The 52,965-nt window shown below is 68.1% G+C and carries 46 protein-coding genes (1 of these 46 only partly in view); 12 read left to right on the plus strand and 34 right to left on the minus strand.

The genetic code is table 11. The annotated features are described in order from the left end of the window. The 4 genes from CBM2594_RS14630 to CBM2594_RS14645 all read left to right on the plus strand — a co-directional run. Positions 1-742: the 3' portion of a prepilin peptidase gene (locus CBM2594_RS14630; protein WP_116357459.1), read on the plus strand. It extends 170 nt beyond the left edge of the window; only the last 742 of its 912 coding nucleotides appear in the window; the start codon falls outside the window, past its left edge; it ends in the stop codon at positions 740-742. Positions 743-816: 74 nt separating this feature from the next. After that, the gene (coaE, locus tag CBM2594_RS14635; RefSeq protein WP_116357460.1) at positions 817-1,443 is read left to right on the plus strand and encodes a dephospho-CoA kinase; all 627 of its coding nucleotides are present in this window, start codon (positions 817-819) and stop codon (positions 1,441-1,443) included. Between the two features lie 209 nt (positions 1,444-1,652). Then, complete coding sequence (gene zapD, locus CBM2594_RS14640) at positions 1,653-2,411, plus strand: cell division protein ZapD (RefSeq protein WP_116357461.1); 759 nt, start codon at positions 1,653-1,655, stop codon at positions 2,409-2,411. Positions 2,412-2,428: 17 nt separating this feature from the next. Further along, positions 2,429-2,617 carry a DNA gyrase inhibitor YacG gene (locus tag CBM2594_RS14645; protein WP_116357462.1) on the plus strand — a complete coding sequence of 63 codons (189 nt, stop codon included), beginning with the start codon at positions 2,429-2,431 and terminating at the stop codon, positions 2,615-2,617. 27 nt (positions 2,618-2,644) lie between these two features. Here the strand turns inward: CBM2594_RS14645 and CBM2594_RS14650 are convergent, their stop codons facing one another. The 5 genes from CBM2594_RS14650 to secA form a co-directional block, all read right to left on the minus strand. After that, a complete protein-coding gene (locus CBM2594_RS14650; protein WP_116357463.1) occupies positions 2,645-4,684 on the minus strand; it encodes an OPT family oligopeptide transporter in 2,040 nt (679 codons plus the stop codon). 93 nt (positions 4,685-4,777) lie between these two features. After that, the gene (locus CBM2594_RS14655; protein WP_116357464.1) at positions 4,778-5,224 is read right to left on the minus strand and encodes an NUDIX domain-containing protein; all 447 of its coding nucleotides are present in this window, start codon (positions 5,222-5,224) and stop codon (positions 4,778-4,780) included. Next, positions 5,221-6,135, minus strand: coding sequence for an ATP-binding protein (locus CBM2594_RS14660; protein WP_116357465.1), 915 nt, complete (start codon positions 6,133-6,135; stop codon positions 5,221-5,223). Before CBM2594_RS14660 ends, CBM2594_RS14655 begins: the two co-directional genes overlap by 4 nt. Before the next feature lie 174 nt (positions 6,136-6,309). Continuing rightward, positions 6,310-7,536 (minus strand): bifunctional glutamate N-acetyltransferase/amino-acid acetyltransferase ArgJ, encoded by a 1,227-nt coding sequence (argJ, locus tag CBM2594_RS14665; RefSeq protein WP_116357466.1) that lies wholly within the window; start codon positions 7,534-7,536, stop codon positions 6,310-6,312. Positions 7,537-7,677: 141 nt separating this feature from the next. Then, positions 7,678-10,455: a preprotein translocase subunit SecA gene (gene secA / locus CBM2594_RS14670; RefSeq protein ID WP_116357467.1), complete on the minus strand. Its 2,778-nt coding sequence runs from the start codon at positions 10,453-10,455 to the stop codon at positions 7,678-7,680. Between the two features lie 281 nt (positions 10,456-10,736). Between secA and CBM2594_RS14675 the strand changes: the two genes are divergently transcribed. Next, positions 10,737-11,240 carry a DciA family protein gene (locus CBM2594_RS14675; protein WP_116357468.1) on the plus strand — a complete coding sequence of 168 codons (504 nt, stop codon included), beginning with the start codon at positions 10,737-10,739 and terminating at the stop codon, positions 11,238-11,240. A 67-nt stretch (positions 11,241-11,307) separates the two neighbouring features. Here CBM2594_RS14675 and lpxC read toward each other — a convergent pair whose 3' ends face one another. The 18 genes from lpxC to coq7 form a co-directional block, all read right to left on the minus strand. Continuing rightward, positions 11,308-12,225: a UDP-3-O-acyl-N-acetylglucosamine deacetylase gene (lpxC, locus tag CBM2594_RS14680; RefSeq protein WP_012353947.1), complete on the minus strand. Its 918-nt coding sequence runs from the start codon at positions 12,223-12,225 to the stop codon at positions 11,308-11,310. A 153-nt stretch (positions 12,226-12,378) separates the two neighbouring features. Further along, positions 12,379-12,885: a peroxiredoxin gene (locus CBM2594_RS14685; RefSeq protein WP_116357469.1), complete on the minus strand. Its 507-nt coding sequence runs from the start codon at positions 12,883-12,885 to the stop codon at positions 12,379-12,381. 519 nt (positions 12,886-13,404) lie between these two features. Further along, positions 13,405-14,598, minus strand: coding sequence for a cell division protein FtsZ (gene ftsZ, locus CBM2594_RS14690; RefSeq protein WP_116357470.1), 1,194 nt, complete (start codon positions 14,596-14,598; stop codon positions 13,405-13,407). A gap of 180 nt (positions 14,599-14,778) precedes the next feature. Further along, on the minus strand, positions 14,779-16,011 hold the full coding sequence (ftsA, locus tag CBM2594_RS14695; protein WP_010814765.1) for a cell division protein FtsA: 1,233 nt from the start codon (positions 16,009-16,011) through the stop codon (positions 14,779-14,781). Next, on the minus strand, positions 16,008-16,934 hold the full coding sequence (locus CBM2594_RS14700; RefSeq protein ID WP_116357471.1) for a cell division protein FtsQ/DivIB: 927 nt from the start codon (positions 16,932-16,934) through the stop codon (positions 16,008-16,010). Before CBM2594_RS14700 ends, ftsA begins: the two co-directional genes overlap by 4 nt. A gap of 27 nt (positions 16,935-16,961) precedes the next feature. Then, positions 16,962-17,945, minus strand: a complete 984-nt coding sequence (locus CBM2594_RS14705) for a D-alanine--D-alanine ligase (RefSeq protein ID WP_116357472.1) — start codon at positions 17,943-17,945, stop codon at positions 16,962-16,964. Further along, positions 17,942-19,360: a UDP-N-acetylmuramate--L-alanine ligase gene (gene murC / locus CBM2594_RS14710; protein WP_116357473.1), complete on the minus strand. Its 1,419-nt coding sequence runs from the start codon at positions 19,358-19,360 to the stop codon at positions 17,942-17,944. The genes CBM2594_RS14705 and murC overlap by 4 nt, the downstream gene beginning before the upstream one ends. 21 nt (positions 19,361-19,381) lie before the next feature. Continuing rightward, positions 19,382-20,452, minus strand: coding sequence for an undecaprenyldiphospho-muramoylpentapeptide beta-N-acetylglucosaminyltransferase (gene murG / locus CBM2594_RS14715; RefSeq protein WP_116357474.1), 1,071 nt, complete (start codon positions 20,450-20,452; stop codon positions 19,382-19,384). Beyond that, a complete protein-coding gene (gene ftsW / locus CBM2594_RS14720) occupies positions 20,449-21,690 on the minus strand; it encodes a putative lipid II flippase FtsW (RefSeq protein WP_116357475.1) in 1,242 nt (413 codons plus the stop codon). The genes murG and ftsW overlap by 4 nt, the downstream gene beginning before the upstream one ends. Further along, positions 21,687-23,222, minus strand: coding sequence for a Mur ligase family protein (locus CBM2594_RS14725; protein ID WP_116357476.1), 1,536 nt, complete (start codon positions 23,220-23,222; stop codon positions 21,687-21,689). The genes ftsW and CBM2594_RS14725 overlap by 4 nt, the downstream gene beginning before the upstream one ends. A 64-nt stretch (positions 23,223-23,286) precedes the next feature. Further along, positions 23,287-24,456, minus strand: coding sequence for a phospho-N-acetylmuramoyl-pentapeptide-transferase (mraY, locus tag CBM2594_RS14730; protein ID WP_092306204.1), 1,170 nt, complete (start codon positions 24,454-24,456; stop codon positions 23,287-23,289). A 13-nt stretch (positions 24,457-24,469) separates the two neighbouring features. Beyond that, a complete protein-coding gene (locus tag CBM2594_RS14735) occupies positions 24,470-25,870 on the minus strand; it encodes a UDP-N-acetylmuramoyl-tripeptide--D-alanyl-D-alanine ligase (RefSeq protein ID WP_116357477.1) in 1,401 nt (466 codons plus the stop codon). Then, complete coding sequence (locus CBM2594_RS14740) at positions 25,867-27,438, minus strand: UDP-N-acetylmuramoyl-L-alanyl-D-glutamate--2,6-diaminopimelate ligase (RefSeq protein WP_116357478.1); 1,572 nt, start codon at positions 27,436-27,438, stop codon at positions 25,867-25,869. Before CBM2594_RS14740 ends, CBM2594_RS14735 begins: the two co-directional genes overlap by 4 nt. A gap of 10 nt (positions 27,439-27,448) precedes the next feature. Continuing rightward, positions 27,449-29,254 carry a peptidoglycan D,D-transpeptidase FtsI family protein gene (locus CBM2594_RS14745; RefSeq protein ID WP_116357479.1) on the minus strand — a complete coding sequence of 602 codons (1,806 nt, stop codon included), beginning with the start codon at positions 29,252-29,254 and terminating at the stop codon, positions 27,449-27,451. Continuing rightward, a complete protein-coding gene (ftsL, locus tag CBM2594_RS14750; RefSeq protein ID WP_116357480.1) occupies positions 29,254-29,565 on the minus strand; it encodes a cell division protein FtsL in 312 nt (103 codons plus the stop codon). Before ftsL ends, CBM2594_RS14745 begins: the two co-directional genes overlap by 1 nt. Next, a complete protein-coding gene (gene rsmH / locus CBM2594_RS14755; RefSeq protein WP_116357481.1) occupies positions 29,562-30,572 on the minus strand; it encodes a 16S rRNA (cytosine(1402)-N(4))-methyltransferase RsmH in 1,011 nt (336 codons plus the stop codon). The genes ftsL and rsmH overlap by 4 nt, the downstream gene beginning before the upstream one ends. Before the next feature lie 7 nt (positions 30,573-30,579). Beyond that, positions 30,580-31,008, minus strand: a complete 429-nt coding sequence (gene mraZ / locus CBM2594_RS14760) for a division/cell wall cluster transcriptional repressor MraZ (protein WP_018006227.1) — start codon at positions 31,006-31,008, stop codon at positions 30,580-30,582. A 437-nt stretch (positions 31,009-31,445) separates the two neighbouring features. Beyond that, positions 31,446-32,069, minus strand: a complete 624-nt coding sequence (coq7, locus tag CBM2594_RS14765; RefSeq protein WP_116357795.1) for a 2-polyprenyl-3-methyl-6-methoxy-1,4-benzoquinone monooxygenase — start codon at positions 32,067-32,069, stop codon at positions 31,446-31,448. Between the two features lie 335 nt (positions 32,070-32,404). On the opposite strand from coq7, the gene CBM2594_RS14770 reads away from it, so the two are divergent. From CBM2594_RS14770 to CBM2594_RS14785, 4 genes are all read left to right on the plus strand, one after another. Beyond that, positions 32,405-33,538: a porin gene (locus CBM2594_RS14770; protein WP_116357482.1), complete on the plus strand. Its 1,134-nt coding sequence runs from the start codon at positions 32,405-32,407 to the stop codon at positions 33,536-33,538. 171 nt (positions 33,539-33,709) lie between these two features. Next, the gene (locus tag CBM2594_RS14775; protein WP_116357483.1) at positions 33,710-34,711 is read left to right on the plus strand and encodes a Bug family tripartite tricarboxylate transporter substrate binding protein; all 1,002 of its coding nucleotides are present in this window, start codon (positions 33,710-33,712) and stop codon (positions 34,709-34,711) included. 144 nt (positions 34,712-34,855) lie between these two features. Next, positions 34,856-35,359 (plus strand): MarR family winged helix-turn-helix transcriptional regulator, encoded by a 504-nt coding sequence (locus CBM2594_RS14780; protein ID WP_116357796.1) that lies wholly within the window; start codon positions 34,856-34,858, stop codon positions 35,357-35,359. Continuing rightward, a complete protein-coding gene (locus CBM2594_RS14785) occupies positions 35,356-35,802 on the plus strand; it encodes a hypothetical protein (RefSeq protein WP_116357484.1) in 447 nt (148 codons plus the stop codon). The genes CBM2594_RS14780 and CBM2594_RS14785 overlap by 4 nt, the downstream gene beginning before the upstream one ends. A 75-nt stretch (positions 35,803-35,877) precedes the next feature. Here CBM2594_RS14785 and CBM2594_RS14790 read toward each other — a convergent pair whose 3' ends face one another. The 4 genes from CBM2594_RS14790 to CBM2594_RS14805 form a co-directional block, all read right to left on the minus strand. Then, positions 35,878-37,560, minus strand: coding sequence for a long-chain fatty acid--CoA ligase (locus CBM2594_RS14790; RefSeq protein WP_116357485.1), 1,683 nt, complete (start codon positions 37,558-37,560; stop codon positions 35,878-35,880). A 196-nt stretch (positions 37,561-37,756) separates the two neighbouring features. Continuing rightward, entirely contained in the window at positions 37,757-38,443 is a 687-nt protein-coding gene (locus CBM2594_RS14795; protein ID WP_116357797.1) for a TetR family transcriptional regulator, read from the minus strand. A 66-nt stretch (positions 38,444-38,509) separates the two neighbouring features. Further along, positions 38,510-39,643: an aminopeptidase gene (locus tag CBM2594_RS14800; protein WP_116357486.1), complete on the minus strand. Its 1,134-nt coding sequence runs from the start codon at positions 39,641-39,643 to the stop codon at positions 38,510-38,512. Then, the gene (locus tag CBM2594_RS14805; RefSeq protein WP_116357487.1) at positions 39,640-41,748 is read right to left on the minus strand and encodes a molybdopterin-containing oxidoreductase family protein; all 2,109 of its coding nucleotides are present in this window, start codon (positions 41,746-41,748) and stop codon (positions 39,640-39,642) included. The genes CBM2594_RS14800 and CBM2594_RS14805 overlap by 4 nt, the downstream gene beginning before the upstream one ends. A 289-nt stretch (positions 41,749-42,037) precedes the next feature. Here CBM2594_RS14805 and CBM2594_RS14810 point away from each other — a divergent pair, with 289 nt between their 5' ends. Beyond that, a complete protein-coding gene (locus tag CBM2594_RS14810; RefSeq protein WP_116357488.1) occupies positions 42,038-43,234 on the plus strand; it encodes an ABC transporter substrate-binding protein in 1,197 nt (398 codons plus the stop codon). A 181-nt stretch (positions 43,235-43,415) separates the two neighbouring features. Here the strand turns inward: CBM2594_RS14810 and CBM2594_RS14815 are convergent, their stop codons facing one another. From CBM2594_RS14815 to CBM2594_RS14840, 6 genes are all read right to left on the minus strand, one after another. Then, positions 43,416-44,477 carry an ABC transporter ATP-binding protein gene (locus CBM2594_RS14815; RefSeq protein ID WP_116357489.1) on the minus strand — a complete coding sequence of 354 codons (1,062 nt, stop codon included), beginning with the start codon at positions 44,475-44,477 and terminating at the stop codon, positions 43,416-43,418. Then, positions 44,474-45,472, minus strand: coding sequence for an ABC transporter ATP-binding protein (locus tag CBM2594_RS14820; protein ID WP_116357490.1), 999 nt, complete (start codon positions 45,470-45,472; stop codon positions 44,474-44,476). The genes CBM2594_RS14815 and CBM2594_RS14820 overlap by 4 nt, the downstream gene beginning before the upstream one ends. A gap of 10 nt (positions 45,473-45,482) precedes the next feature. Continuing rightward, positions 45,483-46,415 carry an ABC transporter permease gene (locus tag CBM2594_RS14825; RefSeq protein WP_116357491.1) on the minus strand — a complete coding sequence of 311 codons (933 nt, stop codon included), beginning with the start codon at positions 46,413-46,415 and terminating at the stop codon, positions 45,483-45,485. A 3-nt stretch (positions 46,416-46,418) separates the two neighbouring features. Then, positions 46,419-47,396: an ABC transporter permease gene (locus tag CBM2594_RS14830; protein ID WP_116357492.1), complete on the minus strand. Its 978-nt coding sequence runs from the start codon at positions 47,394-47,396 to the stop codon at positions 46,419-46,421. A gap of 130 nt (positions 47,397-47,526) precedes the next feature. Then, positions 47,527-49,113, minus strand: coding sequence for an ABC transporter substrate-binding protein (locus CBM2594_RS14835; protein ID WP_116357493.1), 1,587 nt, complete (start codon positions 49,111-49,113; stop codon positions 47,527-47,529). Positions 49,114-49,179: 66 nt separating this feature from the next. Continuing rightward, entirely contained in the window at positions 49,180-49,380 is a 201-nt protein-coding gene (locus CBM2594_RS14840; RefSeq protein WP_147310421.1) for a hypothetical protein, read from the minus strand. A gap of 57 nt (positions 49,381-49,437) precedes the next feature. Between CBM2594_RS14840 and CBM2594_RS14845 the strand changes: the two genes are divergently transcribed. Next, entirely contained in the window at positions 49,438-50,631 is a 1,194-nt protein-coding gene (locus CBM2594_RS14845) for a M20 aminoacylase family protein (RefSeq protein WP_116357494.1), read from the plus strand. A gap of 102 nt (positions 50,632-50,733) precedes the next feature. Then, a complete protein-coding gene (locus tag CBM2594_RS14850) occupies positions 50,734-51,759 on the plus strand; it encodes a DUF2891 domain-containing protein (protein WP_116357495.1) in 1,026 nt (341 codons plus the stop codon). 20 nt (positions 51,760-51,779) lie between these two features. Here the strand turns inward: CBM2594_RS14850 and CBM2594_RS14855 are convergent, their stop codons facing one another. Then, entirely contained in the window at positions 51,780-52,724 is a 945-nt protein-coding gene (locus CBM2594_RS14855; protein ID WP_116357496.1) for a DUF3047 domain-containing protein, read from the minus strand. Positions 52,725-52,965 lie beyond the last annotated feature (241 nt).

Here is a 52,965-nt window from a genome sequence, read left to right on the forward strand (position 1 = left end):
CATGATGGAGCGCGACGAGGCCAACTATATCGCCGAGCTGCGCGGCGACCCGCTGCCCTACCCCGGCCGCTACAACCTGATGGTGCCGCGCTCGGCCTGCCCGCATTGCGGCCATGCCATCGCCCCGTGGGAAAACGTGCCGGTGCTGAGCTACCTGTTGCTGCGCGGCCGCTGCTCGGCGTGCAAGGCGCCGATCAGCGTGCGTTATCCGCTGGTGGAACTGGCCTGCGCCGTGCTGAGCGCGCTGGTGGCATGGCGCTTCGGCCCGGGCGCGCAGGCGCTGGCCGCGCTGGTGCTGGTGTGGGGACTGCTGGCGCTGACCATGATCGATGCCGATACGCAGTTGCTGCCCGACCAGATCACGCTGCCGCTACTGTGGATCGGGCTGCTGCTGAACGTCGCCGGCCTGTTCGTGGCGCTGCCCGACGCGGTGATCGGCGCCGCCGCCGGCTACCTGGTGCTGTGGCTTGCCTACTGGCTGTTCCGGCTGCTGCGCGGCAAGGAAGGCATGGGCTTTGGCGACTTCAAGCTGATGGCGGCGCTCGGTGCCTGGTTCGGCTGGCAGGCGCTGCCGGCGCTGGTGCTGCTGTCGTCGGTGGCCGGGGTGGTGTTCGGGCTGGTCAATATCGCGCTGCGCCGCCAGCAGCGCGACACGCCGTTCCCGTTCGGGCCCTTCATTGCGCTGGCTGGCGTGGTGGTGCTGCTGTTCGGACCCGGGGTGCTGCCGCTGTTTGCCTGGTAAGGGTCGCGCGGCCCGCATCGGACCGCGGCCGAAGCTGGTATCGTTGCGGCAACGACGGCTGACACAAACCTCACATGCTGGAAATCGGACTGACCGGCGGCATCGGCAGCGGCAAGACTCGCGTGGCCGACATGTTCGCCGCGCGCGGCGCCGCGATCATCGACACCGACCTGCTTGCGCACGAGATCACCGCCCCGGGCGGGCGCGCCATCCCGGCGCTGGTCGAGGCCTTCGGTCCCGCCTGCCTGCGCCCGGACGGTGCCATGGACCGTGACGCGATGCGCGCGCTGGTGTTTGCCGACGCCGCCGCAAAGGCGCGGCTCGAAGCCATCACGCATCCGCTGATCCGTGCGCTGACCACCGAACGCGCGCAGTCGATCCGTGATGCCGGCGCGCATCCCTACCTGATCTACGTGGTGCCGCTGCTGGTGGAATCGGGCTCGTGGCGCGAGCGCGTGGGCCGCGTGCTGGTGGTCGACTGCAGCGAAGCCACGCAGGTGGCGCGCGTGATGTCGCGCAACGGCTTCAGCCGCGAACAGGTGCTGGCGATCATGGCCAGGCAGGCGACGCGCGCCGCGCGCCTGGCATGTGCCGACGACGTCATCGACAACGACGGGCCGGTGCAGGCGCTGGTGGCGCAGGTCGACCGGCTCGACCGCTACTACCGTGAACTGTCGGGCGCGGGCACGGTCCATTCATGACGCGCCGGGCCGGCGCTCTGGCGCATTGCATCATGCGCGCGACATTGTCCTCGGACCTTGTCTCGCATAGAATGCGCTGGAACATGCCGGGAAATCGCCGCATAGTGCCGCTATCCCACACGCATAGATCGCCCTTTCCGGTATTTCCCGGGCCTCATTCTGCACCGGGCCGCCCCTGAAGCGCCCGACGCCCTGCACGGACACAGCACTTGATTCTGTACGAATACCCTTTCAACGAACGCATCAGGACACTCCTGCGCCTGGAGGACCTGTTCGATCGGCTGGAATACTTCCTCGGCCAGGATCATGCCCAGCAGCATCATGTCGCGCTGACCACGCTGTTCGAGATCATCGACGTCGCCGGCCGCGCCGACCTGAAGACCGACCTGATCAAGGAACTGGAGCGCCAGCGCCAGGCGCTGGCGCCGCTGCGCGCCAACCCGCAGATCGACCAGGACGCGCTCGACTCGGTGATCGGCGAGATCGAGCAGGGCATCGCGCTGCTCAACCAGACTGTCGGCAAGGCCGGCCAGCTGCTGACCGACAACGAGTGGCTGACCAGCATCCGCAGCCGCGCGATCATTCCTGGCGGCACCTGCGAGTTCGACCTGCCCGCCTACTATGCATGGCAGCACCGTCCCGCCGAGGACCGCCGCGCCGATATCCTGAAATGGGCGCGTCCGCTGGTATCGCTGCGCATGGGCACCACCATCGTGCTGCGGCTGCTGCGCGAAGCCGGCCAGAGCGGCAAGGTGATCGCCACCGGCGGCAGCTACCAGCAGATGCTGTCGGGCCGCAGCTACCAGCTGATGCAGGTGTACCTGGACGATTCGCTGCTGGCCTTCATCCCCGAGATGAGCGCCAACAAGTACATGCTGTGGGTGCGCTTCACGCAGCAGGACGGCGACCTGCGCCCGCGCTCGGTCGATGCCGATATCCCGTTCCTGCTGAAACTCTGCAATTTCTGAAGCCTGCGCTGAACGCCATGCCTGCTGTCGTCAAATGCCCCACCTGCGGCACCGAGGTGGCCTGGGTGCCCGACAACAAATTCCGCCCGTTCTGTTCCGAACGCTGCAAGCAGATCGATCTTGGCGCCTGGGCGTCGGAGAAATACGTGATCGGCGGCAAGCCGGGCGAGACCTCCGCCGACCAGTCAGAAGACGAGGACGACTGAAGGCGCGCGACTGACGCGCCCTCGCCCTCAGTGCGCCGCCGCCAGCACGCGGCGGTAAAAGCCCACGCACACCAGCACGAACACCGCCAGGCCCAGCCACTGCGCGGTGGCTTCAAACCCGCCCCCCACCAGCGCCAGCGGCGCATCGCTGCCCGACAGGCCGATCACCGCGGCCAGCATCACGCCGACCAGGCTTTCGCCGACGATCAGCCCGGATGCCAGCAGCGTGCCGCGCCGCTCGGCATGCTCCAGCGCCAGCTTCACATCGTCGCCGCGCGCGCTGGCGCGGCGGCGCTCGGCGCGCAGCAACAGCCACGACAGCACCGCCCCCACCACCAGCGCCGAGCTGATCGTCGGCGGCAGGTAGATGCCGATGCCCACCGCCAGCACCGGCAGGCGCGCCGCGCCGCCACGGCGGCGCAGCATCTCGTCGATGGCGATCAGCACCACGCCCAGCCCGATGCCGATCAGGATCATGGTCCAGTTGAGCTGGTGGGTGAAGATGCCGGTGGCGATGGCGGTCATCAGCGTCGCCTGCGGCGCGGCCAGCGCCTGGTTCGGGTCCATGCCCGCACGCGGCAGCGCGCCGGCGAAGCCGTAGGCGCTGTAGAGCAGCTCCAGCACCGGCGGGATCACCGCGGCGCCCACCACGCAGCCGATCAGCAGCGCCACCTGCTGGCGCCACGGCGTGGCGCCCACCAGCCAGCCGGTCTTCAGGTCCTGCAGGTTGTCATTGGCGATCGAGGCTACCGCCACCACCGCCGAGGTGGTGAAGATCGCCAGCGCGATCGCAAACTTGCCGCCCTCGGGCGTGGCCAGCAGCCCGTCGGCCTGCCCCGCCAGCAGGATCAGCAGCGACACCAGGATCACCGCGATGATGCCGATGCCCGAAATCGGGCTGGCCGACGAGCCCACCAGTCCGGCCATGTAGCCGCACGCCGCCGCCACCAGGAAACCGAAGATGAAGGCGAACACCACCGCGTAGACCACCAGGCGCCAGCGCGCGCCGCCATCGAGCGGCGCCGGCGCGAGGAACCAGGCGAACACCGTCACCAGCACCGCCAGCAGCGCCAGCATCACCAGGCCGATCCACTTCGCCGGCATGTCCTGCTGCGTGCGCGGCACGCTGCCCTGCCCCGCCGGACCTGCCTGCAGCGCGCCGAACGAGGCGCGGATGCCGTAAAGCATCGGCTTCGCCAGCGACAGCAGCGTCCAGATCGCGGCAATGCCGATGGTGCCGGCGCCGATAAAGCGCGCCTGCTGGCTCCATACCATGGTGCCGAACGCCGACAGCGTGGCGCCGTCCGGGCGCGGCGTGACGGCGGTCAGCCACGGCACCGCGACGCCCCAGGTCAGCACCAGCCCGAGCAGCATCGCCAGCCCGCCGACGATGCCGACCAGGTAGCCCGCTCCCACCAGCGCCAGCGAGAAGCCCATCGACAGCCGCACCACCGAGGCGCCCGCCGACAGCCAGAAGTTGGCGCCCTCGGCCAGCACGCGCAGCCCGCTCGCGGCAAAGCTGAACAGCCCCGCGACCAGGCCCCCGGCCATCAGGTCGGCCAGGCCGGTCGCCTGCGGCTTCTGGCCCGGTGCGGCTTCAGCCGGCGCGGCGCTGCCCACGCGCAGGATTTCCGCCGCGGCCACGCCCTCCGGGTAGGGCAGCTCGCTCTGCACCACCATGGCATGGCGCAGCGGGATGCTGAACACCACGCCCAGCATGCCGCCGGCCGCGCAGATCGCCAGCGTCTGCCAGAACGGGAAGCCCTGCCAGTGGCCCAGCATCACCAGGCCCGGCAGGATAAAGATGATCGACGACAGGGTGCCCGCGGCCGAGGCCTGCGTCTGCACCATGTTGTTTTCCAGGATGTTGGCGCCGGGAAAGAGCCGCAGCACGGCCATCGAGATCACGGCCGCCGGGATCGCCGACGAGAAGGTCAGGCCGACCTTCAGGCCCAGGTAGATGTTCGACGCGGTGAACACGACCGTGATCAGCGCACCGAGGATGATGCCGCGCAGGGTCAGTTCAGGCAGGGTAACGTCGTCGGCGATACGATCGGCACGTAGCATGCAGGTTCCTTTCCTGTGGATCCGGGCCGGCCGGGCCCCGGGCGGCGCACAAGCGGGCGCCGCGGCCGCTTGTCAGTGGCGCGGACGGCAGGGTCAGCCGTTGCGCGTTTCCTCGGCCAGCCACGCCACCACGGGAATGGTGGCCGGCAGCAGCGGCCCCACCGTCACCGGCGTGCCCTGCCACGAGAACGCCTGGCCTTCGCGGCCGACGGGCTCGCCCTGCCAGTCCGTGACCTTGCAGAAATGCAGCCGCACATAGGCGTGCGGGTAGTCATGTTCCAGGATGTGCCAGCGCTCGCATTGCGTGACATCAAGGCCCAGCTCTTCGTGCAGCTCGCGCGCCAGCGCCGCCTCGACCGACTCGCCCGGTTCCAGCTTGCCGCCGGGGAATTCCCAGTAGCCCTCGTAGGGCTTGCCGGCCGGGCGCTGCGCCAGCAGGAAGCGGCCGTCGGGCTGCACCAGCACGCCGACCGCGACCTCGGTGACCTTGCGCGGCGGGTTGCCGCCTGCGGGTGCGGGGCTCTGCGTGGACGCGCTCATGCCTTGGCCCCGCCCGGCACGTTGGGCACGTCGGGCAGGTACGGCTTGCCGTGCTTGCCGCCCCAGTCGCGCGCGAACTGCCAGGCCACGCGGCCCGAGCGCGAGCCGCGCTCCAGCGCCCACACCAGCGCGTCGCCGCGCGCGGCGGCGATGTCCTCGTCGGTGCAGCCGAAATGCCGCAGCCAGTGGCCGACGATGGTCAGGTACTCGTCCTGCTTGGGCGGGTAGAACGACAGCCACAGCCCGAAGCGCTCCGACAGCGAGATCTTCTCTTCCACCACTTCGCCGGGATGGATCTCGCCGTCGTCGGTGTGGCGGTAGCTCTCGTTGTCCTTCATGTACTCCGGCAGCAGGTGCCGGCGGTTGGAGGTGGCGTAGATCAGCACGTTGTCCGACTGCGCCGCGACCGAGCCGTCCAGCGCCGACTTGAGCGACTTGTAGCCCGATTCGCCTTCCTCGAACGACAGGTCGTCGCAGAAGATCACGAAGCGCTCGGGCCGCTGCGAGACCAGTTCGACGATATCGCCGAGGTCGCCCAGGTCGTCCTTGTCGACCTCGACCAGCCGCAGCCCGTCCTGGACGAAGGCATTGAGGCAGGCCTTGATCAGCGACGACTTGCCGGTGCCGCGCGCGCCGGTCAGCAGCACGTTGTTGGCCGGCAGCCGGTTCACGAACTGGCGCGTATTGCCGACGATGGCGTCCTTCTGGCGCTCGATGTTCTTCAGGTCGTCCAGGTGGATCGGCGGCAGCTGGCGTACCGGCTGCAGGTAGCCGATATTGCCGAACAGGCTCTGGCGCTTGCGCCAGCGGAACGCGACCGCCTCCTGCCAGTCCGCATCGCTCAGTTGCGGCGGCAGCCATTGTTCGAGTCGGGCGAGGAAGTTGTCGAGGCGGGCGGCGAGGTCAGACATGGCAGCGGGGCGTCAGGGAATGAATGGTGCCGATGGTTTTTGCTTTCTCTCCCCGATGGGAAAGTCCTGGGGAGAGGGGTGGCTTGGCGAGGTATCGCGCTAGTGGATACGCCGGCCCTCTCCCCCGGCCCCTCTCCCGCAAGCGGGAGAGGGGAGCAAAGCAAGCGGCGGGGCTCAGGAGCGGTAGTCGGCGTTGATCGACACGTAGTCGTGCGACAGGTCGCAGGTCCATACGGTGGCTTCGGCATTGCCGCGGCCGAGCGCGATGCGAACGGTGATCTCGGCCTGCTTCATCACGCGCTGGCCGTCTTCCTCGCGGTAGGCGGGGTTGCGGCCGCCGTCGCGGGCGACCCAGACATCGTCCAGCCACAGGTTGACGCGGTTGACATCCAGATCGTCCACGCCGGCGTAGCCCACCGCGGCCAGGATGCGGCCCAGGTTGGGGTCCGAGGCATAGAACGCGGTCTTGACCAGCGGTGAATGCGCCACCGCATAGGCGATCTGGCGGCACTCGGCCACGTTCTTGCCGCCTTCGACGCGGATGGTCATCAGCTTGGTCGCGCCTTCGCCATCGCGCACGATCATCTGCGCCAGCTCTTGCGCCAGGCCCGTCACGGCATCGCGCAGCGCTTCAAACGCCGCGCCTTCGGCACGGTCGACCGCCGCGCCCGACTTGCCCGAGGCGATCAGCACGAACGAATCGTTGGTCGAGGTATCGCCGTCGATGGTGATGCTGTTGAAGGAGTGGTCGGCGGCGTGCGTCACCAGCGCCTGCAGCACGGGCTGCGCCACGGCGGCATCCATGGCGATGAAGCCGAGCATGGTCGCCATATTGGGGCGGATCATGCCGGCGCCCTTGCTGATGCCCGACAGCGTCACGGTCTTGCCGTCGACCTGCACCGTGCGCGATGCGACCTTGGGCTGCGTGTCGGTGGTCATGATCGCTTCCGCGGCGGCCAGCCAGTTGTCGGCGCTGGCGTTGGCGACGGCGGCGGGCAGCCCGGCCAGCAGGCGCTCCATCGGCAGTTGCTCGAGAATCACGCCGGTCGAGAACGGCAGCACCTGCGCGGCATCGATGCCCAGCTGCGCGGCCAGCGCGTCGCAGGTGGCGCGGGCGTTGGCCAGGCCCTGCTCGCCGGTGCCGGCGTTGGCATTGCCGGTGTTGACCACCAGCGCGCGGATGCCCTTTCCGGCGGCCAGATGCTCGCGGCAGACCTGCACCGGCGCGGCGCAGAAGCGGTTGCTGGTGAAGACGCCGGCCACCGTGCTGCCTTCGGCCACGCGCACCACCAGCACGTCCTTGCGGTTGGGCTTGCGGATGCCGGCCTCGGCCCAGCCCAGCTCCACGCCGGCGACGGGTTTCAGGTTCTCTGCCTGCGGCAGCGGAAGATTGACGGGCATGTAGGACTCCTCGATGTTCCTGCTAGCGACTTGCTTGTCTCAGACGAACATGCCCGCGAAGGGCGGGCATGTGCGATTCCTGTTGCGCCGCTCCGGTGCTTCGCGGAGCGGCGTCATACCGGGTGCCCGGCCTGGCTCAGTTCAGCTGAGCTTGCCGTGGCACTGCTTGAACTTCTTGCCCGAGCCGCACGGGCACGGGTCGTTGCGGCCGACCTTGGGCATGCCCGCGAGCGCCAGCTCGGCGGCGGCCACGGCGGTGCCGGTGCGCGGCGACGGCGCCTGCTCGACCGGCTCGCGGCCTTCGGCGAACTCGTCGTGCTTGTACTGCACGTTCTCCAGGTGCGACAGGCCTTCCTCGATCTGCTCGGACGCCTGCTCCAACTCTTCCGGCGACTGGATCTGCACGTTGAAGGTCACGCGCGTGACTTCGTTCTTGATCACGTCGAGCAGGCGCGCGAACAGCTCGAACGACTCGCGCTTGTACTCCTGCTTGGGGTCCTTCTGCGCGTAGCCGCGCAGGTGGATGCCCTGGCGCAGGTGGTCCAGCGCGGCCAGGTGCTCGCGCCAGTGCGTGTCGATGCTCTGCAGCATGACCGAGCGCTCGAAGCCGGCGAACGACTCGCGGCCGACCATGGCGACCTTGCTGTCGTAGCGCTCGGCCGCGGCCTTCATGATCAGGTTGAGCAGCTCCTCGTCCTCGATGCTCTGCGCGCCCTCGATGGTCTGCGCCAGCGGCACTTCCAGGCCCCAGTCCTCGCGCAGGCGCGTTTCCAGGCCGGCGATGTTCCACTGCTCTTCCATGGTGTCGGCCGGCACGTGGTCGCGGAACAGCTCGATCAGCACGCCCTCGCGCAGGTTGGTGACCATCTCGCCGACGTCATTGGCCTCGAGCACGTCGTTGCGCAGCTTGTAGATTTCCTTGCGCTGGTCGTTGGCGACGTCGTCGTACTGCAGCAGCTGCTTGCGGATGTCGAAGTTGCGGCCTTCCACCTTGCGCTGCGCCGATTCGATCGAGCGCGTGACGATGCCGGCCTCGATCGGCTCGCCCTCGGGCATCTTCAGGCGTTCCATGATGGCGCGCACGCGGTCGCCGGCGAAGATGCGCAGCAGCTGGTCGTCCAGCGACAGGTAGAAGCGCGACGAGCCCGGGTCGCCCTGGCGCCCGGCACGGCCGCGCAGCTGGTTGTCGATGCGGCGCGATTCATGGCGCTCGGTGCCGACGATATGCAGGCCGCCGGCGGCCTTGACCTGCTCGTGCAGCGACTGCCATTCATCCTTGAGCTGCTGGATGCGCGCGGCCTTGTCAGAGTCGGCCAGGCTGGGGTCGGCCTCGATGAAGCCGGCCTGCTTCTCCACATTGCCGCCCAGCACGATGTCGGTGCCGCGGCCCGCCATGTTGGTGGCGATGGTGATCATCTTGGGGCGGCCGGCCTGGGCCACGATCTCGGCTTCGCGCTCGTGCTGCTTGGCGTTGAGCACCTGGTGCGGCAGCTGCTCGCGGTCGAGCAGGCCCGACAGGTATTCCGAGGTCTCGATCGAGGTGGTGCCCACCAGCACCGGCTGGCCGCGCTCGTAGCAGTCGCGGATATCGCGCACCACGGCGTCGTAGCGCTCCTTGCCGGTCTTGTAGATCTGGTCCTGCAGGTCCTTGCGCTGGGTCGGGCGGTTGGTCGGGATCACCACCACTTCCAGGCCGTAGATCTCCTGGAATTCATAGGCTTCCGTGTCGGCCGTGCCGGTCATGCCGGCCAGCTTGTTGTACATGCGGAAGTAGTTCTGGAAGGTGATGGTCGCCAGCGTCTGGTTCTCTTGCTGGACGGTGACGCCTTCCTTGGCCTCGACGGCCTGGTGCAGGCCGTCGGACCAGCGGCGGCCGGTCATCAGGCGGCCGGTGAATTCGTCGACGATCACGACTTCGTCGTTCTGCACCACGTAGTGCTGGTCGCGGTGGAACAGGCTGTGCGCGCGCAGGGCGGCGTACAGGTGGTGCATCAGCGTGATGTTCTGCGGCGCGTACAGCGATTCGCCCTCGCCGATCAGGCCCAGCTGCGACAGGATCTCTTCGGCCTTCTCGTGGCCGGCCTCGGTCAGGTAGACCTGGTGGCCCTTCTCGTCGACATAGTAGTCGCCCGGCTTCTCGACGCCGGTGCCGTCGGCCTTTTCTTCGCCGATCTGGCGCTCGAGCAGCTTGGGAATGCCGTTCATGCGCTGGTACAGGTCGGTCTGGTTCTCGGCCTGGCCGGAGATGATCAGCGGGGTGCGGGCCTCGTCGATCAGGATCGAGTCCACCTCGTCGACGATGGCGTAGTTCAGCTCGCGCTGCACGCGCTGCGACGGGTCGTAGACCATGTTGTCGCGCAGGTAGTCGAAGCCGAACTCGTTGTTGGTGCCGTAGGTGATGTCGGAGTTGTACGCCGCCTGCTTGGCGTCGTGCGGCATCTGCGACAGGTTCACGCCCACCGACAGGCCCAGGAAGTTGTACAGCCGGCCCATCCACTCGGCATCGCGCTGCGCCAGGTAGTCGTTGACGGTCACCACGTGCACGCCCTTGCCGGTGATGGCGTTCAGGTACACGGCCAGCGTCGCGGTCAGCGTCTTGCCTTCGCCGGTGCGCATTTCGGCGATCTTGTTGTCGTTCAGCACCATGCCGCCGATCAGCTGCACGTCGAAGTGGCGCATCTTCATGACGCGCTTGCTGGCCTCGCGGCACACGGCGAAAGCCTCGGGCAGCAGCGCCTCGAGCGATTCGCCACCGGCGTGGCGCTGCCGGAAGGCTTCGGTCATGCCGCGCAGCTCGTCGTCGGAGAGCTGCTCGTACTTCGGCTCCAGCGCATTGATCTGCGCCACCGTGCGGCGGTATTGCTTGATCAGCCGCTCATTGCGGCTGCCGAAGACTTTCTTGAGAAGGCCCGTGATCATCGATTGCTTTCACCTGCGCGGAACCGGGCGGCATCCCCAGCAAAGACGGGCTGCTCCGGCGGCCGGGCGCGGTAATGGATAGATTGGCGCAAAACGCCGAGTTTATCATGTGCCGGGGTCACGGCCGGGGTCGCGGCCGGGGTCGCGGCCGATGGCGCGCAGCGCTGGCGCGGGTCCTGCCGCAAGCGGTCCGGGATGGCCGTGCCGGCTTCCATCCGGACGCCGCCGTTTTCCGGCCGGACTGCCCGCGTGCATGCGCCGCCCCTTGCTAGAATGCAGGCATGCGCCGCTTCACCCATCCCGCCCTGCAGACCCCCGCCGCCAAGCCGCTCAACGACTGGCTGGCCAAGGCCGGCCCGGTTTCGGGGCTGCTGCAGACGGCGCGCCAGCTGTCGGTGCTGGAAGCCGAAGTGCTGGCGCTGCTGCCCGCCGGCATGCGCGCGGGCCTGGCCGTGGCCGGCATCAAGCGCGATCCGTCCGACCCCAACGGCCAGGTGCTGCTGTTGCTGGCCGCGCATGGCGCGGCCGCGGCGCGGGTGCGGCAGATCGTGCCCACGCTGCTCGGCCGCCTGCATCAGCGCGGCTCGCCGGTCACGTCGATCCGCGTGCGGGTGCAGCCCGAGGTGCAGCGCCATTCGGATTGGGAGGTGGAGCCGGTGGCACGCCCGCGCACCAGCGGCCGCATGACGCCCACCGGGCTGGCCAATCTCGACCAGCTTGCGCGCAGCCTGCCGGATTCGCCGCTGCGTGACGCGCTCAATACGCTGCTGGCCCACCACCGCTGAGCGTCGACCCGCGCCCAAAACAAAAAAGCCGACCTGCATGGGTCGGCTTTTTTCCAGGCGGGCTGGCTCAGGCGAAGGCCGGCTGGGCCTGCGGCAGGAACGCCGCCGGGGCTTCCTCGACGCGGTCGAAGGTGACCAGCTCGTAGGCCTCCTGGTCGGCCAGCAGCGCGCGCAGCAGCTGGTTGTTCAGGCCGTGGCCGGACTTGTTGGCCACATAGGCGCCGATCAGCGGATGGCCCACCACATACAGGTCGCCGATCGCATCGAGGATCTTGTGGCGCACGAACTCGTCGCCGTAGCGCAGTTCCTCGTTGTTCAGCATGCGGTGCTCGTCCAGCACGATCGCGTTGTCCAGGCTGCCGCCGCGCGCCAGGCCCATCTCGCGCAGGGCCTCGACCTCGTGAGCGAAGCCGAAGGTGCGGGCGCGGGCGATCTCGCGCACATAGCTGGTGTCGGCGAAGTCGATCGAGAAGGTCTGGCCGGTCTTGTCGACCGCCGGATGGCGGAAGTCGATGGTGAACGACAGCTTGAAGCCGAAGAACGGCTCGAGCCGCGCCAGCTTGTCGCCCTCGCGCACTTCCACCGGCTTCTTGACGCGGATAAAGGTCTTGGGCGCGTTCTGCTCTTCGATGCCGGCCGACTGCAGCAGGAACACGAAGGACGCCGCGCTGCCGTCCATGATCGGGATTTCCTCGGCGTCGACGTCGACATAGAGGTTGTCGATGCCCAGGCCGGCGCACGCGGACATCAGGTGCTCGACGGTGGAGACGCGCGCGCCATCCTTCTGCAGCACCGACGCCAGGCGCGTATCGCCGATGGCCGACGCGGCCACGGGAATCTCGACGGCCTCGGGCAGGTCGACGCGGGTAAAGACGATGCCGGTACCCGCCGGCGCCGGACGCAGCGTCAGCGTGACCTTGCGGCCGGAGTGCAGGCCGATGCCAACGGTCTTTACCAGGGATTTGATGGTGCGCTGTTTGAGCATGACAGCCTCAACAATTATTAAAATCTATCGTGTTATCTTTTTGATTAAGGGATTTTACCACCACATCCGAGGCGCTGCAGCCGGGTTTTGTTTCCGGCTGTTAACACTCCCTTCACAAGTTACGTATTATCCACGTTTACCCGGATGACTGTGTCAGCCACGCAACGCCGCCAGCACGGCCTCGGCGCTGCTGACGCGGAATTCGCCCGGCGCCTCGACGTCGAGCCGGGTCACCACGCCATCGTCAATCACCATGGCGAAACGTTTGGCGCGCACGCCCATGCCGCGCGCGCTCAGGTCCTGGTCCAGGCCCAGCGCGCGGATCCATTCGGCGCTGCCGTCGGCCATCATGCGCACCTTGCCGGACACCTGCTGCTCGCGCCCCCACGCGCCCATCACGAACGCATCGTTGACCGAGACGCACCAGACCTCGTCCACGCACGCGTCGCGCAGCGCCGCGGCGTGCTGCACGAAGCCCGGCACATGCCTGGCCGAACACGTCGGCGTGAACGCGCCGGGCAGCCCGAACACCACGATCTTGCGGCCGCGGACCAGGTCCGCCACCTTGAAGGCATTGGGGCCGAGCGCGCAGCCGTTGCTTTCGGTCTCGAAGAATTCCTGCAGCGTGGCGTCCGGGACGCGGGAACCGACAGTGATCATGGCTTTCTGTTTTCCTTGGGTGTCTGAACGGGTCTATGAAGGATAGGACGGATGCGGGGCCCATGGTGGCGCACTGCCGTGGCGCGCTGCCGCAGGGCAACCTAACGATCATAGGCGCCCCGCCTGCGCTGCCAAAGCCGGATCACATCCGGTGACATTCGGACGGATTCCGATACACCTTGCGACGCGGGCGTCCGGCGAAACCATGCTACGGGCTCGCGCCAGCGCAACTTACAAAGACGTCCGCGCGACGCACCTTTTGGGTGCGCCGCGCGGACGGCGATACATCCCGACCGGGAAGGCGGGAAACCAGTCCGGGGAGGCGGCCAGCGGCACGCCCGACCCGGCGACGGGATGCGGGTGAAGCCAGTCCGGCGCAGGCGCGGCGCCGCCAGCAGCCCGGCGGTTCACGTCAGTCCATGCAAGGCACGCGCGGATGGGGAGCGCACGTGTATCGCGACCAGGCGACGCGTTCCGTCAGGCGGCCGGTGGAGGCACCGATGCCGCGCCAGGCAGGCTTCAGTCTGCCTGCTTGCGCAGGAAGGCCGGGATGTCGTACGTATCCACACCCTTTTCCTGCAGCGCCGCCACGTGGGCCGATGCCGACTCACGCGAGCTGCGCCACACCGCCGGCGTATCCAGGTTGCTGTAGTCCGGCGAGCTGTGCGTGGCCGCGGCGGCGCTCATGTTGGCCATCATCTGCACCGGCATGTTGTCGGTGCCGGTCTTGAGCAGCGTCATCGGCTGTTGCTTCTTGGCCGAGCGGCCCAGGCCGGTCGCGACCACGGTCACGCGCAGCGCATCGCTCATCGAGTCGTCGTACACCGTACCGAAGATCACGGTCGCATCTTCCGCGGCATAGCTGCGGATGGTGTTCATGACTTCCTTGGTTTCCGACAGCTTCAGCGAACGGCTGGCGGTGATGTTGACCAGCACGCCGCGCGCGCCGGACAGGTCAACGCCTTCCAGCAGCGGGCTGGCCACGGCCTGCTCGGCCGCCAGGCGGGCGCGGTCCACGCCCGACACGGTGGCCGTTCCCATCATGGCCTTGCCCTGCTCGCCCATCACCGTCTTCACGTCTTCGAAGTCGACGTTGACCAGGCCGTCAACGTTGATGATCTCGGCAATGCCGGCCACCGCGTTGTGCAGCACGTCGTCGGCGCACTGGAAGCACTTGTCCATCTCGGCGTCGTCGCCCATCACTTCGAACAGCTTTTCGTTGAGCACCACGATCAGCGAGTCGACGCTCGATTCCAGCTCGCTGGAACCGTGCTCGGCCACCTTGGCGCGGCGCGCGCCTTCGAAGTCGAACGGCTTGCTGACCACGCCCACGGTCAGGATGCCCATCTCCTTGGCCACCTGCGCGACGATCGGCGCGGCGCCCGTGCCGGTGCCGCCGCCCATGCCGGCAGTGATGAAGACCATGTGCGCGCCGCGCAGTGCGTCGGCAATCTGATCACGGGCCGATTCGGCGCAGTTGCGGCCGACTTCCGGCTTGGCGCCGGCGCCCAGGCCCGTATTGCCAAGTTGCAGCACGCGCGAAGCGCTCGAACGCTTGAGCGCCTGGGCGTCGGTGTTCATGCAGATGAATTCGACGCCTTGCACGCCGCGGCTGATCATGTGCTGCACGGCATTGCCGCCCGCGCCGCCCACGCCGACCACCTTGATGATGGTGCCGTCCTGCACTTCCGTTTCGATCATGTCAAAGTCCATCACTGCCTCCGAGAAAAATCAGTCCCCAGACGATGCGGCCTCCCCGCCGCAACCCCTGGTTTCTGAACAAGAAACCAAAAAAAGAAAACCTGAAAACCCTTACGTGGCACGCAAGCCTGTCCGGTAGACCGTCCTGCCTGCGCACCGTTGCAGCGCCAGCGCGTCAAATCCGCGCGCGGCTCAGAAATTGCCAACGAACCATTCCTTCATGCGGGTCCACACCTGCTTGACCGACCCGCTCTGCACCGCCACCTTGCGCCCGCGCATGCGTTGCACGCGGCCTTCCAGCAGCAGGCCCATCACCGTCGCGTAGCGCGGGCTCTTCACCACCTCGTGCAGGTTGCCGCGATACTCGGGCACGCCGACGCGCACGGGCTTGAGGAAGATGTCCTCGCCCAGCTCGACCATGCCCGGCATCATCGCGGTCCCACCGGTGATGACCACGCCCGACGACAACAGTTCTTCATATCCGGATTCGCGCACCACCTGGTGCACCAGCGAGTACAGCTCTTCGATGCGCGGCTCGATCACCGCGGCCAGCGCCTGGCGGCTGAGCGTGCGCGTGCCGCGGTCGCCCACGCCCGGCACCTCGATCATGTCGTCCGGGTCGGCAATCGCCTGCTTGGCGATGCCGTACTGGATCTTGATGTCCTCGGCGTCGGGCGTCGGCGTGCGCAGCGCCATCGCGATGTCGTTGGTGATCTGGTCGCCGGCGATGGGGATCACGGCCGTATGGCGGATCGCGCCTTCGCTGAAGATGGCGATGTCGGTGGTGCCGCCGCCGATGTCGACCAGCACCACGCCCAGTTCCTTCTCGTCCTCGGTCAGCACCGCCAGGCTGGAAGCCAGCGGCTGCAGGATCAGGTCGTGCACTTCCAGGCCGCAGCGGCGCACGCACTTGACGATGTTCTGCGCCGCGCTGACCGCGCCGGTGACGATATGCACCTTCACTTCCAGGCGGATGCCGCTCATGCCGATGGGCTCGCGCACGTCTTCCTGGCCGTCGATGATGAATTCCTGCGTCAGGATGTGCAGGATCTGCTGGTCGGTCGGGATATTGACCGCCTTGGCGGTCTCGATCACGCGCGCCACGTCGGTCTGCGTGACCTCCTTGTCCTTGATCGCCACCATGCCGCTGGAATTGAAGCTGCGGATGTGGCTGCCGGCAATGCCGGTGAAGACCTCCGAAATCTTGCAGTCGGCCATCAGCTCGGCCTCTTCCAGCGCCTTCTGGATCGACTGCACGGTGGCCTCGATATTGACCACGACCCCTTTCTTCAGACCCTTGGACTCGGACTGGCCCATCCCGATCACCTCGTAGCTGCCGTCGGGGCGCAGCTCCGCCACCACGGCCGCCACCTTAGAGGTGCCGATATCGAGACCGACCAACAGGTCCTTGTATTCCTTGCTCATCGGGTTTTCTCCGCGTTCTTGCTCTTCAGTCGCGTCGGATTGTTGTTGGAAGTACCTGAAACCGCTGCGGCCGCCCCTGGCCTGGCCGCATTCGCGGCCTTGGCCCTGGCCGCTCTTTCAGCCTTTTCGGCCCGCACTGCCGCCGCGATCTGCGCCTCGGTCAGGAAGCGCGCGTTGGCGGCGCGGATGGCAAAGCCGTTGGGATAGCGCAGGTCGGCATACTCGATCTGGCTGCCCCATTGCTGCGTGACCTGCGGCCAGGCCGCGACGAAGCGGCGCACGCGCTGGTCCATCGCGGTGCGGTCCTCGTCGTTCTGCTCGCGGCCCAGCTCGACCTCCATGCCGTTGGACAGGCGCGCGCGCCAGGCATAGCGCCCGGACAGCGCCACCGCCAGCGGCTCGGCCTTGAGCGGCTTGAACCACTGGCGCATGACCTCGAGCTTTTCGATCACGTCGCCTTCGCTGTCGGGCGGTCCGTCCAGCGCCAGCAGCTGCGCGTCTTCTTCCGCCTCGGCGGTGTTGGCGACAAAGATCTCGCCATAGGTATTGATCAGCCGCCCGCTGTCGGGCGCGCCCCAGGTGCCCAGCGCCTCGTGCTCCTCGACCTCGACCGCCAGCCCGTTGGGCCATTCGCGCCGCACGCTGGCGCGCCGCACCCACGGCACCGATTCGAAGGCCTGGCGCGCCGCGTTCAGGTCCAGCGTGAAGAAGTTGCCGGTCAGCTTGCCCAGCGCGCTGGCGCGCACGCTGGGCGCGTTCACGTGGCGCAGCGCGCCGCCGTCGATCGGCCCGATCTCCACGTGCGTGATGGCGAACACCGGCCGCTGCGCCAGCCACAGCAGGCCCGCCGCGAGCGCCATCAGCGCCACCACCGCATACAGCGTGGAGGCGATCAGGTTGAGCAGGCGTGCGTTATGCCACATGGTCCGGTGCGGTCCTGTCGGGTGGGGTTATTCGGGTTTCCAATGTTCGTTGGGATGCAGGTCCAGCGTGGCGGCGGCAACTACCTGCAGCACGAAGTCCTCGTAGCTGATGCCGACCGCGCGCGCCGCCATCGGCACCAGCGAATGGCCGGTCATGCCGGGCGAGGTATTCATCTCGAGCAGGAACGGGGTGCCGTCGGCGCGCAGCATCACGTCGGCGCGCGCCCAGCCGCGGCAGCCCAGCACGCGGTAGGCCTGCACCGCCAGCGCCTGGACTTCGCGTTCGACTTCGGCATCCAGGCCCGACGGGCACAAGTACTGGGTATCGTCAGTAAAGTACTTGTTTTGATAGTCGTAGTTGGCCTCGGGCGCGACGATGCGGATCACCGGCAGCGCTTCGGCGGTGTCGCCCTCGCCCACCACCGGGCAGGTCAGCTCGGCGCCGTCGATAAAGGTCTCGGCGATGACGTCGTTGTCCAGCGCCGCGGCCTTGTCGAAGGCGGCGCGCATCTGGTCGGCCGCGGTGACCTTGGTCAGGCCGATCGACGACCCCTCGCGCGCCGGCTTGACGATCAGCGGCAGGCCCAGGTCGGCCGCCACCGCGTCGAAGTCGGTCTCCGCATGCAGCATGGCGAAGCGCGGCGTGGCCAGGCCGTGCGTCATCCACAGGCGCTTGGTGGCCTGCTTGTCCATGGCCAGCGCCGACGCCAGCACGCCGCTGCCGGTGTACGGCACGCCGAGCTGCTCGAGCAGGCCCTGGATGGTGCCGTCCTCGCCGTAGCGGCCATGCAGCGCAATGAAGACGCGGTCGAAGCCGGCCGCGGCCAGCTCGGCCACGCCCTGCAGGCCCGGGTCGAAGCCGTGCGCGTCGACGCCGCGCGACTGCAGCGCGGCCAGCACGCCATTGCCGGACATCAGCGAGATCTCGCGCTCGGCCGAGCGCCCGCCCAGCAGCACGCCGACCTTGCCCAGCGATTTGGGATCGATATTGGGATGGGCGACGAAGCTCATTGCTGGCCTCCTGCTTGCTGGTGCGACACCAGTTGCCCCGGCACGCCGCCGATCGAGCCCGCGCCCATGGTCACGACCACATCGCCGGGCCGTACGGCATTCAGGATGGCCTGCGGCATCTCTTCCATCTGCTCCACGAAAACAGGTTCGACCTTGCCGGCCACGCGCAGCGCGCGGGTCAGCGCACGGCCGTCGGCGGCCACGATCGGGGCCTCGCCGGCGGCGTAGACCTCGGCCAGCAGCAGGGCATCGACCGTGCCCAGCACCTTGATGAAGTCTTCAAAGCAGTCCCGTGTGCGGGTGAAGCGGTGCGGCTGGAACGCCAGCACCAGGCGGCGGCCCGGGAACGCGCCGCGCGCGGCGGCCAGCGTCGCGGCCATTTCCACCGGGTGGTGGCCGTAGTCGTCGACCAGCGTGAAGGTGCCGGCGCCGTCGGGCGTGGCCACTTCGCCGTAGCGCTGGAAGCGGCGGCCGACGCCGTGGAATTCGCGCAGCGCCTTGACGATGGCGGCGTCGGGCACTTCCAGCTCGGTGGCGATGGCGATCGCCGCCAGCGCGTTCTGCACGTTGTGCAGGCCGGGCAGGTTCAGCACGATCTCCAGCGGCGGCTCGGCATGGCCGTTGAGCTGGCGCAGCACGGTGAAGTGCATCTGGCCGTCGACCGCGCGTGCATCGACGGCGCGGATCTGCGCGTCTTCGGCAAAGCCGTAGCGCACCACCGGCTTGGACACGAACGGCAGGATCTCGCGCACGTTGGGGTCGTCCACGCACAGCACCGCGATGCCGTAGAACGGCAGCCGCTGGGTGAATTCGATGAACGCCTGCTTGAGCCGGGCAAAGTCGTGCCCGTAGGTGTCCATGTGGTCGGCATCGATATTGGTGATGACCTCGATGACCGGGAACAGGTTCAGGAACGAGGCATCCGATTCGTCGGCCTCGGCCACGATGAAATCGCCGGTGCCCAGGCGCGCATTGGCGCCGGCCGAGTTGAGCCGGCCGCCGATGACGAAGGTCGGATCGAGCCCGCCTTCGGCCAGCACCGACGCCACCAGGCTGGTGGTGGTGGTCTTGCCGTGGGTGCCGGCAATGGCCACGCCCTGCTTCAGGCGCATCAGCTCGGCCAGCATCACCGCGCGCGGCACCACCGGGATGCGCTGGCTGCGCGCGGCCAGCACTTCGGGGTTGTCGCCGCTGACCGCGGTCGACACCACCACCGCGTTGGCGCCGCTCACGTTGGCGGCGTCATGGCCGTGCATGACGGTGGCGCCCAGCGAGGCCAGGCGCCGCGTCGCGGCATTGTTGCCCACGTCGGAGCCCGAGACCTTGTATCCCAGGTTCAGCAGGACCTCGGCGATGCCGCTCATGCCGGCGCCGCCGATGCCCACGAAGTGGATGTTCTTGACGATATGCTTCATTGGATTGCTGCTTCGCTCACTTCAGTCCCTGGCCAGCTGGCTGCATACCTCGGCGACGCGCCGGGTTGCCTCAGGCTTGGCCAGTCCGCGCGCCAGGCGCGCCATGTCTTTCAGCTGCGGCCGGGTCAGGCTGGCGATGGTCTGCGCCAGGCCTGCGGCCGTCAGGTCTTTTTGCTGCATCAGCAGGGCCGCGCCCTGCCTGGACAAGAATTCCGCGTTGGTGGTCTGGTGGTCGTCCACCGCATGCGGGAACGGCACGAACAGCGCCGCCACGCCCGCCGCCGCCACTTCCGACACCGTCATCGCGCCGGCGCGGCAGATCACCAGGTCCGCGTCGGCGTAAGCGCGCGCCATGTCGTCGATGAACGGCAGCGCCTGCGCGCTCACCTGCGCCGCGGCGTAATTGGCGCGCAGCGTGTCGATCTGCTTCGCGCCGGCCTGGTGCGTGACCACCGGGCGCTCGCCCTCGGGCAACTGCGCGATGGCCTTGGGCACTACCTCGTTCAGCGCCGCGGCGCCCAGGCTGCCGCCCACCACCAGGATGCGCAGCGGGCCGCTGCGCTGGTCGTAGCGCGCCTCGGGCGCGTCCAGCTGCGCCAGTTCCTCGCGCACCGGGTTGCCGGTCCATTCGCCGCCGGGCAGCGTGTCCGGGAACGCGCACAGCACGCGATCGGCCACCCTGGCCAGCACCTTGTTGGCCAGCCCGGCGATCGAGTTCTGCTCGTGCAGCACCAGCGGCCGCCCCAGCAGCGACGCCATCATCCCGGCCGGGAAGGTGATATAGCCGCCCATGCCCAGCACCACGCTCGGACGCACGCGGCGCAGCGCGGCCACGCTCTGCCAGAACGCGCGCAGCAGGTTCAGCGGCAGCAGGAACTTGGTCACCAGCCCCTTGCCGCGCAGCCCGCCGAACTGGATGAACTCCATCGGGATGTCGTGCTTCGGCACCAGCGTGGCTTCCATGCCGGTGCGGTTGCCCAGCCACACCACTTTCCAGCCTTGCTCGCGCAGCGCGTGCGCGACCGCCAGCCCCGGGAACACGTGTCCCCCGGTGCCGCCGGCCATCACGAGCAAGGTGCGTGGCTGCGTCATACTTTGCCTCCGCGCATCAACACCCGGTTCTCGTAATCAATACGCAACAGGATCGCCAGCGCCACGCAGTTCATCAAAATCCCCGACCCGCCATAGCTGACCAGCGGCAGCGTCAGCCCCTTGGTCGGCAGCAGGCCCAGGTTCACGCCCATATTGATAAAGGTCTGCCAGCCGATCCACACGCCGATGCCCTTGGCCACCAGCCCGGCAAAGGTGCGGTCCAGCTGCAGCGCGGTGCGGCCGATATTGAAGGCGCGCCGCACCAGCCAGTAGAACAGCACGATCACCACCAGCACGCCGATAAAGCCGAATTCCTCGCCGATCACGGCGAGGATGAAGTCGGTATGCGCTTCGGGCAGGTAGTGCAGCTTTTCGATGCTGCCTCCCAGCCCGACGCCGGTCCATTCGCCGCGGCCGAAGGCAATCAGCGAATGCGTCAGCTGGTAGGCCTTGCCCAGCGCATTGCTCTCTTCCCATGGGTTCAGGTACGCGAAGATCCGCTCGCGCCGCCAGGGCGACGCGGTGATCAGCAGCGCGAAGGCGCCGATCGCCACCCCGACCAGCCCGGCGAAGAGCTTGCCGTTGATGCCGCCCAGGAACAGGATGCCCATCGCCACCGCGGCGATCACCAGGAACGCGCCCATGTCGGGTTCGAGCAGCAGCAGCATGCCCACCACCACCACCGCCACGCCCATCGGCAGGAAGCCCTTGGACACGGTCTGCATCCACTCCTGCTTGCGCACGGTGTAGTTGGCGGCATACAGCACCACCGCCAGCTTCATCAGTTCGGACGGCTGGAAGTTCATCACGCCCAGCGGAATCCAGCGCCGCGCACCGTTGACGCCCTTGCCGACGAACGGCACCAGCACGATCACCAGCAGGATCAGCGCAAAGATAAAGAGCTTGGGCGCGTAGCGGTCCCATACCTTGACCGGCACCTGGAACGCGGCCAGCCCCACCGACAGCCCGATCCCCAGCGCGAACGCATGGCGCACCAGGAAGTGGCTTTCGCGGTAGTTGGCGTAACGGGGCGAATCCGGCAGCGCGATCGACGCCGAATAGACCATCACCAGGCCGAGCGCGAGCAGCACGATCGAGACCCACAGCATGGGCTGGTCGTACTCCATCATGCGCGAGCGGGTCGGCTTGACGCCCGACACCGCATCGCGCAAGCCACCCCAGGCATTGCCGATGGTGGCGCCGATAAATCCGCTGCGCTTGACCTGTGCGTCACTCATGGCAGGATCCCCCGGGACAGGGCCAGTTCTTCCACCGCGCCGCGGAACACCTCGGCGCGATGCACGTAGTTGCGGAACATGTCGAGGCTGGCGCACGCCGGCGACAGCAGCACCGCATCGCCGGCCTCGGCCAGCGCGGCGGCCTGCGTCACCGCGTCTTCCAGCGTGGCGGCGTCGACCAGGCTGGCGCCGCTGCCTTGCAGCGCATCGCGCAGCTCGGCCGCGGCGCGGCCGATCAGCACCACCGCGCGCGCGTACTGCGCCACCGGCGCGGCCAGCGGCGAGAAGTCCTGGCCCTTGCCTTCACCGCCGGCGATCAGCACCACGCGCTTGTCCAGGCCTGACAGTGCGGCCACGGTGGCGCCGACATTGGTGCCCTTGCTGTCGTCGAAATACTCGACGTCGTCGATGGTGGCGACCCACTCGACGCGGTGCGGCTCGCCGCGGTACTCGCGCAGGCCGTGCAGCAGCGCGTTCATCGGCAGGCCGATGGCGCGGCACAGCGCCAGCGCGGCCATCGCATTGGTGGCGTTGTGCATGCCGCGGATATGCAGCGCATCGGCCGGCATCAGGCGCTTGTGACGCACCGGCACGGCTTCGGCGGCCACCTCAGCGGCAACTCCGGCGGCCACTCCGGCGGCCTTGCGGCGGCGCGGCTTGCCCTCCCCTTCCGCATCGGGATCGGGTTCGGCCAGCACCAGCCAGGGCATGCCGCCCTCGCGCAGGATGCCGAAGCTGCCCGGCACCTCCGGCAGGTCGATGCCGAAGGTCACCGGCGTCGCGCCGGGGCGCGCCATGTCCAGCGTCAGGCGGTCGTTGCGGTTCAGCACCTGCACGCAGGCGTGGCCGGCCGGGCCGAAGATGCGCGCCTTGGACGCGGCATAGGCTTCCATCGAGCCGTGCCAGTCGAGGTGGTCCTGCGTCACGTTGAGCACCGTCGCCGCATGCGGCGCCAGCGTATGGGTGGTTTCGAGCTGGAAGCTCGACAGTTCCAGCACCCAGACCTCCGGCAGCGAAGCCGAGGCGATGCAGGCCGACAGCTTGTCCAGCGCCGACGGGCTGATATTGCCCGCCACCGCCACGCTCTTGCCGGCGCGCTCGACCAGGCGGCCGGTCAGCGCGGTGGTGGTGGTCTTGCCGTTGGTGCCGGTGATCGCCAGCAGTTTGGGGGCATAGCCGGACTCGGCTTCGAGGTGGCGCAGCGCGCGCACGAACAGCTCGATCTCGCCCCACACCGGTATGCCGCGCGCCTGCGCCGCGGCCAGCAGCGCGCCGGTGTCCGCATCAAGCGGAGACAGGCCGGGGCTGATCGCCACCAGGCCGATGCCGTCGAGCAGGCCCTCGGCGAACGCGCCGCCGACGAATTCGGCCGAGGTCAGTTCGGCCTGCAGGAAGGCAAGGTTGGCGGGCGCCTCGCGCGTGTCGGCCACGCGCACCGCGCAGCCGTTCAGGCCACACCAGCGCGCCATGGCCAGCCCCGACTCGCCGAGGCCCAGTACCAGCACATGAGGTTTTTGCAGCTCGCCAAACACTTCGATTTCCTGCCCTTGGTTTCCTGTATCGATCAAGCCGCGCCTGTTCAGCGCAGCGTCTTTCTTAACGCAGCTTCAGCGTCGACAACCCGATCAGCACCAGCAGCATGGTGATGATCCAGAAGCGCACCGTGACCTGGGTTTCCTTCCAGCCGCCCAGCTCGAAATGGTGATGCAGCGGCGCCATCCGGAACAGCCGCCGGCCTTCGCCATAGCGGCGCTTGGTGATCTTGAACCACGTGACCTGTGCCATCACCGACAGCGTTTCGACCACGAAGATGCCGCCCATCACGAACAGCACGATCTCCTGGCGCACGATCACCGCCACCGTGCCCAGCGCGCCGCCCAGCGCCAGCGCGCCCACGTCGCCCATGAACACCTGCGCCGGGTGCGCGTTGAACCAGAGGAAGGCCAGCCCCGCCCCGCCCAGCGCCGAGCAGAAGATCAGCAGCTCGCCCGCGCCCGGGATATGCGGGAACAGCAGGTACTTGCTGTAGACCGCGTTGCCCATCACGTAGGCAAACACGCCCAGGCCGCCGCCGACCAGCACCACCGGCATGATCACCAGCCCGTCCAGCCCGTCGGTCAGGTTGACGGCGTTGCTCGAGCCCACGATCACCAGGTAGGTCAGCACGATGAAGCCGGCCACGCCCAGCGGGTAGCTGATCTCCTTGAAGAAGGGCACGATCAGGTTGGACTTGTACGGCATGTCCAGCGACAGCCCGCCCTCGACCCAGTTCAGGAACAGCTCCCAGACCCGCACGTTGCTGCTCTCGGACACCGAGAACGCCAGGTAGACCGCGGCCACCAGGCCGATCAGCGTCTGCCAGAAAAATTTCTCGCGGCTCGACATGCCGCGCGGGTCGCGATACACCACCTTGCGGTAGTCGTCGACCCAGCCGATCGCGCCATAGCCGAACGTGACCAGCATCACCACCCAGATAAAGCGGTTGCCCCAGTCGCACCACAGCAGCGTCGACACCGCGATCGACACCAGCACCAGCACGCCGCCCATGGTCGGCGTGCCGGACTTGACCAGATGCGTCTGCGGGCCGATGGTGCGCACCGCCTGGCCGACCTTCAGCTCGGTCAGCTTGCGGATCACCCACGGCCCGAATGCCAGGCCGATCACCAGCGCGGTGAGGTTGGCCATCACCGCGCGGAAAGTCAGGTAGTTGACGACCCGGAGGAAGCTGTAGTCGTTTTGCAGCCACTGGGCCAGAGCCAATAACATCGTGTTGTCTTATTTAGTGTGCGGAAGTGTCTGCGACCAGCGCCGCGACCATCCGTTCCATGCGCATGAAGCGCGATCCCTTCACCAGCACGGCGCCCGCTTGCGCCACCATGCCCCCGCTGTCTTCCTCCAAGGCCTTTGCCAGGTCTTCCGCGCTGCCGAAATGGCGGCCACTGGCGCCGAACGCCTGCACCGCATGCACCGCCAGTTCGCCGGTGGCCCACAGCGCGTCGATGCCGCGCGACCGGGCATAGGCGCCGATCTCGTCGTGGAACGCCGGCCCCTGGTCGCCGACTTCGCCCATGTCGCCCAGCACCAGCACGCGCGGCGCGGCAAACCCGGCCAGCACGTCGATGGCGGCGCGCATCGAGTCGGGGTTGGCGTTATAGGTGTCGTCGATCACCACGGTGCCGGCCGGCGTGTACTTGACCTGCAGCCGGCCCTTTACCGCCTTGAAGCCGGCCAGGCCCGACTGGATTGCCGGCACCTGCACGCCCGCGGCGAGCGCGCAGGCGATCGCCGCCAGCGCGTTGCGCACGTTGTGCTCGCCCAGCAGCGCCAGCCGCACCTCGAAGGCATGGCCCGGCGCGCGCACCTGCATCACCTGCACGCCGTCGACCAGCGCCACGCTGGCATGCACGTCGGCCTGCTGCGCGGTGCCGAACGACAGCACGCGGCGCGCGCCCGCGGCCGCGCGCCACACCGGAGCGTAGGCGCCGCCGCTTAGCGCGTCGAGCGGGAACACTGCCACGCCGTCGGCCGGCAGCGCCGCGACCGCGGCGGCGTGCTCGTGCGCCACCGCTTCCACGCTGACCATGAACTCCTGGTGCTCGCGCTGCGCGTTGGTGATCACCGCCACGGTAGGCTGGGCGATGCCGGCCAGGTAGACCGTCTCGCCCGGATGGTTCATGCCGAGTTCCAGCACCGCCAGCTTGTGCGTGGCACGCAGGCGCAGCACCGTCAGCGGCAGGCCGATATCGTTGTTCAGGTTGCCGCCGGTGGCCAGGCGCTGGTCGGCGCCAACCGCCTCGGCAAAGATCGCCGCGATCATTTCCTTGACCGTGGTCTTGCCATTGCTGCCGGTCACCGCCACCGCCGGCAGCGTGAACCGGCGGCGCCAGCCGGCGCCGAGCTGGCCCAGCGCGATACGCGTGTCCGGCGCGACGATGGCCGGCACGCCGGCATCGACCTCGCGGCTCACCAGCACCGCGGCGGCGCCGCGCGCGACCACGTCGGCAATGAAGTCGTGCGCGTCGAAGCGCTCGCCCTGCAGCGCGACGAACAGGTCGCCGGGCTCGACGCTGCGGCTGTCGGTATGCACGCGCGCAAACGGCACGGTGCCGTCGCCGCGAACGCGCGCGCCGTCGATCCAGCCAGCGGCTTGCTGCAGGGTGGTCATAGTGGTCTGGCTCATGCCGATACTCCGCGCGTGGCCAGTGCCAGCCGTACGTGTTCGCGATCCGAGAACGGCCGCTTGCGGCCCTGGATCTCCTGGGTGGCCTCATGGCCCTTGCCCGCCACCAGCACCACGTCGGCCGGCGCCGCGTGCCGGACGGCGTAGAGGATGGCGGCGGCGCGGTCTTCGATCTGGCGGGCGCGCGCGCGCTCGGCCATGCCGTCGGCAATCGCGTTCAGGATGTCCTGCGGGTCTTCGCTGCGCGGGTTGTCGCTGGTCAGCATGACTTCGTCGGCCAGGCGCTCGGCCACCGCGCCCATCAGCGGGCGCTTGATCGGGTCGCGGTCGCCGCCGCAGCCGAACACGCACCACAGCCGGCCGCCGCGCGCCTGCGCCACCGGGCGCAGCGCGGCCAGGGTCTGCTCGAGCGCGTCGGGCGTGTGCGCGTAGTCGACCACGGCCAGCGGCGCCTGCACGGCGTCGTGGCCGCTGCCGGCGCCGAACAGTTCCATGCGCCCTTCCACCGGCGCGAGCGTGCGCAGCGCGGCAATCGCCGCGTCCCACGCCACGCCGTTGGCCAGCGCCGCGCCCAGCACTGCCAGCAGGTTGCTGACATTGAAAGCGCCGATCATCGGCGTCACCACCTCCGCATGGCCGAAGCTGCCGTCGATATGGAAGGCGGTGCCGGTAGCCGTGGCGCGAACGTTGGTCGCACGCAGCCATGCGCCGCGCGGGCGGCGCACCGTGGTGGCGGCGGGCCCGTCGATGCCGTACTCGATCACGTGCGGCGCGCCGATCGCGGCGGCGTCGGCGGCGAGCAAACGCTGGCCCATGGCGTCGTCGCGGTTGATCACCGCCGTGCGCAGGCCGTCCCAGCGGAACAGGCGCGCCTTCGCGGTCTCGTATTCCGTCATCGAGCCGTGGTAGTCGAGGTGGTCCTGGGTCAGGTTGGTCAGCACCGCCACCGAGAAATGCGTGCCGGCCACGCGCTCCTGTTCCAGGCCGTGCGAGGACACTTCCATCGCCACGGCGCGCGCGCCGGCGTCGTGCAGCGCGGCCAGGCTGGCCTGCAGCTGCACCGCGTCGGGCGTGGTGAAGCCGGTGGCCTGCAGCGCGTCGGGGAAGCCGGTGCCGAGCGTGCCGATGGCCGCGCAGGGCGTGCCGGTCGCCTGCAGCACGCGCGCCAGCCACTGGCTGCACGAGGTCTTGCCGTTGGTGCCGGTGATGCCGGTCACGGCCAGGCCGCGCGCCGGATTGCCGTGCCAGCCGGCGGCGATCGGGCCGGCCAGCTGGTGCAGGCGGCTCACGGCCAGGTGCGGCACGGCGTCGCCGAAGGGCCAGTCGAAGGCGTCGGCCTCATAGACCACGGCGCCCGCGCCGGCGGCAATCGCCTGGGCAATATAGGGGCGGCCGTCGGTGGCCAGGCGCGTGTTGCCCAGCACGTAGGCGAAGAACACATCGCCGCGCGCCAGGCGCCGGGTATCGCCGCTCAGCTGCGCCGCGGCGGCCACGTTGGTACGCAGCCAGGCCAGCGCGTTGCTGGCCTGGGCGGTGACCTCGAGAGGGAGCAGGGGCTTGGCCGTCATCGGGTCGATCTCATTGGGTCGAGCTCCACGGTTCGCTTTCCTGCACCTTGTCGCTGACCACCAGCTGGCGGATCGGGGAATCGGGCTGGACGTTCAGCGCGCGCAGCGTGCCGCCGGTGATGGCCGCGAACGCCGGGCCGGCCACCAGGCCGCCGTAGTGGCTGCCGGCGGTGGGCTCGTCCACGCTGACGGCGACGATGATGCGCGGGTTCGACATCGGCGCCAGACCGATAAACGAGGCGCGGTACTTGCTGCGGTTATAGCCGCGCCCTTCATGCTTGTAGGCGGTGCCGGTCTTGCCGCCGACGCGGTAGCCCATCACCTGCGCCTCGGGCGCGGTGCCGCCGGGCGCGGTCACGGTTTCCATCATCGCGCGCACGTCGCGCGCCACCTGCGGCGACAGGATGCGCTCGCCGGTGGCGGGACCGTTGGTGCGGAACATGGTGACCGGGATCAGCTCGCCGTCATGCGCGAAGATGGTGTAGGCATGCGCCATCTGGAACAGCGACACCGACAGGCCGTAGCCGTACGACATGGTGGCCTGCTCGATCGGGCGCCAGCTCTTGTACGGGCGCACGCGCCCGGCCACCGCGCCGGGGAAGCCGATCTTGGGCGCCTGCCCCAGGCCGATGCTGGTGTACATGTCCCACATTTCCTGCGGCTTCATCATCATCGCGATCTTGGTCGTGCCGATGTTGGACGACTTCTGGATCACGCCGGTGACGGTGAGCGCGCCGTAGTTGTGGGTATCGGTAATGGTGGCGCCTTCGAACTGGTACTTGCCGGTGGTGGCGATCACCGTCGACGGCGACACGCGCTTGAGCTGCAGCGCCAGCCCCACCGTGATCGGCTTCATCATCGAGCCGGGCTCGAAGGTGTCGGTCAGCACGCGGTTGCGCAGCTGCTCGCCCGACAGCCGGGTGCGGTCGTTGGGGTTGTAGGTGGGCCAGTTGGCCAGCGCCAGCACCTCGCCGGTCTGGGCGTCGAGCACCACCGCGCTGGCGGCCTTGGCCTTGTGCTTCTCGACCACGGCCTTGAGCTCGTTGTAGGCCAGATACTGGATCTTGGCGTCGATCGACAGCTGGATGTCCTCGCCGTCGCGCGGGGTCTTCAGCACGCCGATGTCCTCGACCACGCGGCCAAGCCGGTCCTTGATCACCTGGCGCGCGCCGGCGCGGCCGGCCAGGCCGCTCTCCCGCGCCAGCTCGACGCCTTCCTGCCCGCGGTCCTCGACGTTGGTGAAGCCGACGATATGCGCCATCGCCTCCCCTTCCGGGTAGAAGCGCTTGTACTCGCGGGTCTGGTGGATGCCTTCGATCTTCAGCGCGGCGATCTTGTCGGCGACGTCGGGCAGCACCTGGCGCTTCAGGTAGACAAAGCCCTTGTCTTCGGACAGCTTCTTGCCCAGCTCTTTCTCGGACATGCCGAGCAGCCTCGCCAGCTGGCGGATCTTGGCGGCCTCGACCTGGTTGGGCACGTCCTCGGGCACCGCCCAGATCGCCTTGACCGGCAGGCTGGTGGCCAGCACCAGGCCGTTGCGGTCGAGGATCTTGCCGCGCGTGGCCGGCAGTTCCAGCGTGCGCTGGAAGCGCTTCTTGCCTTCGGCCTCGTAGAACTGGTTGCCCGGCCCCTGGATCCACGCGGCACGCACCGCCAGCGCGGCGAACGCGGCGAACATCAGGAACACCACCAGCTTGGAGCGCCACATCGGCAGGCGCAAGCCCAGCACCGGGCTGGCCGCGAACTGGCCGCTGCGCGGGCGCGAGGCGGTGCCGTTGCGGTCACGGCGGGGCGGGTTGGGGCGGGCCATGCTCATCAGCGCGCCTCCGCTGCGCTGGCCGGCGCGGACGGTGCCGGCGGCAGCACGATGCCGGACAGGTACTGGGTCTTGCCGGGGTTGACCGGCGCCATCTTCAGCTGCGCGCGCGCCGCATCGGCAATGCGCGCGCTCTTGCCCAGCGCGCTCTGCTGGTACTGCAGGCGCGACCAGTCGACATCGAGCTGCCTTTCTTCGGCCTGGGCCCGCTCGAGCGCGACGAACAGCGTGCGCGCCTGGTGCTGCGCGCTCACCAGCGACAGCGCGCACAGGATCAGCGCGGCCAGCAGGAAGAAGGTCAGGCGGTTCATGCGCGCGGACCTCCACGTGCCGCCGGGGCGGCCGGGGTGGCGGGGGCCAGCTTCTCGGCCACGCGCATCACCGCCGAGCGCGCGCGCGGGTTGGCGGCCACCTCTTCGGTGCCCGGCTTGTAGCGGCCGAGCAGGCGCAGCGTCGGTTGCGGCAGGTCGGCCGCGCGCAGCGGCGCGCGGCGCAGCGCCGGATCGGCATCCTGCTGGGGACGGGCGTGCGCCGCCATGAACCGCTTGACGATGCGGTCCTCCAGCGAATGGAAGCTGATCACCACCAGGCGTCCCCCTACCTGCAGCAGGTCATACGCCGCCTTCAGCCCTCTTTCGAGGTCCTCAAGCTCTTGATTGATGTGAATCCGTAGAGCCTGAAAGGTGCGGGTCGCAGGGTCCTGACCCTTCTCGCGTGTTTTGACGGCTTTCGCCACGAGCGCGGCAAGGTCGGCAGTAGTGGCGATGGGTCCGCCATCGCCGGATTCGCTCCGGCGAGCAACAATCGCCTTTGCAATCTGTACAGCAAACCGTTCTTCCCCATAGTCTCGTATCACCCTGGCAATGTCCTGCTCATCCGCCTGCGCCAGCCACTGGGCGGCAGTGATGCCGCGCGTGGTGTCCATGCGCATGTCCAGCGGGCCCTCGAAACGAAAGGAAAACCCCCTCGCCGCCTCATCGATCTGGGGCGAGCTGATCCCCAGGTCGAGCAGCACGCCGGCTACATGGCCACGCCCGGACAGGCGCTCGGCCATCGCCGCAAAGCTCGCGTGCTCAATGGAGAAGCGGGCATCCTTGATGGTGCCCGCTTCTGCGATTGCTGCTGGGTCCTTGTCGAACGCAACCAGGGCCCCGTCTGGCCCCAGCCGGGCCAGTACCGCCCGGCTGTGCCCTCCCCTGCCGAAGGTGCCGTCGACATACACGCCGTCGGGTCGCCAGACCAGAGCGTCGACGGCCTCGTCCAGCAGCACGGTGCGATGGTGCAGGGCGGGGGTTGCCGGGGTTCCGGTAGGACTCATGACCTCTTCAGAAAGAGAAATTCTTCAATGCTTCGGGCATGCCCTGCGCCATCGCCTGCTGTTCCTTGGCGGCGTAGGTTGCGGCATCCCACACTTCGAAATGGCTGCCCATGCCGAGCAGCATGACTTCCTTGTCGAGCATGGCGGCACTGCGCAGCTCCGGGGCGATCAGCACCCGGCCCGCGCCGTCCATTTCCACGTCGGCGGCGTTGCCCAGGAAGATGCGCTTCCACCAGTGCGCATCCATCGGCAGCGCTGCAATGCGCGTGCGGAAGTTTTCCCACTCGGGCCGGGGAAACAGCAGCAGGCAGCCATCCGGGTGCTTGGTCAGCGTCACCCGGCCCTCGGCCTGCTGTTGCAGCGCTTCGCGATGCCGCGACGGAATGGACATCCGCCCCTTGGCATCCAGCGACAGCGCCGATGCTCCCTGAAACAAGCTCGCTCCCGGTCCACGCCGGCGCCGCGAATGGTTCGCCGGCCGGCATGCGCGTGAATCCTTCCGTTCCGACTATGGTGAGAATCATCCCATGGCCGGGGCCCAATTTCACACAAAAATACACTTCCTCACACTATTTCCCACTTTAGAGGAAGCGATATGGGCGGTCAAGGCTGCAGGACGGGGTGCAAACGAGATTTTTTTAATCAGAACAATGACTTAGCGCGCACACCTCACGCACCGTAAAAGTGAATCCTTAATGAAATGAAGATCTTAGGGAGGAAAGCAGAGAAACCACCTGAGAACCACTTGCGGAGGAACTGCCGACCGCGCCGGAAAGACCGGTTCCGGCGCGTGCCCTGAGGATACAACAATTGCCCGCCAGCCCTGCTGAATCCAGGGCCGGTCGGGAGCCGGCCGGGCCCGGCCGGCGCGGCTCAGATCCGGTAGGCGGCGGTGGTCATCACGCGCGATGCGCCGCGCATCAGCGCCCGCACCGGCGCGGGCAGCGGCATGCCGCCGGCATCGCGCGCGGCGTCGCCGTGGCGGATCTCGTCGTCGCGCATCTGCTCGAGGATGGCGCGGGAGCGGCCGTCGGATTCGGGCAGGCGGTCCAGGTGTCCGCCGAGGTGGTGTTCCACCTGGCGCTCGGTCTCGGCAACGAAGCCCAGGCTGACGCGGTCGCCGGCACGGCCCGCGACCCAGCCGATGGCGAAGGCGCCGGCGTACCACAGCGGATTGAGCAGGCTGGGACGCGAGCCCAGCTCGCGCAGGCGCTCGGCGCACCAGGCCAGGTGGTCTTCTTCCTCGCGCGCGGCGGCGTCCATCTGCGCGCGTACGGCTGCATTGCGCGCGGTCAACTTCTGCGCCTGGTACAGGGCCTGCGCGCAGACCTCGCCGACATGGTTGATGCGCATCAGGCCGGCCACGTGGCGACGTTCCTCGGCGCTCATCTGTTCGGTGTCCGGCGCCAGCCGGTCAGCCGGGTTGGCGCGCGCCGAGCGCGTGGCGCCGGCAATGGCGCGCAGGGCCACGTCGAATTCTTTGATCAGGGTATCCATGTCGCAGAGGCGGTTGGTCTCGGTGCCCGGCAGCCCCTGCCATGGTGGGGTGCGCGGCCGCGGCGCGGCACGCCGGGGCGCCATCGGGATTACCCGTATTGTAGCTTGCCTCTAATCGCCGCCAGCCCGCATCCCGCCTTGCGTTGATACGCCCGGCTACTCAGAAACCCTGAGTTGTTAAAACAAGACAAGGGGTTGGGCCCCAATGGTGAACGAAAAGTTGTTTGTTAGAGTACTTCGCAACTTCCAAGGAAGTTTGACGCACGGGGGATGGAGACCATCAGGAGGTTCCTCCGCGCCGTCACCAATAATTCTTACAGTGGAGATCAACGAGCATGAAGAAATCGCTTCTGGCGCTGGCAGCGCTTGGCGCATTTGCTGGGGCGGCGCAGGCCCAATCGAGCGTGACCCTGTACGGGGTGGTCGATGCCAACATCGAATACGTGAGCAACATGTCCAGCGTCACGCCGTCGGCCGCCAACGGCCTGGCAGTCGGTCCGGCTGAAAACGCCTTCCGCCTGACCTCGGGCGGCCTGTCCGGTTCGCGTTGGGGTCTGCGCGGCGTGGAAGACCTCGGCAGCGGCATGAAGGCGCTGTTCGTGCTCGAAAGCGGTTTCGGTCTCGATGACGGCCGGTCGCAGCAAGGCGGCCGCCTGTTCGGTCGTCAGGCGTATGTCGGCCTGGAAAGCGCCCAGGTGGGCCGCTTCACCTTCGGTCGCCAGTACACCACGCTGTTCGACATGATGGCCAACTTCTCGCCGACCGGCTACGCCACCCAGTATGAGCCGGTGGTGGCGCAGCTGGGCCTGAACTTCCGCTCGGACAACACCGCCAAGTACACCGGCAAGTTCGGTCCGGTGACGGCGATCGCCCACTGGTCGTTCGGCAACGGCGTCGCCGGCGGCGGCGAAGTCCCGGGCCAGTTCCGCCGCGACACCGGCTACGGTGCCGGCCTGGCGTGGGCCGCTGGTCCGTTCGGCATTTCGGCCGCGTACGACCAGTACAACCCGACCCTGAACGCCGCCGGCGGCACCGGCGACTTCAAGAAGGCCGCCGTCGCCGCAAGCTACGCCTTCGGCCCGGCCAAGCTGATGGCCGGCTACCGCTGGGGCATGAACAAGGCCGCCAACGACAACAACATCCTGAAGGACAACTACTACTGGGTCGGTGCCAACTACCAGGTCACGCCGGCGCTGGGCCTGACGCTCGCCTACTTCTATGACGACGTCAAGAACCTGAACCTGGCCGCCAACGGCGCCACCAACAACATCAAGAACCCCTGGCAGATCTCGTTTGTCGCCGACTACAACCTGTCCAAGCGCACCGACGTGTACCTGACCACCGCCTACTCGAAGAACGCCGGCGTCAACTTCGACACCTCGGCCATCAGCTTCGCCAACGGCTACTTCCTGGGCGCCGGCAAGGACAACATGGTCGGCGTCGCCCTGGGTATCCGCCACAAGTTCTGATCCGCCTTCCCAGGCCGATCCCTGCAAGGCACCTCCGGGTGCCTTTTTTCATTGCCGGCACCGCGCGCGCCATAGGGCATCACCTCATCGGCGCCGCCGCGGGTGCCGACTAGAATGCACTGACGCTACGCACCGCGGTGCCATCCAGCGGGCCACACCAGGAGACCGAGCATGCAACCCAATCGCCGGCGCGTCGTTGCGCTGCTGCTGTCCGCCAGCCTCGGCGCGCTTGCCGGCCAGCCGGCGCTGGCCGCCGACCCGTACCCGGCCAAGCCGATCCGGCTGGTGGTGCCCTTCGCCGCCGGCGGCACCACCGACATCCTGGCGCGCGCGGTGGCGGCCGAACTGGCCAAGCTGCCCGGCTGGAACGTCGTGGTCGACAACAAGCCCGGCGCCGGCGGCAATATCGGCGCCGACATCGTCGCCAAGGCCGCGCCCGACGGCTACACGCTGCTGATGGGAACGGTCGGCACCCATGGCATCAACCAGTCGCTGTACGGCAAGCTGCCATTCGACCCGATCAAGGACTTCGCCCCCATCACCGAGGTGGCGGCGGTGCCCAACGTGCTGGTGCTCAACCCGGCCTTTGCGCAGCAGAACAAGATCGACAGCGTCAAGGACCTGGTTGCCTATGCGCGCGCCAACCCGGGCAAGATCAACATGGCCTCGAGCGGCAACGGCACCTCGATCCACCTGGCCGGCGAGCTGTTCAAGACGCAAACCCGGACCTTCATGGTGCACTTCCCGTACAAGGGCAGCGGCCCCGCGCTGACCGACCTCGCGGGCGGCACCATGCAGGTGATGTTCGACAACCTGCCGTCGTCGATGGCGCTGATCAAGAGCGGCAAGTTGAAGGCGCTGGCGGTGACCAGCGCCAGGCCGTCGCCGGCGCTGCCGGGCGTGCCGACCATCGCCCAGGCCGCCGGCCTGCCGCAGTACGAGGCCAGCTCGTGGTTCGGCATGCTGGCGCCGGCGGGCACGCCGCCGGACGTGATCCAGCGCATCCAGCAGGAGGTGGCCAAGGCGCTGGGCGCGCCGGCGGTGCGCGAACGGCTGCAGGCGCAGGGCGCCGAGCCGATCGGCAACACGCCGGAGCAGTTCGCCGCCTTCATCCGCGCCGAAACCACGAAATGGGCCAAGGTGGTCAAGGATTCGGGCGCCAAGGTGGATTGACGCCGGACTGGCATTGGATTGATCGCCGGCAGGGCCGCGGCCCGCATCGCGCATATACTTGAGGCATCAAATGTCGGCCGCCCGCAGCGTGGGCGGCCCCTGGCGGCGCTTGCCGCACACCTGCCACACCAGGCCGCACTGAAGATGCCCAACCTGTCTCCCACCACCGGCGCCGAGAGCGCGCCGGTCGACCTCGAAACCCGCGCCGACCACACCGAGCACGAGGCCCTGCGGCTGTGGCTGCGGCTGCTGACCTGCACCAACCTGATCGAGGCCGATATCCGCTCGCGGCTGCGCCAGGACTTTGCCTGCACCCTGCCCCGCTTCGACCTGATGGCGCAGCTCGACCGCCATCCCGAGGGGCTCAAGATGGGCGAGCTGTCGCGCCGCATGATGGTGACCGGCGGCAACGTCACGGGCATCACCGACCAGCTGCAGCAGGAAGGGCTGGTCTCGCGCGAGGCCCTGCCCACCGATCGGCGCGCCTACCTGATCCGCCTGACGCCGGCCGGGCGCGCCGCGTTCTCGCGCATGGCGCGCGCGCATGAGGACTGGGTCGGGCAACTGTTCTCGGGCCTGGCCGAGACCGACCGGCGCGCCTTGTTCCGACTGCTTGGCCGGCTCAAATCCGGCCTGATCTCGCCATGAAACCGCTTGCCATCCTGACCCTGTGCGGCGTGCTGCCGGTGCTGGCCGCCTGCAGCAGCACGCCGCAGCCGCCGCAGGTTACCCCGGTGAACGCCACCATCAAGCTCGGCCGTGTCACGGAAAAAGTGTTCCTGACCCGCCTGGACGTGGCTCAGGTGCCCCCTTACTACGGCGGCGGCACCAGCGTCGGCGTGGGTGCCGCGGGCGGCGGCGGCGGTGGCGGGGTGGGCGTGGGCTTTGCCTTCGACCTGAGCCGGCTGTTCAACAAGCCGGCGGCGGTGCAGCAGGTGGACCTGTTCCAGTACAAGGTGCGTACCCTGGATGGCGCGATGGTGTCGGCCAACGCACCGGCGGCGCCGGGGCTGGAGCCTGGCGCCTGCGTGCGCGTGATCTACCCCGACGGCGGCCAGGAGGCGCGGCTGGCGCCATCGAACGAGTGCTGACGCTGAACCGCCCCGCCTGAATGCACAACGGCCTCCGCAGAGGCCGTTGTCGTTTCCCGTGGCAGGGCCGCGCGTTCAGGCGGCCGCGCGGCTGTCGCGCAGTTCGCGGCGCAGGATCTTGCCGACGTTGGTCTTCGGCAGCTCGGTGCGGAACTCGACGTACTTGGGCCGCTTGTAGCCGGTCAGGCGCTCCTTGCAGAATTCGATCACGTCGGCCTCGGTCAGCGCCGGGTCTTTCTTCACCACGAACAGCTTGACCACCTCGCCCGAATGCGTGTCCGGCACGCCCACGGCCGCCACTTCGAGCACGCCCGGGCACTCCGCCACCACGCCTTCGACTTCGTTCGGATACACGTTGAAGCCCGAGACCAGGATCATGTCTTTCTTGCGGTCGACGATCTTGGTGTAGCCGCGCTCGTCCATCACGCCGATGTCGCCGGTCTTGAAGAAGCCATCCGGGGCCATGACCTTGGCGGTCTCGTCGGGCCGGTTCCAGTAGCCGGCCATCACCTGCGGGCCGCGGATGCAGATCTCGCCTGGCTGGCCCAGCGGCACGTCGTTGCCGTCGTCGTCGCGGATCACGACTTCGGTCGACGGCAGCGGCATGCCGATGGTGCCCGAGAACACATTGGTGTCGGTCGGGTTGCAGGTGGCCGAGGGCGAGGTCTCGGACAGGCCGTAGCCTTCGATGATCGGGCAGCCGGTCTTGGCCAGCCATTGCTTGGCCACCGCCTCCTGCACCGCCATGCCGCCGCCGTTGGCCACGCGCAGGCCCGAGAAGTCGACCTTGCCGATGTCGGGGTGGTTGAGCAGCGCGTTGTAAAGCGTGTTGACGGCCGGGAACATGTTGAACTTGTACTTCTGCAGTTCCTTGATGAAGCCCGGGATGTCGCGCGGGTTCGGGATCAGCACGCTGGTGCCGCCGCTGCGCATGCCCAGCAGGCAGCAGACCGTCAGCGCGAAGATGTGGTACAGCGGCAGCGCCGTGATGGTGATGGGCTGGTCGATATGGGCGCCCTTGTTCAGCGCCGGCTGCATCCAGGCTTCGGACTGCAGCACGTTGGCCACCACGTTACGGTGCAGCAGCACCGCGCCCTTGGACACCCCAGTGGTGCCGCCGGTGTATTGCAGGAAGGCGATATCGTCGGGCCCGGTGGTTGCCGGCTGCAGCGTCAGCTTGCGGCCTTCGGCCAGCACGCTGTTGAAGCGCACGCAGTTGGGCAGCTCCCACGCCGGCACCATCTTCTTGACGTTGCGGACGACGAAATTGACGATCGCGCCCTTCAGCCCGCCCAGCATGTCACCCATGCTGGCCACCACCACATGCTTGACCGGGGTCTTGGCCAGCACCTGCTGCAGCGTGGCGGCAAAGTTTTCCAGGATCACGATGGCTTCGGCGCCGCTGTCCTTGAGCTGGTGCTCGAGTTCGCGCGGGGTGTAGAGCGGATTGACGTTGACCACCACGAAACCCGCGCGCAGCACCGCGGCCAGCACCACCGGGTATTGCAGCACGTTCGGCATCATGATGGCCACGCGCGCGCCGGGACGCAGCCCGCGCGACTGCAGCCACGCGGCGAAGTGGGTCGAGAGCCGGTCCAGTTCACCATAGGTGATGGCCTTGTCCATGCAGATGAAGGCCTTGCGGTCGGCATAGGTATGGAAAGACGCCTCGAGCAGCGCGGCAAGCGAGCGGAACTGGCTGGCATCGATCTCGGCAGGGACGCCGGCCGGGTAGTGTTTCAGCCAAATTCTTTCCATAGCACCGTCTCCTGAATTTCTGAATGGTCGTTCGATTTTGCCGAGATGCTAAACGTGCGCCCCGGTTAAAACAACAACTTAGACGAAGTCCTCAGGGTGGTCCGCCATGGCTTTCCGCCCCTGACGAGCATTATGCGCCACCGATCGGGCATAAGCAGCGGGATAACCCCTAGGTGCCCGCTCAGCGCTTACGCCCTTATGCGCTTATGCGCTTATGCGCTTGCGTGTCGCTGGGCAACACCAGCTTCATCATGCTGGCCGCGAGTTCGCGCGCCAGGGTCTCGGGATCGGTGCGCCCGGGTTCGTGCCAGGTGTACAGGAAGCCGACCACGCTGCCGATCGCATGCGCGGTCACGCGCGCGTCGCCAAAGGCGAACACGCCTTCGCGCTTGCCTTCTTCCAGCAGCGCATAGAGGTCGCGATAGAAGTCCCGCGCCATGCTGTCGAGCCACGCCACGGTGTCCGGGCGCAGGTACTGCCGGTCACGAAAGCTCAGCGTAGCCGGCACGTGGCAAGCGATGCAGCGCCGCGCCATCTCGAGCAGGCAGGCGTGCAGGCGGGCGCTGACGGGCTGCGCCGGGTCGGCGGTTTCGCGGATCACGGGCAGGCAGGTCTGGGCCGACTCGCGGCACAGGATGTCGAAGATCTCGTACTTGTCAGTGAAGTAGTAGTAGACCGCCGGCTTGGTCACGCCCAGCGCGCGGCACAGGTCGTTCATGGTCATGCCGGGATAGCCCTTGCCGTAGAAGAGCTGGGCGGCGGTATCGAGGATCTGCCGGCGGCGCGCTTCCTGGCGCTCGGCGATATGCGGGCGGGCCGGCTGGGGCTCCGTCGGTGCGCGCAGCGGCGGGGCCAGCGGTTCGGATCTGGAAGCAATCGACATGGCGGCATTCTCGCACGGGCGCATGGCCTCGGCACCGGGGTTGCGCGCGCGAACCCACCCTGCGGCCTAGTTGGCCGCCGCCTTGCCGCCCGCGGTCAGCGTGTCGGTGCGGGTGGCCGGCGGCGCCAGCCGGCGCAATGCCGCCTCGCGCTCGCCGGCAGGCAGCGCGCCGATGCGGCGCGCCTCGGCATAGAAGCGCTGCCAGTCGCCGTCGCAGCGCGCCAGCAGCGCGGTGAAGGCCGGCACCCATTGCTGGTACGTCGCTACCGCGGCCAGGTGGGCGTTGGTCAGCGGCTGGTCGAACCAGCGGTCATAGCCGCTGTAGCCGCCCCACTCGGTGCGCAGCCGCGCATAGCCGGCGCGCAGGTCGGCAAAGATCTTCGCCTTGCCCTCGCGCTTGGCGGCGTCGTCGAGCGGGGTCTGGTACAGCGCCACCAGCCGGTCGCGCGTGCCCAGCAGCAGCGCGCGGAACTGCTGGCGCCGGGCATCGTAGCGGCGATAGCTGGTGCGCGCATCCTCCGATGCATCCTGGTCCAGCCAGCGTTCCACGCCGGCCGCCTCCACCGCGGTGGCGAAGGATTCGTTGAAGGCGGTGTCGTTGCGCACGTACACCACCTGGTGCGCCAGTTCATGGAAGATCAGCCGCGCCAGCTCGCCCTCGGGCAGGTAGACGAAGGTATTGAGCAGCGGGTCATCGAAATAGCCCAGCGTCGAATAGGCGGGGACGCCGGCCACATAGGTCTCGAGCCCGTCGCGGCGCAGGCCTTGCGCATACTGCTCGGCGTCGGACTGCGCGTAGTAGCCGCGGTAGCTGATGCAGCCGACGATGGGGAAGCACCACTTGCGCAGTTCCATCGACAGCTCGGGCGTGGCGAACACGCTCCACACCACATAGGGCCGATGCAGGTTGGCGTAGCGGCGGTAGCTGCCGTTGTCGGGCAGCTTCAGCTCGCGCGAGGCGAAGTCGCGCATGCGGCCGGCCAGCGCCAGCCGCTGGGCCAGGCGCGCATCGTTGGCGCCGTGCGCGCTGGCGATCGCGTCGGTCAGCGGCTGCGCCTGCGCCATCACGCCGAGGTGGCCGCCGATCGACTGCGCGTAGTAGCCGATCGCCTCGCATCCCGCCGTCAGCAGGACCACCGTGGACAGCGCCGTGGCCCCCAGGAGTGCCGCCCAGCCGCGGCGGCCGCGCCGCCACTTCATGCCGCCTCGGCTGCCCCTTGCGCGCAGGCTTCGACCTGCACCAGGCAGTCGTAGAACACCGGCGCGCGGCCCAGGTCGGTCAGGCGCTGGCTGGTCAGCTCATTGGCGTTCTTGCCGTCTGGCGCGAGCTTCTTCCACCAGATCGACAGCCCCACCACCAGGCCGCGCCGCGCGCGGTCGGTAACGCGCGCGCGCGCCACCATGCTGCCGCGGTCATTGAAGGCGCGCACCAGCGCGCCATGCACGATGCCGCGCTCGGCGGCGTCGGCCGGGTGGATGTCCAGGTGCGGCTCGCCCTCGGTGGCGCGCAGGCTGTCGACGTTGACGAACGAGCTGTTGAGGAAATTGCGCGCCGGCGGCGAGATCATCGCCAGCGGATAGCGCGCCGCCAGTTCCGGCGCGGTCTGCGGCGCTTCGTACTGCGGCACGTAGTCGGGCAGCGGGTCGAAGCCGTCGCGCGCCATCGGCTCGGAATAGAACTGGCACTTGCCCGACGCGGTCGGGAAGCCGCCTTCGGCGAACGGCGCGGCCGGCAGCGCCAGCTTCTGCCAGCCCTGCGCTTTCAGCGATTCCCAGCTGATGCCGGCGGCGCGCGCATCGTCCGGAATGATGGCCTGCGCGGCGATGGCCTCGTCGCTGTCGGCAAAGCAGGGCTCGGCAAAGCCCATGCGCTGCGCCAGCCGGCGGAAGATCTCGGTGTTGGGCAGGGCCTCGCCCAGCGGCGCGATGGCGGCGTTGTTGGCCAGGAAATAGGTATGGCCGTAGGCCTTGTGCACGTCGGTGTGCTCGAGCTGCGTGGTCGCCGGCAGGATGATGTCGGCATAGTCGGCGGTGTCGGTGCGGAAGTGCTCCAGCACCACCGTGAACAGGTCCTCGCGCGCGAAGCCCGCGGCGACCTTGCCGGATTCGGGCGCCACCGCCACCGGGTTGCTGTTGTAGACCACCACCGCCTCGATGCGCGGCGCGCCGGGCGCGGCTTCGGCCAGCAAGGCATCGCCGATGGTGCTCATGTTGACCAGGCGCGGCAGCTGCTGCGGCCAGCCCGGCAGCAGGTCCGGACGCTGCAGCGCGGCCTCGTTGACCGGGAAGAAACCCGAGGTCGACAGCTGCAGCCCGCCCGCCGGATGGCGCCACGCGCCCACCAGCGACGGCAGGCACGCCACCGCGCGCACCGCCTGGCCGCCGCCGTGCACGCGCTGCATGCCGTAGTTCAGCCGGATCGCCACCGGCTGGCGCTCGCGCACCGCGAGCTGGCCGTAGAGCCCCGCCAGCCATTCGACGTCTTCGACCGGGATGCCGCAGATTTCGGCCGCGCGCGCCGGCGGATACGCCTGCGCGCGCTCGCGCAGCGCGTCGAAGCCGACGGTGTGGCGTTCGATGTAGTCGTGGTCGAGCAGGCCGTCGCGGATCAGCACGTGGATCAGCGCCAGCGCCAGCGCGCCGTCGGTGCCGGGCATCGGCGCGATATGGCGGTGGCACTTCTCGGCGCTCAGCGACCGGTACGGGTCGATCGCCACCAGCGTCGCGCCGCGCCGCTTGGCCTCCTGCGCGCGGGTCCAGAAGTGCAGGTTGGAGGCAATCGGGTTGCCGCCCCAGATGATCACCAGCCTGGCATCGACCACGTGCTCCATGTCCATGCCGACGCTGGCGCCATAGGTGTAGCGCAGCGCGGTAGCGCCCGCGCTGGCGCAGATGGTGCGGTCCAGCCGCGACGCGCCCAGCTTGTTGAAGAAGCGCGCGGCCATGCTTTCGCCCTGCACCAGCCCCATGGTGCCGGCGTAGCTGTACGGCACGATCGCCTGCGGATCGCGCGCGGCGATCGCCTGCAGGCGGGTGGCGATGGTATCGAGCGCCTCGTCCCAGGAGATCGGCGCGAACTTCCCTTCGCCCTTCTTGCCGACGCGCTTCATCGGCGTGAGCAGGCGGTCCGGGTGGTAGGTGCGCTCGGTGTAGCGCGACACCTTGGTGCACAGCACGCCCTGCGTGCCGGGATGGTCGGGATCGCCCGCCACCTTGACCGCGCGCCCATCCTCGACGGTGACGAGCAAGGCACAAGTATCGGGGCAGTCATGCGGGCAGGCGGCGCGGACGGTGCGGGAAGCCATGGGTTCTCCGGGCGGGGGATCTGTTGTTCTGGTTCGGTCGTACGGAACTGGAGATGCCGGCGCAGGCGGCGGGTAGCGGCGCCTGCGCCGCGCCGGCCGGCGGCGCATGCCCCGGGCGTGCGGGGCGATGGCGGGGAGTATCTCGTCCCGATTGTATTCGATTATGATGTGCCGGCGCGCTCGCGGCACAGACCGCGACGCGCATCATGCCGCACGGTTTCAGAAGCTTGCCGGCGCAGACCGGCCAACGCGGCGAACGGGTAACCGAACCATCATTCGCGGGGGGTTTATGTCTTTCCGATCCGGGGTCAATGGCCGGCTTGCCGGCCTGCTGGTGGCGTGCGCCATCGGCACGGGCGGCGCGCACTGCGCCGCCGTTGCGGCGAACACCGCCGCCACCACATCCGAGCACGGCGTCACCGCCGACACCATCCTGCTGGGCCAGTCCGCCGCGCTGACCGGCCCGACCGCCGTACTCGGCAAGCAGATGAACTCGGGCGCGCGGCTCTATTTCGACCACATCAACCAGCAGGGCGGCATTTACGGGCGCAAGATCCGGCTCGAGGCGCTGGACGACTACTACGAGCCCGAACCGGCGGCCAAGAACACCAGGAAGCTGATCGAAGAGGACCGCGTCTTCGCCCTGTTCGGCTACGTCGGCACACCCACCAGCCAGGCCGCGCTGCCGCTGGCGATCCAGGCCAGGGTGCCGTTCTTCGGCCCGTACACGGGGGCGCAGTCGCTGCGCGAGCCGCGCAGCCGCTACGTGTTTCATGTGCGCGCCGGCTACAACGAGGAAACCGCCGCCATCCTGCGCCAGATCCAGACCACCGGGCTCAAGCGCGTGGCCGTGGTCTACAACGAGGACGCCTACGGCAAGGCCGGGCTGGACGGGCTCGAGCGCGCGCTCAAGGCCGCGCCCGACAGCGGCGTGCAGATCGTCGCGCGCGAGCCGGTGGTGCGCAACACCACCGAGATCGGCGACGCCATGCAGGGCTCGATGAAGGCGAAGCCCGACGCCGTGGTCATGATCAGCGCGTACCGCACCGCCGGCGCCTTCGTCAAGGAAGCGCTGCGCCGCGGCTACAACGGCCAGTTCTACAACGTGTCGTTCGTCGGCACGCAGGCACTGGCCAACGTGGTCGGCGCGCAGGGCAGCGGCGTGATCATCTCGCAGGTGATGCCGCACCCCGGCAACGCCACGCTGCCGATCGTGCGTGAATACCTGCGCCTGCTGCAGGCCGCGGGCAAGCCCAGCGAATTCGACTACGCCAGCATCGAGGGCTTCATCGCCGCCAAGGCCTTCACCGAAGGGCTGCGCCGCGCGGGCAAGGACCTGACACGCGAAAAGCTGGTGACCGCGCTGGAATCGATGCGCAACTACGACCTGGGCGGGTTTATCGTCAACTTCACGCCGGAGAACCATGTCGGCTCGAAGTTCGTGGAGATGACGATCATCAATTCGAAGGGGCAGGTGATCCGGTGAGCTGCCTCGATCCCTCTTGTGTTCTCCCCTCTCCCATTTATGGGAGAGGGGCGGGGGTGAGGGCCGGCGTCTCCGACGAAGTGAGGCGCCGCGATGCTTGCCAAGCGCCTGCCCTCACCCCCGGCCCCTCTCCCGCGCGCGGGAGAGGGGAGAAAACCGGCGGGATCGCGCAAGCCCTCGCCTACTTCATGTCATTCAAATGGCATGCCGAAAACCGCAGCGGCGCGATCTCCTTGAGCAGCGGCTGCTCTTCCCGGCAACGCGGCATCGCATGCGGGCAGCGCGGATGGAAATGGCAGCCGCTCGGCGGGTGCAGCGGCGACGGGATCTCGCCGCGGATCGCGACGTAGGTCTTGCGGGCCACCTCCAGCTTGGGCGCCTCCGCCAGCAGCGCCTGCGTATAGGGATGGTTGGGCGCGGCGAACACGTCTTCGGTCGGCGCGGATTCGACCACCCGTCCCAGGTACATGATCACCACGCGGTCGCTGATGTGCTTGACCACGCCCAGGTCGTGGCTGATGAACAGGTAGGTCAGGTTCAGCTCTTCGCGCAGGCGCATGAACAGGTTCAGCACCTGGGCCTGGATCGACACGTCCAGCGCCGCCACCGATTCATCGCAGACCAGGAACTCGGGCTTCACCGCCAGCGCGCGCGCAATGCCGATGCGGGCGCGCTGCCCGCCCGAGAACTGGTGCGGAAAGCGGCGCAGCACGGTCGGGTCCATGCCCACGCGCACCAGCATGTCTTCCACATACGCCTTCTGCGCGCCGCGCCCGACCATGCCGTGCACCACCGGCGCCTCGCCGACGATATCGAGCACGCGCAGCCGCGGGTTCAGCGAGGCATACGGGTCCTGGAAGATCATCTGGATCGCGAGCTGCTTTTCGCGCCGCTTGTCCGGCGGCAGGCGGTCCAGGTTGGTGCCGCGCCACAGGCGTTCGCCTTCGGTCAGCGAATGCAGGCCCACGGCCATGCGCCCGAGCGTGGACTTGCCGCAGCCGGATTCGCCGACCAGCCCCACCACTTCGCCGGCGCGGATGCTCAGGTCGACGCGGTCCACCGCGTGCACCACCTCTTCGCGCGCATGCGCGCCGAACAGGTTGGCGATGCGCGCGGCGGCGTCGAGCGACTTGACGAAGCGCTTGGACACGCCGCGCAGTTCGAGGATCGGCGCAGCGGGCGTGGCGCCTTCTTGCCCCGCGGGTTCCGTCATCGGGCGGGATTGCAGTGCAGTGGCGTTCATGCCGCCTCCTGGTTGGCCAGCACCGGATGGAAGCAGCGCAGGCGGCGTCCGTCGGCGGCGGTTTCCAGCGGGGGTTCGGTCTTGCAGGCCGCCGTGGCGTACGGGCAGCGCTCGCGGAACGCGCAGCCGCCCGGCAGGTTCAGCAGCGACGGCGTCATGCCCGGGATCTGCCGCAGCGGCGTGCCGCGCGGATTGCGCGACGGCGCCGAACGGATCAGGCCGTGGGTATAGGGATGTTCGGGGCGTTCCAGCACCTGGCGCACGTCGCCGGCTTCGACGATCCTGCCGGCATACATCACGCACACGGTATCGGCCAGCCCCGCCACCACCGACAAATCATGCGTGATCCAGATCAGCGCCGTGCCCGATTCGCGGCACAGGGTCTGCATCTCGTACAGGATCTGGCCCTGGATGGTGACGTCGAGCGCGGTGGTCGGCTCGTCGGCGATGATCAGGTCGGGCTTGTTCAGCAGCGCGATGGCGATCGCCACGCGCTGGCGCATGCCGCCCGAGAACTGGTGCGGGTAGGCCAGCAGGCGCTCGTCCGGCGACGGGATGCCGACCCGCGCCAGCGCATTGCGCGCGCGCTCGCGCGCCACCGCCTTGCCGACGTTCTCATGCGCCAGCACTGCCTCGATCATCTGCGTGTCGATGCGCAGCACCGGGTTCAGCGTCATCATCGGGTCCTGGAAGATCATGGCGATGCGGTTGCCGCGCACGTCGCGCTGCTGCGCCGGCGTCAGCGCGCGCAGGTCGCGCGTGACGCCGTCGCGGCTGGTCAGCGCGATGCGGCCGTCGACGATCTTCCCGGGCGGGTCGATCAGGCCCATGATCGAATAGCCGGTCATGGACTTGCCCGATCCGGACTCGCCCACCAGCCCCATGATCTCGCCGCGGCCCACGGTGAAGGACACGTCGTCGACGGCCCTTGCAATGCCGCCGCGCGTGTAGAAATGCGTTTTCAGGTGTTCGACCACCAGTGTCGGCTGTGCCATGTTCCGCTCCTTATTGCGTCTGCAGGCGCGGATTCAGCACGTCGCGCAGCTGGTCGGCGACCAGGTTCATCGCGACGATGGTGACCACCAGCGCGATGCCCGGAAAGAAGCTGATCCAGTACTTGCCCGACAGCATGTACTGCTGGCCGTTCGAGATCAGCGAACCCAGCGACGGCTCGGTGATCGGCACGCCCAGCCCGAGGAAGGACAGCGTCGCCTCCAGCGTGATCGCCGAGGCCACCTGCAGCGCCGCGATCACGATCAGCGGCGGCAGGCAGTTGGGCAGCAGGTGCCGGAACATGATGCGCGCCGGCGGCAGGCCGAGGCAGGTGGCGGCCTCGATATATTCCTTGCGGCGCTCGACCAGCGCGGCGCTGCGCGTGGTGCGCGCATAGTAGGCCCACTGCACCGCCACCAGCGCGATCACGATATTGCCCAGCCCCGGGCGCAGGAAGGCCAGCAGGATCAGCGCCAGCAGGATCGGCGGGAACGACAGCTGCAGGTCCGCCACGCGCATGATGAAGGCTTCGGTGCGCCCGCCGAGGAAACCGGCCAGCAGGCCGAGCGTGGCGCCCAGCAGCAGCGCGATCACGGTGCTGACCACGCCCACGCCGATGCTGATGCGCAGCCCGTACATCACCGCCGACAGGATGTCGCGGCCCTGCTCGTCCGAGCCCAGCAGGAAGGTCATGCCGGTGCCGGACTGCTCGCCCGGCGCCAGGCGCGCATCGAGCACGTCCAGCGTGGCCAGGTCGTACGGGTTCTGCGGTGCCAGCCACGGCGCGAAGATGGCGATCAGGATGATGGTCACCAGCGTCGCCAGTCCGGCCACGGCGATCTTGCTGGAGAAGAACTCGGCGGCAAAGCGCCGCCACGGGGATTGCTCGCGCGCCGCGGCGGGCGGCGGCGTCTGGTCTTCGGGTTCGACAGTCACGGCGGTCATGGCTCAGCCCTTGTTGTCGGCAATGCGCACGCGCGGATCGAGCATGCTGTAGATGATGTCCACCACCAGGTTGATCAGGATAAACAGCGTCACGATCACCATCAGGTAGGCGACGATCACCGGCCGGTCCAGCAACTGGATCGAGTCGATGATGAGCTTGCCCATGCCGGGCCAGGCGAAGATGGTCTCGGTCACGATCGCAAAGGCGATGATCGAGCCGAACTGCAGCGCGATCACGGTCACGATCGGGATCAGGATGTTCTTCAGCACATGCACGCCGACGATGCGGGTATTCGACAGCCCCTTGGCGCGCGCGAACTTGACGTAGTCCTGCAGCATCGCCTCCTGCGTGCCGGCGCGCGTAAGCCGGATCACCATGGCGATGTTGAGCAGCGACAGCGTCACGGCCGGCAGGATCAGGTGCCGGATCCCGTCCGCGGTCAGGAAGCTGAGCGGGATGCCCAGCACGCGCACGGTCTCGCCGCGGCCGTTGGACGGCAGCCAGCCCAGCTGCACCGCGAACACCATGATCAGCATCAGCCCGACCCAGAAGGTAGGCAGCGAGAAGCCCAGGATCGACACCGTCATGATCGACTTGCCGGCAATGCCCTGGGGCCGCAGCCCGGCCCACAGGCCCAGCGGGATGCCCAGCACGATTGCCAGCAGGATCGCGCAGATGGCCAGCTCCATGGTGGCGGGCATGCGCTCGAAGATCAGCTTGAGCGCGGGCGTGCCGTGCGCGAACGACGTGCCCAGGTTGCCTTGCAGCGCGTTCTGCAGGAATACCCAGTATTGCTCCCACAGCGGCTTGTCCAGGCCCAGCGCGGCGATGGTGCGCTTGATGTCCTCCTGGTCGGCCTGCGGGTTGATCAGGATGTCGACGGGATTGCCGATGGCAAAGACGCCGAGGAAAACCAGCAGCGACATGACGAAAAGCACGACCACGCTCTGCATCAGGCGCCGGATGATAAAGACCAGCATATTGAAACCACTTTCCTTTCGCGCGCGAATGCGCACGCCGCCCGGGAGCGCCATGCGCTTCCAGGCGGCGCGGCAGCCATGCGCGGCACCGCGAACTCAGCAGCAGGCAGCCTGCTTACCGGGGCCTGACCTACTGGGGCTTGAAATTATGCGCGTACGTGCGCTCGTCGGTGCGCGGCACGTAGACGATGCCCTTCTGCGTGGCCCAGGTGGTGACCTGCTGGTGGATCGGGATGATACCGCCATCGTTGATCGCGATCGCGGTGGCTTCCTGCAGCAGCTTGGAACGCTCGGTGTCGTCCACGGTCGACAGCGCCTTTTCCAGCACCACGTCCATCTTCGGGTTGCAGTACTCGCCCCAGTTGGTGGTGCCGAAGCCCTTCTTGCTGTCCTCGCACGCCAGCAGCGCGCGCAGCGGCGAACTGACCTCGCCGGTCTGCGCACCCCAGCCGAGCAGGCCGAACGACCACTCGTGCTTGATGCCCTTGGACGAGTACGTCGCCATCGGCATGCCCTCGACCCGGGTGGCGATGCCGATGCGGGTCAGGTTCTGCGCGATGGTCTGCGCGATCTTCTCGTCGTTGACGTAGCGGTTGTTGGGCGTGTGCAGCGTCACGCCGAAGCCGTTGGGAAAGCCTGCCTCGGCCAGCAGCTTCCTGGCGCCCTCGGGGTCGTACTTGACCGTCTTCAGGTTGGGGTTGTAGCCGAACAGCGTGGGCGGCACCAGGTTGTTGGTCGGCTCGGACAGGCCCTCCATCAGCCGGTCCTTGATGCCCTGCCGGTTGATCGCCATGCTGATGGCATTGCGCACGCGCGCGTCCTTCAGCGGGTTCTTGTCGAGCGGCGCGCCGTCCTTGGCAGTGACGAAGGGCGACTTGTCGCGCTTGGCATCGAAATACAGGTAGATCACGCGATGCGAGATCTTGGAGAAGAACGCCAGCTTGGGATCCTTGCGCACCTTGGGCAGGTCGGGCGTGGGCACGTTCTCGATCGCCTGCACATCGCCCGACAGCAGCGCCGCCAGGCGCGTCGCCGGGTTGGGGATGAAGCGCAGCGTGACCTTGTCCCAGGCCGGCTTGTTGCCCCAGTAATCGTTGTTGCGCACCAGCTCGACCCGGTCGTCACGCGCGTAGCTGACGAACTTGAACGGGCCGGTGCCGACCATGCCCTTGCCCTGCGCGAAGTCATCCGAGCCCAGGCCCTGCGTGGCCTTCTTCTGCACGATGAAGATCGAGGTCAGGTCGTTCAGCATCAGCGGATACGGCTGGCCGGTGGTCAGCTGGATGGTGTGCTTGTCGATGATCTTCTTGCTGACGATCGCCTTGGTGTAGACGTCGAACTTGCCCGGGCTGTTCTGGATGGTGGCGGGGCGGTCGAGCGACCAGATCACGTCCTCGGCGGTCAGCTCGGAGCCGTCGTGAAACTTCACGCCCTTGCGGATCTTGAATTCCCAGGTCAGGTCATTGACCAGCTTCCACGACTCGGCCAGGCCCGGGATGATGCGGCTGTCCGGGTCCATCTTGGTCAGCGAGTCGAACACATGCTCGGAAACGTTGATGTTGGAGAACAGGTTGTAGAAGTGCGGATCCATCGAGGTCGGCGGCGAACTCATGGCCAGTTTGAGGTCCGCGGCCTGGGCGGTGCCGGCCAGCGCGAGGCCAAGGGCCCCCGCCACCGCCACCGCGCCAATTGCCTTCTTGAAAGTGCGAAGGGACATCGCGCAATTCTCCCTGTAGGAAGTGAAGCAGACGTTTTAGGATCGGCAATGCGCGCGCGCAGCGGGTCACGAGCGGCGCTGCTTTTTGGTGCGATGGGGCATCACAAAGCGACGGTATTGCCGGCCGGGCACTTCAAGCATGAACTGTTCCAGCAGTGCACATGCCACGGCAATGCGGGGAAACCCACCCGCACTGGCATATTGCACTGCGCCAAGCCGGGCAGCGCGCAGCAAATCGCCGCGTTTTGGCGCTTTCGCGAGAGGCATCGTATGATCCGGGGTATCCCATTGCTAACGCCTTAGACCCCAAGGTTGCCCGGCATCATGAAGCTCATCCCCGAAATCCTGCAGGCACAAGCCGAAATCCGCGCGATCCGGCGCGACATCCACGCCCATCCCGAACTCTGCTTCGAAGAACAGCGCACCGCCGACGTGGTCGCGCGCAACCTGGAATCGTGGGGCATCGAAGTCCACCGCGGGCTCGGCACCACCGGCCTGGTCGGCGTGATCCGCAACGGCAGCAGCGCGCGCACCATCGGCCTGCGCGCCGACATGGACGCGCTGCCGCTGCAGGAAGCCAACACCTTCGACCACCGCTCGCAGCACGCGGGCAAGATGCACGCGTGCGGCCATGACGGCCACACCGCGATGCTGCTCGGCGCGGCACGCTACCTGGCGCAGCACAAGCCCTTCGACGGCACCGTGCACCTGATCTTCCAGCCGGCCGAGGAAGGCGGCGGCGGCGCGCGCGAGATGATCAAGGACGGCCTGTTCGAGCGCTTTCCGTGCGACGCGGTCTTCGGCGTGCACAACTGGCCGGGCATGCCGATGGGCGCGTTCGGCACGCGCGCGGGCCCGCTGATGGCTTCGAGCAACGAGTTCCGCATCGTCGTGCGCGGCAAGGGCGCGCATGCGGCCATGCCCAACAACGGCAACGACCCGGTGTTCACCGCGGCGCAGATCGTGTCGGCGCTGCAGGGCATCATCACGCGCAACAAGCGCCCGATCGATACCGCGGTGATCTCGGTCACGCAGTTCCATGCCGGCGATGCCACCAACATCGTGCCGGACCAGGCGTGGATCGGCGGCACCGTGCGTACCTTCACGGTGCCGGTGCTGGACCTGATCGAGCGGCGCATGGAAGAGGTGGCGCGCGCGGTGGCGGCGGCATTCGACTGCACCATCGAATACGAATTCCATCGCAACTATCCGCCCACCATCAACAGCGAAGCCGAGACCGGCTTTGCCGCTGCGGTCGCCGCCGAACTGGTCGGCGCGGACAACGTCGACAGCAATGTCGAGCCCACCATGGGCGCCGAGGATTTCTCGTTCATGCTGCAGCACAAGCCGGGCTGCTACCTGTTCCTCGGCAATGGCGACGGCGGTCACCGAGACGCCGGCCACGGTATCGGGCCTTGCATGCTGCACAACCCGAGCTACGATTTCAACGACGAACTGCTGCCGGTCGGCTCGACCTTCTTCGTGCGGCTGGTGGAGAAGTGGCTGGCACCTGCCTGATGGCAGATAACTGAAGGCCGATACCTGATGGCATAGACCAGAGCGTGCCCGAGCACGCCTGCCCGGGCAGGGCAATACGATCACGACAGGGGAGCTTCGGCGATGGGGCGTTCGGCGCTGGATCGCGAGACCGCACGCAGTTTTGCGCGCGTGGCGCTGGAGAATATCCAGCGCCGTTATCCTTACAAGCTGGACCACATGATGGCGGGCGCCGGCGACCTGGCCGGGCCGGCCGCCTGGCATCCGGTCTTTTGCGGCAGCTACGACTGGCACTCCAGCGTGCACATGCACTGGCTGCTGGTGCGGTTGCTGGCGCTGTTCCCGGACCTTGACGAGGCGCCGCGCATCCGCGCCATGCTGGACGCTCAGCTGCGCCCGGACGCCATGGCCGCCGAACTCGCCTACTTCCTCCGCCCGGATTCACGCACCTTCGAGCGCCCCTACGGCTGGGGCTGGATGCTGAAGCTGCAGGCCGAGCTGCTGGCGCTGGCGCGGCACGACGCAAACGCCACGGCCTGGGCCGAAGCCTGCGCACCGCTGGCGTCGCACTTGTCGCAGGAACTGGCGAATTTCCTCGATGCGGCAGTGTTCCCGGTACGCACCGGCACCCACTACAACAGCGCCTTCGCGCTGGTGATGGCGCTGGCCTATGCGCGCACGCACCAGGACCTGGCCTTGCGCCGCGCCATCGTACGGCGCGCGCATCGCTGGTTCGGCCACGACCAGAAGTACCCGGCGCGCTACGAACCGGGCGGCGACGAATTCCTGTCCGGCGGGCTGACCGAAGCCGTGCTGATGCACGCCGTGATGGACGGCTGTGCGTTTTCGGAATGGTGGGAGTTGTTCGTGCCGGGCCAGGCCGAACTGGCCAACTGGCTGACACCGGTAACGGTGTCCAATCGCAGCGACCCCAAGAGCGCGCACCTGGACGGGCTGAACCTGTCGCGCGCATGGTGCTGGCGCATGCTGGAACCCGCCCTGCCCGATCCGCTGCGGCCGCTGGCAATCCGCGCGTGGTCGGACCATATCGAGGCGTCGCTGCCGCAGGCGGTGGAGGGCGAGTATGTGTCCACGCACTGGCTGGCGTCGTTCGCGGTGCTCGCGCTGGCCGAGCCGATCGGCGGCTGAGGTGCCGCCGGCGCTGCAATCTAGTCCAGCGCGATGTCGCCGTACCAGGCTTCGGCCTTGCTCTTGGTGTTGTCGGTATCGGTCATGATACCCACCGCGATGACGCGGCCGGGGTCGGCCCCGAACGCCTTGCGGTAGTCGGCGCGCAGATCGCGTTCGTGGCAACGCCATTCATTGGCATGCTTCGTACCGCTATCCACCACGATCATGCGCACACGGTCGGTGTGCGGGTTTTTCACCACCGCGCCTTCCGGGCGCTGCCCGCCCCAGATATACATCAGCGTCGCGTACGGCATCTCGCGTCCGGTGGTCAGCCGCGCCATCTCGTACATCAGCTGGTCCTTGAGCGGCAGCGCGCCCTTGTCGCCGTCGAACGCCACGAAGAGCCGCAGCGGCGAATCCTCGCGCGGGCCATGGCTGTTGTCGGCGTTGCGGATGACTCCGCTGGTCTTCCAGGTCCAGCGCAGCATGCCGGCATCGCGCTCGCGCAGCGGCACGTAGAGGCCGGAGGCCGAGCTGTCGGCCTTGGCGTGCACCACCACGCGCTGGTCGACTTCGGCCATCGAATAGGTGGTGGGGATCTTGTTGCGGTTGATGGTCCACGGCTGCCAGCCTACCGGCAGCTGGTCGCGGCGCGGCGAAACCGAAAACAACGGTAGCGTCGCGAGGGTGGCCGGCGAGGCGGCTGGTTCGCCATCGTCGCCGGCTTCGGCATCCGCCGCGCGGGTATTGGCAGCGGCCAGGGCGTCGGTCTCGGTCACCACGGTCTCGGCCTGCGCCGCCGCGTGGGCTGCCATGTGCTCGGTGAAGGCCTGGCAATCGATGGCGGAGCCGGAAGCAATCGGGGCGGCGGGGGCCGGATCGCCTTGCGGCGCGGCGGGTCCAGGGGGAGTGGTAGCGCAACCTGCCAGCAGCAGCGCGCCGGCGGCGCCAGTCAAAACCAGCCGGAACATCTTGGCCGTCATGTAACCCCTCGAAACCCGTATTCGCGGACCCGCTCCGTCGGCAAGGGTCCGCTCTATTGCTCACTGCTTGCTGCAAACACCTGTTGCAACCGCCTTCGTGCCCGGCGTGGGCACTTGAGGGTCGAACATAGCAGAAGGCGGTCCGAGCAGGAATGCGCCACGACCCGCAATGCAGCATGAAAACAACGGCGACCGCCACAGTGTTCTGGCCGCGCCAAAGCAAAAACCCCTCGCAGCGAAC

It is taken from the genome of Cupriavidus taiwanensis (assembly GCF_900249755.1).
GTDB classification, from domain to species: Bacteria; Pseudomonadota; Gammaproteobacteria; order Burkholderiales; family Burkholderiaceae; genus Cupriavidus; species Cupriavidus taiwanensis_D.

Coding starts and splice junctions, on each gene's coding strand:
- CBM2594_RS14830 (WP_116357492.1), bottom strand. CDS start 47,396: ATGCTGGTCTTTATCATCCGGCGCCTGATGCAGAGCGTGGTCGTGCTT.
- ftsL (WP_116357480.1), bottom strand. CDS start 29,565: ATGAACCGCCTGACCTTCTTCCTGCTGGCCGCGCTGATCCTGTGCGCG.
- argJ (WP_116357466.1), bottom strand. CDS start 7,536: ATGCCCGTCAATCTTCCGCTGCCGCAGGCAGAGAACCTGAAACCCGTC.
- CBM2594_RS14705 (WP_116357472.1), bottom strand. CDS start 17,945: ATGAGCTTCGTCGCCCATCCCAATATCGATCCCAAATCGCTGGGCAAG.
- ftsZ (WP_116357470.1), bottom strand. CDS start 14,598: ATGGACTTTGACATGATCGAAACGGAAGTGCAGGACGGCACCATCATC.
- CBM2594_RS14700 (WP_116357471.1), bottom strand. CDS start 16,934: ATGTGGCATAACGCACGCCTGCTCAACCTGATCGCCTCCACGCTGTAT.
- ftsA (WP_010814765.1), bottom strand. CDS start 16,011: ATGAGCAAGGAATACAAGGACCTGTTGGTCGGTCTCGATATCGGCACC.
- CBM2594_RS14645 (WP_116357462.1), top strand. CDS start 2,429: ATGCCTGCTGTCGTCAAATGCCCCACCTGCGGCACCGAGGTGGCCTGG.
- CBM2594_RS14825 (WP_116357491.1), bottom strand. CDS start 46,415: ATGACCGCCGTGACTGTCGAACCCGAAGACCAGACGCCGCCGCCCGCC.
- rsmH (WP_116357481.1), bottom strand. CDS start 30,572: ATGAGTCCTACCGGAACCCCGGCAACCCCCGCCCTGCACCATCGCACC.
- ftsW (WP_116357475.1), bottom strand. CDS start 21,690: ATGAGTGACGCACAGGTCAAGCGCAGCGGATTTATCGGCGCCACCATC.
- CBM2594_RS14675 (WP_116357468.1), top strand. CDS start 10,737: ATGCGCCGCTTCACCCATCCCGCCCTGCAGACCCCCGCCGCCAAGCCG.
- CBM2594_RS14820 (WP_116357490.1), bottom strand. CDS start 45,472: ATGGCACAGCCGACACTGGTGGTCGAACACCTGAAAACGCATTTCTAC.
- murG (WP_116357474.1), bottom strand. CDS start 20,452: ATGACGCAGCCACGCACCTTGCTCGTGATGGCCGGCGGCACCGGGGGA.
- CBM2594_RS14740 (WP_116357478.1), bottom strand. CDS start 27,438: ATGACGGCCAAGCCCCTGCTCCCTCTCGAGGTCACCGCCCAGGCCAGC.
- CBM2594_RS14835 (WP_116357493.1), bottom strand. CDS start 49,113: ATGTCCCTTCGCACTTTCAAGAAGGCAATTGGCGCGGTGGCGGTGGCG.
- CBM2594_RS14650 (WP_116357463.1), bottom strand. CDS start 4,684: ATGCTACGTGCCGATCGTATCGCCGACGACGTTACCCTGCCTGAACTG.
- CBM2594_RS14795 (WP_116357797.1), bottom strand. CDS start 38,443: ATGTCGATTGCTTCCAGATCCGAACCGCTGGCCCCGCCGCTGCGCGCA.
- CBM2594_RS14655 (WP_116357464.1), bottom strand. CDS start 5,224: ATGAGCGCGTCCACGCAGAGCCCCGCACCCGCAGGCGGCAACCCGCCG.
- murC (WP_116357473.1), bottom strand. CDS start 19,360: ATGAAGCATATCGTCAAGAACATCCACTTCGTGGGCATCGGCGGCGCC.
- mraY (WP_092306204.1), bottom strand. CDS start 24,456: ATGTTATTGGCTCTGGCCCAGTGGCTGCAAAACGACTACAGCTTCCTC.
- CBM2594_RS14660 (WP_116357465.1), bottom strand. CDS start 6,135: ATGTCTGACCTCGCCGCCCGCCTCGACAACTTCCTCGCCCGACTCGAA.
- CBM2594_RS14790 (WP_116357485.1), bottom strand. CDS start 37,560: ATGGAAAGAATTTGGCTGAAACACTACCCGGCCGGCGTCCCTGCCGAG.
- CBM2594_RS14840 (WP_147310421.1), bottom strand. CDS start 49,380: ATGCCTCTCGCGAAAGCGCCAAAACGCGGCGATTTGCTGCGCGCTGCC.
- CBM2594_RS14845 (WP_116357494.1), top strand. CDS start 49,438: ATGAAGCTCATCCCCGAAATCCTGCAGGCACAAGCCGAAATCCGCGCG.
- CBM2594_RS14735 (WP_116357477.1), bottom strand. CDS start 25,870: ATGAGCCAGACCACTATGACCACCCTGCAGCAAGCCGCTGGCTGGATC.
- CBM2594_RS14850 (WP_116357495.1), top strand. CDS start 50,734: ATGGGGCGTTCGGCGCTGGATCGCGAGACCGCACGCAGTTTTGCGCGC.
- CBM2594_RS14810 (WP_116357488.1), top strand. CDS start 42,038: ATGTCTTTCCGATCCGGGGTCAATGGCCGGCTTGCCGGCCTGCTGGTG.
- lpxC (WP_012353947.1), bottom strand. CDS start 12,225: ATGCTCAAACAGCGCACCATCAAATCCCTGGTAAAGACCGTTGGCATC.
- CBM2594_RS14815 (WP_116357489.1), bottom strand. CDS start 44,477: ATGAACGCCACTGCACTGCAATCCCGCCCGATGACGGAACCCGCGGGG.
- CBM2594_RS14800 (WP_116357486.1), bottom strand. CDS start 39,643: ATGAAGTGGCGGCGCGGCCGCCGCGGCTGGGCGGCACTCCTGGGGGCC.
- CBM2594_RS14775 (WP_116357483.1), top strand. CDS start 33,710: ATGCAACCCAATCGCCGGCGCGTCGTTGCGCTGCTGCTGTCCGCCAGC.
- CBM2594_RS14805 (WP_116357487.1), bottom strand. CDS start 41,748: ATGGCTTCCCGCACCGTCCGCGCCGCCTGCCCGCATGACTGCCCCGAT.
- CBM2594_RS14770 (WP_116357482.1), top strand. CDS start 32,405: ATGAAGAAATCGCTTCTGGCGCTGGCAGCGCTTGGCGCATTTGCTGGG.
- CBM2594_RS14745 (WP_116357479.1), bottom strand. CDS start 29,254: ATGAGCATGGCCCGCCCCAACCCGCCCCGCCGTGACCGCAACGGCACC.
- CBM2594_RS14780 (WP_116357796.1), top strand. CDS start 34,856: ATGCCCAACCTGTCTCCCACCACCGGCGCCGAGAGCGCGCCGGTCGAC.
- secA (WP_116357467.1), bottom strand. CDS start 10,455: ATGATCACGGGCCTTCTCAAGAAAGTCTTCGGCAGCCGCAATGAGCGG.
- coaE (WP_116357460.1), top strand. CDS start 817: ATGCTGGAAATCGGACTGACCGGCGGCATCGGCAGCGGCAAGACTCGC.
- CBM2594_RS14855 (WP_116357496.1), bottom strand. CDS start 52,724: ATGACGGCCAAGATGTTCCGGCTGGTTTTGACTGGCGCCGCCGGCGCG.
- CBM2594_RS14785 (WP_116357484.1), top strand. CDS start 35,356: ATGAAACCGCTTGCCATCCTGACCCTGTGCGGCGTGCTGCCGGTGCTG.
- CBM2594_RS14685 (WP_116357469.1), bottom strand. CDS start 12,885: ATGATCACTGTCGGTTCCCGCGTCCCGGACGCCACGCTGCAGGAATTC.
- coq7 (WP_116357795.1), bottom strand. CDS start 32,069: ATGGATACCCTGATCAAAGAATTCGACGTGGCCCTGCGCGCCATTGCC.